This window comes from Winogradskyella sp., from assembly GCF_013213835.1.
GTDB lineage: Bacteria > Bacteroidota > Bacteroidia > Flavobacteriales > Flavobacteriaceae > Winogradskyella.
On record NZ_JABSSU010000005.1, the window covers coordinates 230,686 to 288,356 of the forward strand.

Below are 57,671 nucleotides of genomic sequence, written 5' to 3' on the forward strand. Positions count from 1 at the left end.
TGCTGACGCACTGAGACAAAACATTAATCAAAACCTAAAACAAGCTGGATTTAAAGATGATGTTTTAAGCATTATTAATGCGTTATTATTAGGACAAAGACAGTCTATTGATAAATCCATATATAACAATTATGTCAATTCAGGAACCATACATATACTTGCAGTATCTGGCCTTCATGTTGGTATAATATTATTGATTCTAAATTATCTTTTTTCGCCATTACTATACTTAAAACATGGACGCATACTAAGACCTTTAATTATTATCACTTTATTATGGGCTTTTGCTATTGTAGCAGGCTTATCACCTTCTGTAACTAGAGCAGTAACAATGTTTAGTATCATAAGCTTTGCCATGCATTTAAAACGACCAACAAATATTTACAATACACTTGCGATCTCAGCTTTCTTTATTCTATTGGGAAAACCAATGTTTCTATTCGAAGTTGGTTTTCAGCTAAGTTATTTGGCTGTTTTGGGTATTGTGAGTATACAACCTATACTTTACAGAATAGGGAATCCCAGGTTTTTATTGACAGATAAACTGTGGCAAATTTTCACTGTTACTGTTGCTGCCCAAATTGGGGTTTTACCAATTAGTTTATTTTACTTTCATCAATTTCCTGGATTATTTTTCGTGTCAAATTTGGTCATTATTCCTTTTCTAGGAATAATCTTAGGTTTAGGACTCTTAGTTATATGTCTTTCGCTTTTACATCTATTACCATCATGGTTAGTACATATCTATACTTTTATAATTGAAAGTTTAAATAATTTTATTGCTTGGATTGCACAGTTTGAAGACTTTCTGTTTAGAGATATTCCTTTTACGTTTCTTCAAGTTATTTGTAGCTATTGGTTTATTGTTTCGATAGTACAACTCAACAGGGGCAAAAATTACAAATGGATAATTGCGTGCCTCATTGCAATTATTGGCTTTCAGAGTACATTATTCATTAATAAGTACAATTCAAAACATGAAGCTTTTATTGTATTTAACAAAAGTCGTCATTCTATTATCGGGCAAAAACAAAGTAATCAACTTACAATACATCATAACCTCGATGCTTTAAAACTAAAAACTGAAAATACCGTTAAAAACTATAGCGTTGGTGAAATGATTGATACTATCTCTTTTGATGAATTAAAGTCCATTTATAAATTCAAAGACAAAACTATTTTAGTAATTGACAGCTTAGGTGTTTACAAGAACATTTCTTTTAATCCCGATTATATCTTACTAAGAGAATCACCTAAAATCAATCTCAATCGGTTAATTGACAAACAAGAACCAAAACTTATAATTGCAGATGCAAGCAATTACAAATCCTACGTAAAACGATGGAAACTGACTTGTGACAATAAAAAAATCCCTTTCCATTACACCAATGAAAAGGGAGCATTTATATTAGATTAAAACCTATTCCTTAAAAGTAGGCTCGAAATTTTGATAATACTCGTTAAATTTTTCCTGAGTTGTCATTTCTTTATACTTATCAGTTTTAAACAACTTTAAGTACAACTCTAAGCCTTGTGGCTTTTTATAACCAGTTATTGGTTGCGTTATTACTTTTCCATCCTCATCAAAAAACACTATTGAAGGATAAGCTCTAACACCTAAAGCTCTAGAAAACTCGTGCGGACTGTTTCTTCTATTTGCTTTAGCAGGATCGTAATTTGGATTCTTATACGTTTTATCTTTATAATTCACTGTTTCGTTTCCTTCAGCATTGAATTTTACAGCATAAAAGTGTTCGTTAACATACTCAACGACATCTGCATTTTGGAAGGTATTCTTGTCTAACATTTTACAAGGCCCACACCAAGTGGTATAGACATCCATAATAATTTTTTTAGGTTCCTTCTTTTGAAGCTCAATGGCTTCATCAATAGATACCCAATTAATTTTTTTATCTGCTGCTTCGTCTACATTATTAAAAGAGAATAAGGTTCCGAAAGCTATAAAGGCTAATAGTATTTTAAATTTTTTCATTTTAAGCTGAATTTGTTTCAGTAATAGATTTGTTGCAAATGTTATACCGAACTTACAAAAAATGCTCCTAAACAGGAGCATTTTCATCATTTTTTAACGGTTATCACTATTTAACACCATGCATTAATCGTTTTAACAATGGGTGTAATGCGAATGAAATTAACCCAAGGACTACCGGAACAATTGTAAAAATCAAAAAGAAATATGAAAGACCATCTTCTTTGGTAATCTTTTCTATATCACCACCAACATAATGAGCCATTTTATTACCTATGGCAATTGCCAAATAATAAACACCAAACATAAAAGCTACCATTCTGGCTGGAACTAGTTTACTTAAATAAGATAAGCCCATAGGCGATAAACACAACTCACCCAGCGTATGAAATAAATAAGCTAATACCAACCAAATCATACTTAATTTAGCCGTTTCAGCACCTAAAGGCACATTTCTAGTTGCAAAAGCCAACAACCCAAATCCAATAGCCATTATTATTAAACCCAAACCATATTTTACGGATGCTGGTGGATTATATTTACTATCCCACCATTTTGTAAATAAGGGCGCAAATACTATTATAAACAACGAATTAAGAATGGCAAACCAAGTAATTTCCACTTCTTTAGCTTCTACACTGAAATTTATATAAAGTTTGTAAATAACAAGAGCCCAAATAAGAACAAAACTTATTGCAAGAACAATGTTCGAGAATCCAATACGCTTGAACGTTTTTCCAAATAAACTAATCAACACATAAGTTATAATTCCAATAGGAACTATCGTTACAATCGCGTCAATTATTTTAAAAATAGATGCCGCATTACCTTCCAAAACTCTATCTGTAAAGTCCTTAGTGTAAATAGGTAAAGAACCTGCTGCTTGTTCAAATGCAGCCCAAAAGAAAATTGTGAATATGCAGAAGATAGTAAATGCAATCATCCTATCCCTTACAACTTTTTCATAACGAGGTATACGAACAATAAGTATAACGATAAAAACTAATGCTGCGAGTAAAGCAAAAAATAATGAGTCTGTCATACCAGCTACAGTAAAATTGAGAACATTTATATTACCAATTTTACTCAATGGGTCATTTATAATAAATATTAGTGCAGAGACTATAAAAACTGCTATCAATGCATAATCAACTGGCAAAAATTTATTTAATTTTTCAGAGATATTGTCTTTTGCATTACCCGCATTGTCAACAAGATTATCTATTAGATCAATTTTCTCATTCTTTGGTTTATCCCCAACGGTACCAAATAATGGCTGAGCATAGTAAAATTGGACCATTCCTAAAAACATAAAAATACCAGCTAAACCAAAGCCATAGCTCCAACCCACATTTTCTCCAAGCCAACCACAAAGCATAATACCTAGAAAAGCACCAGCATTCACTCCCATGTAAAAAATATTATATGCACCGTCTTTCTTATCATCATGACCTTCATACATTTTTGATATTATCGATGTCATGTTTGGCTTAAAAAAACCATTACCTAAGACTAATAGAAATATACCTATATAAAGAAATGTTGGAGTTTCAACTGCCATTGAAGCATGACCTAAAGTCATTAGTAATGCACCTATTACCACGGCCATCCTATAACCAATTTTATTGTCTGCCAACCAACCACCAACAATTGGTGTTAAATAAACAAACATAGCATATGTTCCTAAAAGAGATAAAGCAGCAGGTTTTTCCCATCCCCATCCAGGATTATCACCAGTTAAACCGCCTATTAGAAAAATAACAAGTATGGCACGCATTCCATAATATGAAAAACGCTCCCACATTTCTGTAAAGAATAAAACAAACAGACCGGCTGGATGCCCCATTACTTTTGTCTCGAAAAAGTTTTCGGTAGTATTACTCATAAAAAATTAATTTAGTTAGTAGTATAAAAAACCCTTACACATAAGGTTTGCATAAGGGTATATTTTTTAAATATTTATTAGCTATTGATGTCTGGATCTGCTAGCTCATACTTTTCTGACTCTAACATCTCATGCTCGTTATCTTCTGCACCATGAGTTAAAGCTTCGAGCTTCTTTCTAAAAATCATTACTAAGAAACCAAAGACAACACAGAACACAGCTATACCTGTGAAAATTGTAAATTCTCCTAGCTTTTCTGAAGCCTCACCAAGTAAACCAGCGAGCTTATTACCAAACCCAGTCATTGCAAAATAAACACCCATCATAAGAGACGCATACTTAAGTGGCGCCAATTTGGTAATGTAAGATAATGCAACCGGTGAAATACACAACTCACCAACTGTATGGAATAAATAAGCTAAAACTAACCAATACATTGCAGACGAACCCGCACTTTCAAACTGTGCTGCCGCAGCTGTCATGAAAAAGAATCCTGTACCCATTATAATTAAACCGACTATCATCTTAAAAAGACTAGTAGAAACTTTAGCCTTTAATTTTCTAGTTGCCCAATAACCTGCTACAGTTGTGCCTAAGAAAATAATGAACATTGCATTCAAAGACTGAAACCAAGATGCTGGCACTTCCCAACCCATTAACATACGATTGGTCTTCTCAGAAGCATAAATATTCATTAACCCACCGGCTTGTTCAAAAGCTCCCCAAAACACAATTACGAGTAAAAATGAAATAAGTAAAACTACAATTCTATCTTTCTCAATTTTAGTTAATGGTTTATCCATCGCTTCTTGCTCAAGTTTATTTTCTGAAGCACCCAAAAAGTTACCAACTTGTTTGAGATATTTTAGTCCTGCCAAATACTGAATTAAACCTGCTGCCATTCCAATACCTGCTAAACCAAAACCGTAATGCCAGCCATGAACTTCACCAACATACCCTACAATTAAACTAGACAGAAATGCACCGATATTAATTCCTATATAAAATATTGTAAAACCTTTGTCCCTTCTAATATCTCCTTGCTTATACAAACCTCCTACCATTGTAGATATGTTTGGTTTCAACATTCCAACACCAGCCACGATTAATCCTAAACCAGTGTAAAATGCCCATAATTGTTCTATTGCCAAAATACTGTGGCCTGCAACTAAGAGTATTCCACCATACAGCACAGATTTTTTTTGACCTAAAAATTTATCTGCAATCCAACCTCCTGGAATAGAAGCTACATATACTAACATCGTATACCATCCGTAAAGTGCTAAAGCCTCTCCATTCGTCCACCCTAATCCAGCATTATCTCCAGTTGTTTGCGCTACTAGATATAATACAAGTATGGCTCTCATTCCATAATAAGAAAAACGTTCCCACATTTCAGTGAAAAACAAAACATATAATCCTACTGGATGACCAAATAGCTCCTTTTGGTGTGGTTGTTTAGTTAGTGTTGACATAAAATCTATATTTTTTAGTTAGTTAGTTTATCCTCTAATCTTAGAAGTCTCTTTTTCTTCTTCTTTTTCAATCTTATCTCCTAATGTTCTGTTGATAAAATTGGTCATCTTTTTATATAAATGCAATCTTGTATTACCACCATAAATACCGTGATTTTTATCTGGATATATCATCCATTCAAACTGCTTGTCTGCTTGCACAAGGGCTTCTACCATACGCATGGTATTTTGCAGATGCACGTTATCATCACCTGAACCATGAATCAAGAGGAAATCACCTTTTAATTTATCTACATGATTTATTGGAGAATTATCATCATATCCACTTGGATTTTCTTGTGGAGTAGTCATGTATCGCTCTGTATAAATAGTATCATAAAATCTCCAACTTGTTACAGGTGCTACAGCAATTGCCATTTTAAATACATCATTTCCTTTAAACAAGGCATTACTACTCATAAAGCCACCATAACTCCAACCCCAAATACCCATGCGAGTTTCATCTATATATGGTAATTCACCTAGTTTTTGAGCAGCAGCAATTTGATCTTCAACCTCGTACTTACCGAGTTCGTTCTGAGTGACCTTCTTAAACTCAGCACCTTTAAAACCTGTTCCACGTCCATCAATACAAACCACGACATAACCTTGTTGTGCCAACATCTGATACCAATAATCGTTAATACCATTCCATCTGTTTGCTACAGATTGAGAACCTGGACCAGAATATTGGTACATAAATAATGGATACTGCTTATTTTCATCAAAATTAGCCGGTTTAATCATCCACATGTTAAGATCATTCCCATTGACATTTATAGTACTAAACTCTTTCTCTGAAGTTACATATTCACCAACTTTTTGAGCTAACTTATCATTATCCTTAATGCCTTTTACTAAATCACCCGTTTTAGCGCTATTTAAAGTATATTCTGGTGGTGAAGTGGCACTTGAGTGTGTATTAATAAAATAAGTGAAATCAGCACTAAAAGAGGCATTGTTAGTACCATCCGTTTTAGTCAATCGCTTTTTATTTTTACCGTTTAATTTGATAGAATATACATCTCTGTTGATTGAACCGTTTTCTACAGACTGGTAATAAATAGTATTATTATCTTCATTGAAACCATAATAATCGGTCACTTCCCAATTACCAGATGTCACTTGGTTAATCAGTTTGCCGTCCTTTGCGTAATGATAAATATGGTTATAACCATCTTTTTCGCTTGTCCAAATAAAACTATTATCCTTAAGAAATGTCAAATTGAAGGTGACGTCAATATAAGCCTCATCTTTTTCAGCAAGAACTATTTTTGAAGTCATCTTTTCAGTATCAATCATCCAAAGATCTAATTCATTTTGATGACGGTTCATAAATTGAGCACTTAAGACATTGCCTTCCTTTGTCCATTGAATTCTAGGAATGTAGAAATCATTGTAAGCCTTATCAACTTTAATTTCTGACAACTTATCAGAAGATAAATCATACAAATGCAAAGAAACCTTAGAGTTAGCTTCACCGGCTTTAGGGTATTTAAATACCTGTTGTGTTTGGTACAAGTCAGAACCAAAAACATCCATAGAGAATTCTGGCACCTCTGATTCATCAAAGCGAATAAATGCAATTTGATTGCTATCTGCATTCCAATCGAACGCTCTTACAAAACTAAATTCTTCCTCATAAACCCAATCTGTAATTCCGTTGATGATTTTATTCTTTTCACCATCAAAAGTAATTTGCTTTGTTTCACCAGAAACCAAATCTTTTACATAAAGGTTATTTTCAAATCCGAAAGCTATTTTAGTACCATCTGGTGACAACGTTGGTTCTTGCACCATCTCATCAGACACTTTAGTTACCTCTTTAGTATTGATATCATAAATATAATATTGCCCAAGTCTAGAACGTCTAAATACAGGAACCTCATTCGTCGTTAATACCAACTTTGATTCATCCAAACTAAAAGTATAATCAAAAAAACCTGGAATTTCTGAAATATCTGCTGAAGACACTAAAGTCTTCACCTTATCTAAGGTCTTGTAGTCATAGATATCTATGGTTGATGTTCTTGTATTTCTGTCAAAATTTAACACCGAATACTGCTTGCCGTTCTTCATTGAATGAAGCGCCTGCATCCCTTCAGTTCTAAAGGCTCCACGCCATATTTCTTCTAAAGTAAGTTGTTTATTTTGACTAAAAATTAATGAGGTGGTTAAAAAACCAATAATTGCAACGAAGTGTTTCAATTTCATATGTTCAGTTTTCTGTAAAGTGATGCCAAGTTTACTAAAAAATATGCAGAAATCCGCTTTTATTAACAGTAAATCAGCAATAATATCAGATAACTCACACATTTTATGCCAATCCTAAGTATCTTTGTTTTTATTAAAATTATCAACCTATGCCAAATGCTATTTCTGGCTTTTCTAAGCTTTCAAAATCTGAAAAGATTGAATGGCTTTTAGACAATTATTTTGAAGATAAAAAAAGTGCCCGATCGCTTGTTACACAATACTGGAATTCAGACGAAAAACTGCAAAGTCTTCATGACGAATTCATAGAAAACACCATCACTAATTATTATTTACCGCTAGGTATTGCACCTAACTTTTTAATAAACAACAAACTTTACACAGTACCAATGGCAATTGAAGAAAGTTCTGTGGTTGCCGCTGCGAGTAAGGCCGCTAAGTTTTGGCTAGAACGTGGAGGATTTAAAGCCGAAGTGATTTCTACTGAAAAAATAGGCCAAGTTCATTTTAATTACGATGGTGATTTTGAAGCTTTATACCAGTTTTTTGAAACTGTAAAAACAAAGCTTATTTCTGATTGCAAAGGCATCACCAAAAATATGGAGCGTCGTGGTGGTGGTATTATAAACATTGAATTAAAAGACAAGTCTACTGATTTAAAAGACTATTATCAGCTGCACGCCACTTTCGAAACTTTGGATGCAATGGGTGCAAACTTTATCAATTCTTGCCTAGAACAATTTGCCAAAACCTTTAAAGGTGAAGCTGAAACAAAACTTGAAGGAAACATAGACATCATCATGTGTATTCTTTCTAATTATGTCCCAAATTGCTTAGTAAAAGCTGAAGTATCTTGTCCTATTGCAGATTTAAAAAGTAAAGATATTTCAGATCCAAAACTGTTTGCTGAAAAGTTTAGTCAGGCTATTAATATTGCAAAGGTAGAACCATATAGAGCAGTTACTCATAATAAAGGCGCTATGAATGGTATTGATGCTGTTATTTTAGCGACAGGTAACGATTTTAGAGCTGTGGAAGCTGGTGTACATGCTTACGCTGCTAAAGACGGCAAATACTCTAGTCTTACGCATTGCTCTATTGAGAATGATAATTTTAAATTTTGGATTGAAATTCCGCTTGCTCTCGGAACTGTTGGTGGTTTAACTAGTTTACATCCTTTAGTGAAGTTCTGTATGGAACTGCTCGAAAAACCAACCTCACGTGATTTAATGCAAATTGTTGCAGTTGCTGGATTAGCTCAAAACTTTGGTGCTGTAAAATCTTTAACAACAACCGGTATTCAGCAAGGACATATGAAAATGCACTTAATGAATATTTTAAATCAAAACCAAGCAACTAAAGCTGAAAAGGCCACATTAGTAGAGCATTTTAAAACAAATGTTGTGACACATAGTGCTGTTGAAGAAGCTTTGAGAGATTTACGAATGACAATTGATAATTGACGATTGACGATTGACGATCCATAATAAAAACTAAAGATTTCTTACTCTAACAGATACAGAATTGCATAAGGCTACAACATATAGAAGTAACGGTAAATTACTATTGACTGCTGAATATGTCGTTTTAGATGGTGCCAAAGCTTTGGCATTACCAACTACATTTGGACAGAACTTAACTGTTAAGGAGACTACCAACAATACTATTTCATGGCAAAGCATCAATGAATTGGGTAATACATGGTTTGAAACTGTAATATCAGTAGAGGAGCTTACCAATACTTTAAATATCGATATTGAAAAGGACGTAAAACAAAGATTGATTCAAATTCTTAAATCTGCTAAAACTTTAAACCCAGAGTTCTTAAATTCATCTACAGGATACGCTATTGAAACACATGCAGATTTTAATACATCCTGGGGACTTGGAACGTCTTCTACATTAATTAATAATATTGCTGAATGGGCAGTTGTAAACCCTTACCAATTACTTAAGCTTACCTTTGGTGGTAGTGGTTATGATATTGCCTGTGCATCGGCAAAATCTGCGATAACTTATCAAATAGAAAGCAACAATCCAATTGCAAATGCCGTGGATTTTAATCCTTCGTTTAAAAATCAATTGTACTTTGTCTATCTAAATCAAAAACAAAACAGCAGAAAAGGAATTGCTCAGTATAAAGCTTACAAAGGAGATCTTTCTAAAACTATTGATAACGTTAATGGTATTACAGATGCTTTCATAACCTGTGAAACACTCGAAGAATTTCAATCACTTATGAGACAACATGAGCGACTGATTTCTAATATCATTAAGCTTGAACCTGTAAAATCTAAACTATTTAATGATTTTAATGGTGCTATTAAAAGTTTAGGTGCTTGGGGCGGTGATTTTGTTCTCGTTGCTAGCGATTCTGACCCAACAGCATATTTCAAATCAAAGGGTTATAACACTATTGTATCTTATGAATCAATGATTCTATAATTAGAACATTTAAATTGAATACATAAAAAAAGACTTTACCAATGGTAAAGTCTTTTCAGCTATTAATTAAAATACTAGAAAAAAATACTAGTAAACTGTTTTAGCTCTGTTATCTTCGATATCAGCAGCTTCCTCTAATGCTTTATATACCTTCGTTTGAACCGTATTTCTACGTGTAGAATTTAATCTATTCATTATAGGTGCATAGTTGTCAATTTCTGTAGCTTCAGTAACTTTAGTAACCTCAATAACATACACACCTTTTTCACCATCGATAGGATTAGATACTTTTCCTTGTTCTAATCCAAATGCAGTACCTATCACTTTAGGTTCAGCACCTGCGCCTGATAAAGTTGTATTTTTTAATGTTAATGATGTTGCAGTTCGTGGACTCTGACCTTGATTTTTTGCAATATCATCAATTGATGTTGCAGTGATCTTAGCACGAATCATTTCGGCCTTTTTCTCTTTTCTAATTTCTGATAATGCTGTTACAGATGCATCTTCAACACTCATTAATCCTTCATCATTCTTCTCAACTAATTTAGCTACAACAAAACCAAACCCAGAAACTGGGAAGTTCTTGTAATTACCAACTTCAGTATCTTCTTCAAAAGACCAACGTACAATTTGTCTCTGAGCACCTAAACCAGGTATGTTCTCATCAAGCTCTTTGAAAGTGATTGGCTTAACTGTAAATCCTTTTTCTTCAGCTAACTCATTAAAGTCTTTATCCTTTAATGCAATTTCAAACTTAGACATTCTATTAAAAACGTCTTGTAATGTTTGATCAGAAGGTTCAATTTTTCTAGAGATTGTTCCTAACTGAATTGCTTTATTAAAACTCTTTTGTTCTAATATTTCGATAATATGGTATCCAAAAGATGTACCTACAACTTCAATATCGCCAACTTTGTTGTTAAAAGAAAACTCTTTAAACTCTGGTGCCATTCCAGCATTGTATGCAAACTCAATTTCACCATCATCCTCGTTACTCACTTTATCAGAAGACAACTCTAATAAATCTAAGAATTTTGTCCCTGAATTAATTTGGGCTAAGACACTATCAGCTGTCTTTTTTGCCTCATCTGGTGTTGCAGTAACAGAAGCATCTGCTCTTTGACCACCTGCAAAAGGAATTAAGATATGTCTTACTTTAACTGTATCTGCAAGTTGCTTCACTGCTAAAAGCTTAGTTAACTTAAATAAATCACCATCTCTGTAAGGACCATAATACTCACCTACTTCAAGGTTTAATAAACTATCTTTAGCTACTGCAGGAATTTGAGCATCTCTTAAGAATGTAGCATCGTACTTTGTATCTGAATTAGAATTGATAAATTCTTCTACATCCGTTACAGAATCAAAACCAGGAATAGTGTCCGTATTCTTGCTGCTAGAGTTGTACTCCGCTCTATCACTTTTTAGCGCTAACAAGCTTGCTTTAATTGCATCTTCATCTTCTTTAGATGCCTCTTCTTTAAACTCAACGTAAACTACGTCTCGATTAGCATCTTCTTTGTAAGTCTCTTCATGATTATTCATGTAAGTCTTAACATCTGCATTTGTTATTGTAATTAAACTGTCTGCAATTGAAGTATATGGTATCTGTACAAAACGAATATCAACGTTTTTGTTATCACCAAAATAATCATCTTTAGCTTCTGCTATTGTAGTGCTAATTCCAGCTTTAATCATATTGTAGTACGACTGTTGGATTGAGTTAGCCGCTATGGTTTGCTCATTATTTGACCAACTTTCGTAATTCACCATGAAATTACCTAAAGGAGCAGCTTCGCCTTTTAAATCTTTAAGGTTTGCAATAAATGCATTTAAACGATTTACATCGAAAGTTCCATTTTCATCTTGAAACTCTGGATAAGACTGAAAACTATTTTTTAGTAAATCTCTCATCTCATCTTTTTCAACAGATAAACCTAGAGTCTCATACTCTTCATCCATGATAATTCTACGCAGCTCTTGATTGTATATTGTATTCATAGCTTGCGTCGATGTTACTCGACCACCTACTCTATCTTGGTAGTTTTTCACTTTTTGCTGAAAATCTACTCTATCGATATCTGTACCATTTACTGTAGCAATTACACCTTGGGTATTTGAGAATGCGTTTGGATTATCAATAACACCTTGAATTACAAAGGCGAATAATGCTAAAGCGATTACTAATATTAAGATTAGCGAGCGTTGTCTAATTTTATTTAAAATTGCCATGGTTTATATATTTCGTATAAATAAGTTCGCGAAAATAGTATTTTCTAGTAAATTATGAAAGGAGATAGCTAGTTTTTATAAGGCTCTAAAGCGATTAGTCCTCTTCTAGTATTTTAAGCAAGACAACATCAATTTTAGTTGAAGAAACTTCCGCTATTGTAAACTTAAAATGATCAATTAAAACATCTTCATTTTCTACGGGAATCTCTTCTGTTGCATTAACAATTAAACCACCGAGAGTCTCATAATTTTCACTTTCAGGAAGATTAAGCTTATAGGTTTCATTGATATAATCTACTTCTAATCTTGCAGAAAATTTAAATGTATTTTCACTCAATTGTTCCTCAGTTAAATCTACATTATCATGTTCATCTTCAATCTCACCAAATAATTCTTCAATAATATCTTCAACTGTCATAATACCAGACGTTCCACCATACTCATCAATCACTACAGACATGCTTTTTCGTTTTTTCGTCAAAATATTAAGTACATCTTTGATAAGTATTGTTTCAGGTACAAAACCAATCGGTATTAAAATTGACTTAATAGACTTAGGCTTCTTAAAAAGCTCAAAAGCATGCACATAACCTAAAATATCATCTATTGTATTTTTATAGACTATGATTTTTGTGCGTCCTGTCTCGATAAATAATTGTGTTAGATTTTCAATAGTTTCAGAGATATCGACCGCAGTTATCTCAGTTCTTGGCACCATGACTTCTCTTGCTTTAACTTCTGAAAATTCTAAAGCATTTTGAAAAATCTGAATTTCACTATCTACCTCATCGTGGTCTTCAACAGATTCCATCTGCTCACTAATGTAATTACCGAGTTCTACTTTAGTCATCACCAACTCAACATCTTCTCCATTAGCCTTAAATATATTTTTTAAAACAGCGTTAGAAATCCAAAGCACAAAATCTGAAATAAGTGAGAAAAAAATATAAAAAATGTAGGCAGGTAGAGCAAATATTTTCAATAGAGAATTCGCATAGATTTGAAAGAATACTTTTGGTAAAAACTCTGCTGTAAGTAAAATGATCAAGGTTGAAATTACGGTCTGTGTCAATAACTGTAAATCAACCAATAAATAAGTTAAAAAAGTACTATTTGAAGGTAACATCGACAAAAACCAATCCACTAAAAGGTCGCCCATTTTAAATCCGTAAATCACCAGCGCAATATTGTTGCCAATTAGCATCGTAGCAATAAACTTTGATGGTTTTGCGGTAAGCTTACTTAAGATTTTACCTAAAAAATCATCTTGCTTTTTCTCTAACTCAATATGAATTTTATTTGAAGAGACATAAGCAATCTCCATGCCTGAGAAAAATGCAGATAATAAAAGTGTAGAAACAATAATGACTATATCTAAAGCCATTTATTATTGGTTATTTCTATCCTGAAATTTCTTAGCGTATCGCTTTCTGAAGAAAAACATAAACACAGCTAATGCTGCAAAGAATAAGCTTAAGTATGGTCCTTTTTCTGTATTCCATTCAGAAATACCCTTGTATAAAAATAAAACGGCTATTGCTAAATAAGCATATTGAAATAATTGAAGAATTTTCATGATCTAATCGTTATAAGAAACAAAGGTAATTAATTATCAAATTCAAAATCGCCTCCCATTTCTAACATCTGAAAGTTTTTAAAATCTTTGTCAGCATCAAAACCAACACCATGCTTGGTACCTGCAGCATCTTTATATAACCAAGGCTTATTGGTAAAAACCCATTCTAATTTTTCGTTATAATATAATTGCTCTGTAAACAAGGAGTCTTTTTGGTGTGTTGCAATAACCACATTACCTCTTAAATCAATGATATTGGTATCATCATAGAAAATAGCATAATCTGAAGTTATTGTTGTCAACTTTCCTTCTCTATCGTATGTCTTAAGCATAATACCTTCTGGAAATTCAGAAAAAGAAAAATCTCTGTTAGAATAATCTAACATTTTTGGACTTAATAGGTTTGCCAATAAGTGAGTTACAGTATCATTCTCTTGGAGTTCGGTATACTTTAAATCAATATTTTCTGCCTCACCAACAGGCTGATTCTGCAATACACCAATTTTCTGTACATCACTAAAATTGTTCTCACAAGAAAAAAACAAAGTCACAGCGATTACTGTGACTAAGTTCTTTATAATATGTGTTTTATTTATAACCATTAAAGTTTCGGAACTGTTATAGTTCTTTGAATCCAACATCCAACCTCAACCTTTTTTCTATCAGGGTTATTGAATATATCTGATTTTGTAGGTGCACTAGCTCTATAACTTCTAGCAGACTTCGCAGCCGCCGACTTTAATCTACCATCTACTCTACCTGCCTTTTCAGCAGTATCAGCAGCTAACCAAAATACAGCTCTCTTACTAAAGTTATCAGTACCACAGTTATTTGCACTCTTAGCATACATTGTCGCTATTGCTAAGTATGGTGAACCATCTGATGGATTTAATTTTAAAGCTTCCATGTAGTACTGTCTAGCTCTACCAAAACTTCCTTTCTTTTTAAGATCTTGTGCTAACTTCTTATAAAGTTTCGCCTTTTTTAATGGGTCACTTTCTAAAACTAATGACTCATCTAAATATTTCTTGTCATCTGTTAATAGATATAAATAGTATGCCGTATCTGCTGTAGGCTCTAAGCTGTACTTTTGCTTAACTAATTTTAAGAATAACGGATCTTCTTTACATCCTTTAGCATACATTCTATTCATAGCTCTTTGTAACCAAACACCATCATTCTTCTTGTCTTCAAAACTCTTTTGGTATAACGGCACTAAAACCTCACAATTTGCCCTGTCACCAAGTTTTTTATCCATACTTGGAACGATCTTTTCTTCAAAATTTGAAATTTTCTTTTGATAACTAGCTCTTAACTTTCCTTCTCTTTTTGTTAATGTAGCACCAGACTCTTCCTTAGCAGCAAGTTTGTTTAATTTAAGGGTAAGACCCGCTATGATTGACTCAATTAATTCATTAACGTCATCATATTTATCAAACATATCTTGTGCTGGCATCTTGCCTTCGTCGTATAAGTCTACCGCTAAAGAAAAATATGTGTATAATGCTTTAGAATTTGTAAAGTTTGCTTTATCCTTTGTAAAAGCCGCATCAAACATATTATATAATTCTTGCTTAGATTTACCTAGTTCTTTTTTATACTTATATGCAAGATTTGCTTTATCCTCTAACACCTCACCTAACTCATATTTAGAAGCAAAATGCTCTCTACTTTGATCATGAAGCAGCATTAAATCATTGATAAAAGCTATTTGATCTGCACCAGTAGAATTCTTAATCTTATCCTTTAAAATTTTTTCTCCGTGTACATAAATGGCTCTGTTAAACTTTGGACATTTATTTCTTACAATCATCCAAGGCCCATAAGCATCATCGTACTTCTTACTTTTTACATAGCTATCAAAAAGTGATAAATTATTCATACACTCCTCATCTTGCTGAGCAAAACCAAAGTTAAAGCTCATAAAAAGTGTTAATAGCATTACTGTAATTCTCGTCTTCATTTTAATTATAATTGTTAGTTATACTTTATTTTATTTAACTAATCTAGGTTTCAAAATATTTTCATGTAGTCACCTACACAGATATCTTCAGATTATGTTACGGTTAATTATTCATGTTTTTGAATAACCACTATTGTGCAACCAAAAGATATGCCAAACTTTTAAAGATGTGTTTTTATTTATTGCTAGAATTAAATTCAAGAATAAAATTTAAACCCTCTAAAAGAAAATTTGCGTTGGCAAATATGCTATTTTTTAATTGGTTTCCCAAAAATTCAGTGTCACCTCCAGTTAAAATAATCTTTAAATCTGGGTATTTTAACAAATAATTATCTATTACGCCATCTAATTCTTTGGTTACTCCCATAACAACACCTGAGTGAATCGATGATTCCGTTGAATTACCTGTAATATTTTCTGGTATTGACTTTTCTAATAAAGGAAGATTTGCAGTGAAATCATTTAGTGATTTGTAACGTAATCGAATTCCAGGTGAAATTGCACCACCTAAATATTCATTTTTGTTGGTTATAAAATCATATGTTATACACGTCCCTGCGTCTATGATCAATACATCATGATTAGGAAATTGATTTACTGAAGCGCTAACCAAAGCTATTCTATCTACCCCAAGTGTTTTAGGTGTACTATAAGAGTTAATAAAAGGTAATTCTATTTGATGATTTAGTAATAAAACATCAATATCTTTTTGAAGTAATCTGAGATGATCATCAGGCAATTTACCTACAGAAGAAACGATTGCTGATTTTAATTTTGGAAATCTTTTTTTTAAGTGTTGGTATTGTTCTTTAAAGTGAGAAAGCTCAAAACTTTGTTTAAAATTCAATCTATTTTGACTAAAAACGGCAAATTTCACAAAAGTATTTCCAACATCAACTATAAGATTCATAAGGAATTAATGAATTGCAAATTTATAAAATCAAATTTTACAATTTTATTTTTGCGAATAATAAAAATGAATATATATTTGCATCCGCTTATTTAAGCAACTGGTGCCTTAGCTCAGTTGGTAGAGCAAAGGACTGAAAATCCTTGTGTCCCTGGTTCGATTCCTGGAGGCACCACCATAAAAAATCCGGTTCAATTGAATCGGATTTTTTGGTTTTAGACATTTATACTCCATATAAAGTTTTAGTCTATACAGAAAACACACTACCTTGGTCATCATGCAAAAAACCTCAACAGGACTAGGAAATTAACCTATGATAAATTCTAACTCGACAGCGACTAATTATCAATTTTTTTAACAATTTTTCGTAATTTTAGTTTTAAATAACTAAATCAATTAACTATGACGTTCTCTAGTAAAGAAGCTTTTAGCACTCGTGAATCAATGAATCAAGACGCAATGGATGACTTAAATTTTGGTGTTATTAGAATGGATCGTAACGCTAACATTAAAGCCTATAACAAATACGAATTAAATCTCTCGGGAAATCAGCGTGAGGAAGTTTTGGGAAAAGATTTTTTTAAACAGATTGCACCATGCACAAACAACTTTATGGTTGCAGAAAAATACCTGTTAGATGATATTATTGATGAAGAAATAGATTATATTTTCACCTATCGTATGGCACCAACCAAAGTGAAATTGCGATTGCTTTCTAACCCTAATGAGAACCATCAATATCTCCTCGTTCAAAAGTCTTGATTTGTAGCCCATGCGTAGTGAAGCAGAAAAAGAAATTCATTCTTTAATCGGGTTTTTAAACCAATGTCCATTTGCAATTATTAAAGCAGATAGTGATGGGCAAATTGTTATGCAAAACGCCGCCGCCAGTCAGATCCTTATACCGTTTTGTCTTAGTAAGGGTTGTTCAACCTCTGATATTTATGCTATTATAAACGAAATGCATCCAGATTGGTTAGACCGTATTAAATCTTTTGATGCAGATTTTGGGAATATCATCGAAAATGAAAGAGTAGGTATTGCTTTTTCTAATCGGGAGGCAGATTTACATCTCGCTTTTTCGGTAATTAAAATTGATGAAAATACGTTTCAATACGCATTCAACGACATAAGCGCACGAGTTAAAATTGAAGAAGAACTAAACGCTCTTGCAGAATCTAAAGCGCTTGAAGCAGGTAAGCTTGAGATGGCAACGGGTGTTTTACACGATATCGGAAACGCAGTAACATCTTTTGGAACAGATGTAGCGCGACTACAAAATAAAGTTGAAGGCAAAGAAAAAGACGAACTCAAAAAACTTGAAACGTTATTTAGCAAGCAAGAAGCTGCATTTGACAAGGCCTTAGGGACTGGCAAAGGTACTGCATTAAAAAAATTCATTAATGTACTTCAGCAGAGTCTTGCACATCGTGAGACTGATGTAGCAACAATAATAAAGAAACTATATCAAACAACTAGCCATATTCAAGACATCCTTAATATTCAACGCAACTACGTAAAGGGCAAAGTTAAAGGCGAAAGAGCAAAGTTTAAGCTAAGTTCTATTATTGATGACGCATTAGCCATACAGGAAAGAGGACTTCTAAAAAGAGATGTCTTAATAACAAAGGATATTCCTTTAAACAACCCATTAATTAGCGGTGATAAAACAAAGCTTATTCAAGTTCTTATCAATGCTTTTAAAAATAGTGCAGAAGCTTTTGATGAAGTTAAAGAAACAAGAGAGAAAACTTTACATATAGATTTAAGCATAGATAAAGCCTCTAATATGGTCATACTTAGTATTGAAGACAACGCTATAGGTTTTGAACCCAGCTTATCTGACAAATTATTAGAAAAAGGAAATACTTTTAAAAAGACTGGAACTGGATTTGGACTTTACAATTGCAAACAAATTATAGAAACCCATCAAGGTGAAATTAGTATTACTAGCAATGGCCCTAATCAAGGCGCAAAATTTACAATTAAAATACCTTACACAAACCAATGACAATGAAGATAAAAAGTAGATTATTAATAATTGACGACGAAGAAATTGTAAGAGATAGTATAAGAGAAATCTTAACCCCTGAAGAAGAAGACAATTTTTCCTTAGATCTTGGCGAAGCTTCAGCTGATCTTTTTGGCGACACACAAGAGGTTATCGAAAGAAATCCTAGAAGTTTACACCCACATTTTGACATTGTCGAAGCTAAAAATGGTGAGGAAGGTTTGCAACGCGTTAAAGAAAGTCTTGAGGCTAACGAACCGTTTAATGTTATTTTTATTGATATGCGAATGCCCGGCTGGGATGGCTTAACTACTTGTGTAGAAATACGTAAAATTGACCCGAAAGCACAAATTTCTTTTATCACTGCATTTACTGACCGTAGTATTGATGAAATCATAAAATTAGCTGGTGGAGATGTGGGTTACTTAAGCAAACCCTTTATTCCAGAAGAAATATTACAATTAGCAACAAAAAGTCTTTACGATTGGGCGAGATTAACCAATTTAGAAAAATTGCTAGAAATTATTGGTGAAATTGGTCTTGGTACAACACAACTAAAAACGCTTCTAACTAATATTTTACATCAAATTGCAGATTATATAGGTTCTGACTATGCTGTTTTAGGTAAATTAGAAGCAGATGGTTTCGAAGAGATTTCTGTTATGGGCATTGGCAAAGAACGTATTAAGATAGACGTTCTTTCAGAAAAAATAGATTTAAAGGCAATACACGATATTCAATATACTGAAGGTCTATTAGTTTGCCCTCTCGAGCAATACTATATTCTGGCCGTACCTTCTAAGCCCGAACTATTCAACCAAGAAAAAATCTATTTATTACGACTATTTGTTGAAAATGCAGTGAGAGCTATCCACAATTCTGAATTAAACGAAGAACTATTAAAACGAGAGAAGCTTTCTGCAGTTGGACAAGCGATAAGTATGGTAATGCATGATATTAGAAACCCCATAGCTCACCTCACTAACATAGGGCAGTTAATTCAAATGAACCCTGGCGATAGTAGTCAAAATGAGACAATGGCTCAATTGATCCTAAAATCTACCGACAATGCACTAAATATAATTACAGATGTCTTAGATTTTACTAAGAATGCATCAATCCATAAAAAGGAAATAACCCTTAAAAATTGGTTAGATGAAATTATAAGTCGTCTTAAAGGACGTGACGGTTTTGAAACTGTAGATATCAATATCACAGGCATGCAAGATGCTACAATAGAATTAGATCCTAAGAAAATGGATCGGGTTATTATTAACCTGGTTAATAATTCTGTTGAGGCATTAGTAGATAACAAAACAGAAGCGCCAAGAGTTGAGATAAATATTTCTGAAGATGATGCCAACCTTATTCTTAAAATCCGAGACAATGGCCCAGGTATTCCTGAAGAAATAAAAGCTAAATTATTTGAAGCATTCGTAACTAAAAACAAAGTTGATGGCACTGGCTTAGGCTTAGCTATTGTAAAACAGATCATAGACGCCCATAAAGGCTTTATTAAATTAAATGATCCTGAATTGGGAGCTGAGTTTGAAATTGGTTTACCAAAATAAATGAATGAAATTCTAGATTTAGAAAGATTAAAAGTACTCATTAACGAAATTTTCTGGGAAACCGTTCCAAGTTGCAGAAACATTCCTTTTGAAGGAGATTTAAGAAAGCACTTAAATATAGACTCTTTAGACGCTCTAGATTTAGCCTCAGAATTTCATTTTAGGTTCGATATGCTCTCTGAATCTAAAGAACAGTATTTACTACAGTATGATACTGCCGAAGATTGGTTAAATCAAATTTATATTTCTGCCAATAACCCCGAAAAAAGATTTGGTTTCTTTTCTTCCGGCTCAACAGGACAACCAACACAGGTTTGGCACGATAAGCAGCAACTCATTGAAGAGCGTGACTTTTGGCTTCAAATTACCAAAGCAAAAGGCGTTATCTGTTTAGTGCCTGTGAGACATATCTACGGTTTTATTTGGGGATTAATGTTAGGTACTAAATTAGAACGGTCCAAATTTTTAAATATGAAGGACTGGCACAAAACGTCTGAATACTCAAATGATGATGATCTTATTATTGGTCATCCTACCGCTTGGAAACATATCAATTTAACATTTTCACATAAATACGCGGTGAGCTCAACCGCACCAATTGGTAAATCATTAATTGAAGAACTCAAGCTCGACAATATTAAGGGTTTAAATATTTATGGTAGTACGGAAACTGGAGCTATCGGCTATCAATACTGGGATAATGATTATTTTAAATTATTACCATATTGGCAAACAGAAAGTGACAAACTAACTAGAGATAACTTTACCTTTGAAATTCCTGACCACATAGAATGGCTCAGCTCAAGTACATTCCAATTAAATGGAAGAAAAGACAAGCTTATTCAAATAGGAGGTGAAAATGTTTCTCTTATTGAAGTCGAAGCAAATCTCAAAAAAATCTCTGGAGTTAAAAATGTTTGGGTGAAACCGTATCATAGTCATTGGGGAATTAGATTATTTAGCTATTTTCAATTACAACCAGAACAAAAAATAAATACCTTTGAAGACAAGCTTATTGAACATTTAAAGAGCTTACCATCAAAACTTAAACCACGTAAATGGGAATTTAGCTACGACCCATTTGATAAATTGAATATATAATGTCACAAAAAGCATCTGACATTCCGTTTTCTAAATCTTGGTCTATCGAAAATTTTATTGCTATTGGTCGTAAGCAAATTATGCCTTCAATCTCAAACTCAGATTTTGAAAAGATTAACCAATCTCACCACACCTTAAAGAACCTCATAAAACAAGACAAATGGATTTATGGTGTAAGTAGCGGTTTTGGACCGTTAGCTTCAGAAGACGCTTCCAAGAACTCAGAAAGACAACAACGCTTAATTTATCATCTTGCAACTGGTGTAGGACCAAAACTAGATTTAGAAATTGTACGCATGATATTCGCCTTGCGCCTTAAACAACTTGCCCAAGGTTATTCGGGAATAAACCCTGAAAGTTTCAAAATTCTTTTTAATTCCTTTAATGCAGACTTATTACCTAAAATTCCTTCATTAGGTTCTGTTGGGGCAAGTGGTGATCTTACACCATTAGCACATTTAGCTTTAGGATTAGCAGGAGAAAGTGATTTCTACCTTAACGGTAAAAAACACTCAGCATCAGATTTTAAAAAAATAAACACTGTACAAAAAATTAAATGGTCAGATAAAGATGCTTTAGCCTTTGTAAACGGTACAGCCGCCATGACATCTATTGCGACCAAAAACTTTTACGAAACAGTCACTCTATTTCGATTAAGCACGCAACTTGCCTTTAGCTATGGTGAATGTCTAGGTGCTTACACTGAAGCTTGGCATCCAAAACTAGCAGAGTTACATCCACAAAAAGGGCATTTAGAACTTTCAGAATGGTTGTATAATAAAAGTGAAAAAGGTTGGTTTCAGAATAATCAATCTCTACAATCTGCATTCAAAACCAAATGGCCACAAGACCAATATTCTATCCGTTGTATTCCTCAACTTTTAGAAGCAGTTAGGGATCAATTAAAGCAGATTGAAGATTGCCTTACAATTGAAATTAATAGTATAAGCGACAATCCAAATTTCTATTCAGAAAATCAAGAAGTACTTCATGGTGGTAATTTTAACGGACAGCATTTATCATTTACTTCAGACCAATTAAATCTTCAAATCACCTATCTAGGCATTTATGCCGAAAAACGCATCAGCACCTTGTGCGATCCTAAATTAAATATAGGCTTACCACCATTTTTAAAATCTGGTACTACTGGTGAAAACAGTGGATTCATGGGCGCTCAAGTTACGGCTACAGCACTCTGCGCAGAATTAAAGAGTTTATATCGACCATTAAGCCTAGAGACACAGAGCACCAATGGACAAAACCAAGACATGGTGAGCATGGGAACTTCATCAACCAATAGAGGCCAAAAATTGCTCTCTATCCTTAAATCTTTAATCAGTATTGAATGCATGGTAAATATTGAAGCCTTAAGACTTCGTAAAGAGCAACTACAACGAAATGCTTCAAATCAAAATGAAGCCTGGCTAGAATATTTCAGCCCTTATTTTCCACAATTAACTGAAGATCGTCCACTAAGTAAAGAGATAGAATACCTTTCAAACAATATCATCACTATTTGCGAAACGTTCAAAGAATTGCCATTAAAGCAGAAAAGTCATTAAATCACATTTCTTTAACAAAGACCTTTCATTTAAAAGCTATATGACTGCAATTTTTCAATAAAAAAAATCTGCTTGAACATCATACAGAAAATAGTCTTAAGTATTGTTTTTTAGATATTTAAGTCAGATTTAAATTCAATGACTTTAAGCTGTAATCTACACAACAATTACCAATAGAAAACTAATCGTCTAACTTAGATTTTTAATCATTATCACATTTTTAAGAAAAAGATTGAATAGTTGACTAGAAAATAATGAAAAACCTAAATAAATATAGCAAAACTGTCACACAAGACCCAACACAACCTGCAGCACAAGCAATGCTTCACGGTATTGGATTAACACGTGAAGATTTTGAAAAACCCATTGTAGGAATCGCAAGTACCGGATACGAAGGGAACCCTTGTAACATGCACCTCAACGATTTAGCTAAACTTGTAAAAGACGGCACAAAAAATGAAGATGTAATAGGCTTAATTTTCAACACTATTGGTGTTAGTGACGGAATTTCAATGGGAACACCTGGAATGCGGTACTCACTACCATCTAGAGATGTTATTGCCGACTCAATGGAAACTGTTGTGCAAGCTATGAGTTATGATGGTCTAGTTACTGTTGTAGGTTGCGACAAAAATATGCCTGGTGCCTTAATGGCTATGATTCGTTTGAATCGTCCATCCATTTTAGTATACGGCGGCACAATAGATTCTGGTTGCCATAATGGTAAAAAACTAGATGTTGTTTCTGCTTTTGAAGCTTGGGGAAGCAAAGTTGCCGGAACCATGGAACAAGAAGAGTTTGAATGCATCGTTAAAAAAGCAATTCCTGGTGCAGGCGCTTGTGGTGGTATGTACACTGCAAACACTATGGCATCATCAATAGAAGCTTTAGGTATGGCACTACCTTTTAACTCATCAAATCCTGCGATGAGTCAAGCAAAGCAAGACGAAGCTGTAAAAGCGGGTGAAGCCATGCGTGTTTTGCTAGAAAAAGACATTAAACCTTCAGATATCATAACAAGGAAGTCTTTAGAAAACGCCATACGTCTAATTACAATTTTAGGTGGCTCAACCAATGCTGTTCTTCACTTTTTAGCTATTGCGAGAGCAGCAAATATCGATTTCACTTTAGAAGATTTTCAAAAAGTAAGTGATGACACACCATTTTTAGCAGACTTAAAACCTAGCGGTAAGTATCTAATGGAAGACGTACACAAAGTTGGTGGAATTCCGGCGGTGCTTAAATACCTTTTAAACAAAGGACTATTGTATGGTGATTGTTTAACCGTAACTGGTAAAACACTTGCAGAAAACCTTGCTGATGTAAAAGACCTAACTGAAGGGCAAGACGTTATTAAACCACTAGAACAACCTATAAAAACCACAGGACACCTTAGAATGCTTTACGGCAACCTTGCTACTGAAGGTAGTGTAGCAAAAATTACTGGTAAAGAAGGGTTAAAGTTTACAGGAAAAGCAAAAGTATTTGAAGGCGAATACGATGCTAATGACGGCATTAGAGAAGGTAAAGTAAAGAAAGGTGACGTTGTAGTTATTAGATACGAAGGCCCAAAAGGTGGCCCAGGAATGCCAGAAATGTTAAAACCAACAGCTGCAATAATGGGTGCTGGCTTAGGAAAAGATGTAGCGCTAATTACAGATGGACGTTTCTCTGGCGGAACACACGGTTTTGTTGTAGGACACATTACACCAGAAGCACAAGAAGGCGGAACAATAGCATTAGTTAAAGATGGCGATACAATCACTATTGATGCTGAAACCAACACAATTTCTCTAGAAGTGTCTGATGAAGAACTAAAAGAAAGAAAAGCAGAATGGCAAGCGCCAGATTTAAAAGTAAAACGTGGTGTACTTTACAAATACGCAAGATCTGTATCATCAGCATCTAAAGGCTGTGTAACGGACGAATTCTAAAGATGTCACTCTGAGCGCAGTCGAAGAGTCTTTAAAAGATAAAATATGAAAGAAACTCAAACTATAGAATCTACAAATAAGGTGACAAAAACTACAGAACGCATTACTGGTAGCCAAGCCATTGTAAGATGCCTCATTGAAGAAGGCGTAAAAGTACTTTACGGTTATCCTGGTGGTGCAATTATGCCAGTATATGATGAGCTATATAAATATCAAGATAAAATTCATCATGTCTTAACACGTCACGAGCAAGGTGCAACGCATGCTGCTCAAGGCTATGCAAGAATCTCAAACGGAGTTGGTGTTGCTATGGCGACTTCTGGTCCAGGCGCAACAAACCTCATTACAGGTATTGCAGACGCACAGATAGATTCTACACCAATGGTTTGTATTACAGGTCAAGTACCTTCTCAACTTCTGGGAAGCGATGCGTTTCAAGAAACAGATATCGTTGGTATTTCTACGCCAATCACTAAATGGAATCATCAAATTACAAAAGCTTCTGAAATCCCAGAAGTCATTGCTAAAGCATTTTATATTGCTAAAAGTGGTCGTCCAGGTCCAGTTTTGGTAGATATCACTAAAGATGCTCAATTTGAAGAATTCGATTTTTCCTATAAAAAATGTAAAGGTGTTCGCAGTTACAAAGCGGTTCCAAAAACAGACGCTTCTAAAATTGAAGAAGCTGCAAAACTAATTAATGCTGCTAAAAAACCATTAGTTGTTTGGGGACAAGGTGTGATTCTTGGTGAAGCTGAAGAAGAATTTAAAGCTGTAATTGAGAAAGCTGGTTTACCGGCTGCATGGACAATTCTTGGTGCTTCAGCAATACCTACTTCTCACCCATTAAACGTTGGTATGGTAGGTATGCACGGTAATTACGCACCAAATGTTTTAACCAACGAATGCGACGTATTAATAGCTATCGGAATGCGTTTTGATGACCGAGTAACTGGTAGTCTAAACACTTACGCCAAGCAAGCCAAAGTGATTCATTTTGAAATAGACCCAGCTGAAGTTGATAAAAATGTAAAGACTGATGTTGCGGTTTTAGGTGATGCCAAAGAAAGTCTATCACAATTATTGCCATTATTAAATGAAAACACACATGAAGATTGGCATCAAAAATTTAAAGATTTATATAAAATTGAATACGATAAAGTCATAAAAGATGACCTTCACCCAACAAAAGACGGTTTAACTATGGGTGAAGTTTTAAAAGAAATAAATACTTACACAAAAGGTGAAGCTGCAATTGTTACAGACGTTGGTCAACATCAAATGATTGCTTGTCGCTATGCGGAATTCAATACTTCTAAGAGCAATATTACTTCTGGTGGATTAGGAACTATGGGCTTTGGCTTACCAGCCGCAATTGGCGCAAAAATGGCTGCACCAGAACGCGAAGTGGTTTCAATTAGTGGTGATGGCGGCTATCAAATGACCATTCAAGAATTAGGCACTATTTTTCAACAAAGAGTTGCTGTAAAAGTCGTGGTACTTAACAATGATTTTCTTGGCATGGTAAGACAATGGCAACAACTATTTTTTGATAAGCGTTACGCTTCAACTGAAATGACTAATCCAGATTTTGTAACTATTGCCAAAGGGTATTACATCAATGCAAAACGGGTTACAAAACGCGAAGAATTAGCCGATGCAGTTAAGAAAATGATAGAAAGTAAAGAACCTTACTTCTTAGAAGTTTGTGTAGAAAAAGAAGATAATGTATTCCCGATGGTACCTTCTGGTGCTTCGGTATCAGACATAAGACTAGAATAAGTCCATAATGGACATTAAAAATATCGCATTGAGATGTCAAGCTAAGCAAGCCTGTGCTGAGCGTAGTCGAAGCATCGAAGCTTAATCAAAATGTAAAAGCATATTTAATATCAAAATGAGCGAAGAAATAAAACAATTTACAGTATCCGTTTATACTGAAAACAATATTGGTTTACTCAATAGAATATCAGCGATATTCCAAAGAAGACACATCAATATTGAAAGTATAAATTCTTCTGTTTCTGAGATTGAAGGTGTTTCAAGATTTACAATTGTTGTAAATATTACCGAATCTCAAATGAAAAAATTCATAGGTCAGATAGAGAAGCAAATCGAAGTGATTAAGGCATTCTATCACACCGAAGAAGAAACGATTTATCAAGAATCTTGCATGTTCAAAATAAAGTCAGATTTATTATTTGAAGAACGTCAAATTCAAAATATCATCAAAGAAAGTGGTGCAAGAATCGTTACCGTAAACAGAGAGTTTTTTGTTTTGGAAAAATCAGGACGAAAAGAAGAAATAGAATTATTACATAGAGAATTAAGCGCCTTTGGCATCATGCAATTTACGCGTTCAGGAAGAATTGCGGTGACTAAAGACGAAATGAAAATATCATCAATGCTAGAAGCATTTCAACACTAAAAAAGAAAGAAGAAAATGTCAAATTATTTTAACACATTATCATTAAGAGAACAATTAGGACAGTTAGGAAAGTGTCGTTTTATGGATGCTTCAGAATTTGAAGATGGCGTTGATTCGCTTTTAGGCAAAAAGATTGTCATTGTAGGTTGTGGTGCTCAAGGGCTTAACCAAGGTTTAAACATGAGAGATTCTGGTTTAGATATTTCCTACGCATTAAGACAAGCTGCCATTGACGAACAACGTGCTTCATATAAAAATGCAACATCAAACGATTTTAATATTGGTACTTATGAAGAATTAATTCCAACAGCTGATTTGGTATTGAATCTTACACCAGACAAGCAACACACTAACGTTGTAGCTTCTGTTATGCCATTAATGAAACAAGGCGCTACATTAAGTTATTCTCATGGTTTTAATATTGTAGAAGAAGGCACAAAAATTCGTGAAGACATTACAGTAATTATGGTGGCACCAAAATGTCCTGGAACTGAAGTTAGAGAGGAATACAAACGTGGATTTGGTGTACCAACTTTAATTGCTGTACATCCAGAAAACGACCCAGAAAACAAAGGTTGGGCACAAGCAAAAGCTTATGCCGTTGCCACTGGTGGACATAGAGCGGGCGTACTAGAATCATCTTTTATTGCTGAAGTAAAAAGTGATTTAATGGGTGAACAAACTATTCTTTGTGGTTTGCTTCAAACTGGTGCGATTCTATCGTTTGACAAAATGGTAGCCGAAGGTATTGAAGCTGGTTATGCTGCAAAATTAATTCAGTTTGGTTGGGAAACGATTACTGAAGCTTTAAAACATGGTGGTATCACTAATATGATGGATAGATTATCTAATCCTGCAAAAATTAAAGCGTTTGAATTGTCTGAAGAATTAAAGGGTATTATGCGTCCATTATTCCAAAAACATATGGACGATATCATCTCTGGTTATTTCTCAAAAACTATGATGGAAGATTGGGCAAATGACGATGTTAATCTTTTAAAATGGCGTGCTGCTACAGGAGAAACAGCTTTTGAAAAAACAGCCTTAACAACAGACCATATTACAGAACAAGAATATTTTGACCACGGTGTATTGTTAGTAGCATTTGTAAAATCTGGTGTTGAGTTAGCTTTCGAAACTATGGTAAGCGCAGGTATTATTGAAGATTCTGCTTATTATGAGTCATTGCACGAATTACCATTGATTGCAAACACTATTGCAAGAAAAAAATTATTTGAAATGAACCGAGTTATTTCTGACACTGCGGAATATGGTTGTTACTTATTTGACCATGCATGTAAGCCATTATTAGAAGACTTTATGAAAACTGTAGATACATCAATTATTGGCAAGCCTTTTGCTTCGATACATGGTGTTGATAATATTGAATTGATAGCCGTAAATGATGCGATTAGAAATCATCCTATTGAAGCAGTTGGTAAACGCCTAAGAGCTGCCATGACTGCGATGAAAACTATAAAATCTGAAGAAGTTAAAGAAACAGCTTTAGCTTAATAGAAGGATTGTGATTCCTGCGAAAGCAGGCATCTCTTTTATTAAAATTTGAATAATTTAATAAATTCCCGCTTTTGCGGGAATTCATTATGAAAGAAACAACAACCACATACAAACCAACATTAAAAGCAGTAGAAGCTGCTGCCGAAAAACTAAAAGGTATTGCCTCGGTAACACCTTTAATGAAGAATGCTCAGTATTCTAAAAAGTTTGATGCTAATATATTTTTTAAAAGAGAAGACTTACAAGAAGTACGTTCCTATAAAATAAGAGGTGCATATAATAAAATCTCTTCTTTAAGTGCTACTCAAATTGAAAACGAAATTGTATGTGCAAGTGCAGGAAATCATGCGCAAGGCGTAGCAATTTCTTGCAAACTATTAAAGATAAAAGGCACTATTTTTATGCCTTCACCAACACCAAAACAAAAGATTGAACAGGTAAAAATGTTTGGTGAAGATTTTATTAATGTCGTTTTAGTGGGCGATACTTTTGATGACGCCTATCACGCCGCAATGGAAGAATGTGAGCGACTTAACAAAACCTTTATTCATCCGTTTAATGACGAAAAAGTAATTGAAGGACAAGCCACTGTTGGTTTAGAAATTATAGACCAAACCATAGCACATCCAATACATTATGTTTTTGTACCTGTTGGTGGTGGCGGATTATCTGCTGGTTTATCTAGTGTGTTTAAATTACTTTCACCGCAAACAAAAATCATTGGTGTAGAACCAAAAGGCGCACCTTCCATGGCTACTTCTATCAGAAATGACAGAGTTACCATGCTAAATTCTATTGAAAACTTTGTAGATGGCGCAGCAGTAAAACGCGTTGGTGATTTAAACTTTGCTATTTGTAAAGATACATTATCCTATATTGTGACTGTTGATGAAGGTAAAGTTTGTCAAACCATATTAGACCTTTACAACAAAGACGCCATCGTGGTTGAACCTGCCGGTGCATTAAGCTTATCTGCTTTAGACCAATACAAAGAAGAGATTAAAGGTAAAAATGTGGTTTGCGTTATTAGCGGTAGCAATAACGATATTACTAGGACTGCCGAAATCAAAGAACGTGCTTTACTTTATGCTAACTTAAAGCATTACTTCATTATTAAGTTTCCTCAGCGCGCTGGTGCATTAAGAGAGTTTGTAACGACTATTCTAGGCCCAGAAGATGATATCACACACTTTGAATACACTAAAAAAGTAAACCGAGAAAAAGATGTTGCTGTTGTTGGACTTCAACTCAAATCACCTGAAGACTTAGAACCTTTAATTACTAAAATGAAGCTTCATAAATTCTTTGGTGATTACTTGAATGATAAGCCAGATTTGTTTCAGTTTTTGGTGTAAGTTAACATTTGGTTAACCAACTGCAAATCAACAATATCTTAACTTCGTGGGTTTCAAAATGAATTGTTATGACATCAACTTTCAACGAAATCCCAAAAGCCTATATAATTGATAAGTTAACACATCAAAAGACTTATCTTTTAAACGGCGAACTTATAGAATGGACAGGAAATACATCTGACATCTATTCTACAATTTCATCAACAGAAGAGTACAAACCAACACTTTTAGGAAGTATCCCTGTATTAACAGAAAAAGAGGCGCTTTTAGCTTTAGACGCAGCTTCTGATGCTTTTGGTAAAGGGAAAGGACTTTGGCCTACTATGAAGGTTGCTGACAGAATATCGTGCATGGAAAAGTTTGTGACTCAGATGAAAACCAAACGTGATGAAGTAGTCAAACTATTGATGTGGGAAATTGGAAAAAATCTTTCTGATTCTGAAAAAGAATTTGATCGAACTGTAGAATACATCTATGATACCATCGAAGATTATAAAGAAATGGATCGTAATAGTGCTAAATTTGAAAAGCATAGTGGAGTTCGTGCCCATATAAGACGTGGACCTTTAGGTGTTGTACTTTGCCTAGGACCATACAATTATCCACTCAATGAAACCTTTGCACTCTTAATTCCTGCATTAATCATGGGGAATACCGCTATTTTTAAACCTGCTAAATATGGTGTACTCTTACTATCACCTCTTATTGAAGCATTTCAGAATAGTTTCCCAAAAGGCGTAGTAAATATACTTTTTGGTAGAGGTCGCACTGTAGCTACACCAATTATGAAAGACGGTCGTGTAGATGTACTTGCATTAATTGGACATAGCAATTCTGCAAATGCCCTGCAAGATATACATCCAAAAAGCAATAGATTAAGAATGGTTTTAGGATTGGAAGCTAACAATCCAGCAATTGTATTACCAGATGCCGATTTAGAACTTACAATTAAAGAATGTGTGAACGGAACGACCTCTTTTAATGGACAGAGATGTACCGCATTAAAAGTATTATATGTTCATGAAAACATTATTGAAGATTTTAATAAGCGATTCTGTGAAGCTATTGACGCACTTAAATTTGGGAATCCATGGGATAATGGCGTACAACTTACACCACTTCCTGAACCTGACAAACCAAATTACATTCAAGAATTAATTGACGACTCCATTGCTCAAGGGGCTAAAATAATAAACAAGAAAGGTGGCCTTAGAACAGAAAACTATATTTTCCCAGCCGTAATGTATCCTGCCAAAAATGAGATGCGCGTTTGCGAGGAAGAACAATTTGGACCTATAATACCAATAATACCCTTTAAAAATATCGAGGAACCTCTTGATGATATGGCATCATCAAATTACGGACAACAAGTAAGCCTATTCGGTAAAGATATTAATACGCTTGCCCCTTTAATTGACACTTTAGTGAACTTAGTTTGTAGAGTGAACCTAAATAGTTCTTGCCAGCGAGGTCCTGATGTATATCCTTTTACAGGACGTAAAGATTCTGCTGTGGCAACCTTGAGTGTCCATGATGCGTTAAGATCATTCTCAATTAGAACCTTTGTAGCTTCAAAAGATAATGAGTATAACAATAACATACTTAAAGAACTTCTAGATTCTCGAGCTTCAAATTTTGTTAGTACTGATTACCTATTATAAAAATCAAAAAGCATCCGGTAATTCGGATGCTTTTCTTCATAAACTAATAACACTAATAGCACAAAAGTCACATTAGCTTCTTAAATATTTTAAATTCGTGGTAAATCACTGTCATCTTTAAGAGGTAAATTAGATTCACCCATTAAATAGGCATCAACATGATGCGCTGCTTGTCTACCTTCTGAAATTGCCCAAACAATTAAGGATTGTCCTCTACGCATATCGCCTGCGGCAAAAATGCCATTGACGTTAGTTGCATAGTCTGAAGTAGATGCTTTTATGTTAGTTCTAAAGTCCATTTCTAAACCAAACTGTTCTGCTAATGTATTTTCAGAACCTGTAAAACCAAGAGCTAACAATACTAAATCACATTCCCATTCTTTTTCAGTATTTGGTAATTCTTTTAATTGTGGCCTTTCGCCTGGTTTAAAAATCCACTCAACCTCAACGGTTTTTAAACCCTTTAAATTTCCATCTTTATCACCCAAAAACTCTTTTGTCGACACACTAAAGAAACGCTCAACACCTTCTTGATGTGACGAGGTTGTCTTTAGCTTCATTGGCCAATATGGCCATGGTTGATGCGCTGGTCTTCCTTCTGAAGGTTTGCTCAAAATTTCAAAGTTAGTAACCGATTTTGCACCATGACGATTAGAAGTTCCTATACAATCCGAACCTGTGTCACCACCACCAATTACAATAACATTCTTGTTTTTCGCTGAGATTAATTCTTCAAACTCTTTTAAACCATCAACATATTCATTATTCGCTTTTAAGAAATCCATAGCCTGATGCACACCTTTTAAATCTGCACCAGGAATCGGAATCTTTCGTCTTACCGTTGCACCACCACAAAGTAATACTGCATCATAATCTTCTTGTAATTGTTTTGTTTGAATATCGATACCAACATAAGTATTAGTCTTAAAAGAAATGCCTTCTTCTTCTAAAACAGCAACACGTCTATCGATAACATGTTTTTCCATTTTAAAATCAGGAATACCATAACGTAATAAACCTCCAACTTTAGCATCACGCTCAAAAACAGTTACCCTATGTCCTGCTCTATTTAATTGCTGAGCTGCAGCTAAACCTGCTGGCCCAGAACCAATAATTGCCACTGTTTTATCTGTTCTTATTTTTGGCGGATTGGCTTTAATCCATCCTTCTTTAAATGCAGTTTCAACAATATTCTTTTCAATATTCTCAATAGTTACTGGGTCTTCATTGATACCAAGCACACAAGCCTCTTCGCATGGTGCAGGACATAATCTACCTGTAAACTCAGGGAAATTATTGGTCTTATGTAGAATTTCTGCCGCTTCTTTCCATTTGCCATTATAAACATTATCATTAAAATCTGGTATTAAATTACCAAGCGGACAACCACTATGACAAAACGGAATACCACAATCCATACATCTTGCCCCTTGCTCTTTTAGCTTCGGTTCATCTAAAGCAATGGTAAATTCTTTATAATTCTTTATTCGGCTTTTTGGTGTTATATAACCTTCAACCTCTCTTTTATATTCTAAAAATCCTGTTGTCTTTCCCATGCTTCCTACGCTATTTGTAATTTTTCCTTTTCTAATCTTATCAATGCCTGTCTGTATTCTTCAGGTAACACCTTTTTGAATTTCGGTAAATATGCATCCCAATTATTCAAAATACGTTCTGCTAATGGACTTGAAGTTGCTTCAAAATGATTTTGAATTAATCCTTTCAATTCAAGATTGTCTTCACTATTCAGAATGATATAATCGACATTTAAATCTTCACCATTACAATTCTGCTTGAAGGTGTTATTTTCATCTAAAACATACGCAACTCCACCACTCATTCCGGCACCAAAGTTTCTTCCAACTTCACCAAGAATCACAGCTACTCCACCAGTCATATACTCGCAACCATGGTCGCCAATACCTTCAACTACGGCTTTGGCACCTGAGTTTCTTACACAGAAACGCTCACCAGCTTTTCCATTGATATAAACCTCGCCAGAAGTCGCACCATAAAGTGTTACGTTACCAGTGATGATATTCTCTTCTGGAACGATTGTACTTTCTTCAGGCACTTTAATAATAAGTTTTCCGCCAGATAAACCTTTACCTAAATAATCATTAGTGTTTCCATGAACCGTGAAACACAATCCTTTTGTTGCAAATGCCCCAAAACTCTGACCTGCAGAACCATAAAAATCAATATTAATGGTATCTTCTGGCAAACCATCTGCACTATAAATCTTAGAAATTTCATTACTCACAATGGCACCAACAGCTCGGTCAATGTTAGTAATTGGCAGTTCTAAATGCGTTTCTTGCCTTCTAAACAAAGCTTGATGCGCTTGCTTAATAATTTTGAAATCTAAATGTGTTTCTAATCCATGGTCTTGCTGCTCTGTATTATAGAACTTTGTCCCTTCTGGAACATCAACACTATGCAATATTGGCGTTAAGTCTATACCTGAAGCCTTATAATGTTCAATGGCTTTTCTACGGTTCAGTTTATGTACCTGACCAACCATTTCATTAACCGTTCTGAAGCCAAGTTTCGCCATGATTTCTCTTAACTCTTGCGCCACAAAATACATATAATTCACCACATGCTCTGGCTTACCTTTGAACTTCTTACGTAATTCTGGGTTTTGAGTAGCGATACCAACCGGACACGTATTCAGATGACAAATACGCATCATAATACAACCCGAAGCTACCAATGGCGCTGTTGCAAAACCAAACTCTTCTGCACCGAGCAAACAAGCAATAGCCACATCTCTACCTGTTTTTAGTTGACCATCGCACTCTAAAACAATGCGGTTTCTAAGGTCGTTCATTACCAAAGTCTGTTGTGCTTCAGCAATCCCTAGTTCCCATGGTAATCCTGCATGTTTTAAAGATGTTAAAGGTGATGCACCTGTTCCTCCATCAAAACCAGACACTAAAATCACATCTGCTTTTGCCTTAGCAACACCAGCCGCAACCGTACCAACACCAACTTCGGAAACCAATTTTACATTAATTCTGGCTTCTCTATTCGCTGATTTCACATCATAAATTAATTGTGATAAATCTTCAATTGAATAAATATCGTGATGTGGTGGTGGCGAAATTAAACCTACATATGGCGTTGAATTTCTAGTCTTGGCAATTTCAGGATTTACCTTTGCACCTGGCAATTGTCCACCTTCACCAGGTTTTGCACCTTGTGCTATCTTAATTTGAATTTCACTTGCATTGGTTAAATAATTCGATGTCACTCCAAATCGACCTGAAGCGACTTGCTTTATCGCAGAGTTTTTCCAATCACCTTGAGAACTCTTATAAAAACGCTCTTGGTCTTCTCCACCTTCACCAGAATTGGATTTTCCACCAATTCTATTCATTGCGACAGCTAAATTCTCATGCGCTTCTTTACTAATAGAACCGTAAGACATTGCACCTGTTTTAAAACGCTTTACAATTTCTGTCCAAGGCTCTACTTCTTCAAGTGGAATTGGGTCGTATTGGTCAAACTCAAACAAACCTCTAATCGTCATTAAACTTTTAGATTGGTCGTTAACCAACTTAGAATATTCCTTATATGTAGACGCTTTATTAGTTCTAACAGATTCTTGAAGTTTTGCAATGGTCAACGGATTAAACAAGTGCTTTTCTTGCCCTCTTCTCCACCTATAATCACCACCAATTTCGATATCTGCTGTGATTTCATTCTTTTGAAACGCCTTCTTATGACGTTTTACAATTTCTTGTTCTATTTCTCTAAGTCCAATACCTTCAATACGTGTTGGTGTGTTAGGGAAATACTTTTCAACAGTCTTTGCATTGATTCCGATACACTCAAACAATTGTGAACCACGATACGAATTCAACGTTGAAATTCCGATTTTATTCATCACCTTCAGAATACCTTTTCCAATGGCTTTGTTATAATTTTTAATCGCCGCTAAGTAATCTAAATCAGTAATATCGTTTGCTTTAACTTGGTCGTAAACAATTTCGTTAACGATATAAGGATTAACTGCACTTGCCCCGAAACCAAATAATAATGCAAAGTGATGCACTTCTCTTGGTTCAGCCGATTCAATAATGATACTAACCTGAGAACGTTTCTTTAATTTATGTAAGGCATGATTCACATAAGAACATGCTAACAGTGCAGGAATTGGCGCGTGATTTTCATCTACATATCTATCTGAAAGAATGATAATATTTGCACCATTATCTATTGCTTTAGACGCTTTTGACATAAGATTATCTAACGCAACTTCTAGCTCGTTTAAACCTCTATTTACTTCATAAAGCATTGATATAGATTCCACTTTAAAATTAGGATTGTTATCATAATTTCTAATCTTATCTAAATCGTGTTTTGAAATTACAGGATTCTGAATCTTTAACTTTTTACAATGCTCTGCATTGATGTCAAACAGATTCACATCTCTACCAAGGGTTAAACTGATGTCTGTAATCAATTCTTCCCGAATACCATCTAATGGTGGATTTGTTACCTGAGCAAACAACTGTTTGAAGTAGTTATACACCAATTGCGGTCTTTCTGACAATACCGCAATTGGGGTATCGCTTCCCATTGAGCCAATTGGTTCTTTTCCAATTTGAGCCATAGGTTTTATAATAGTATTTAAGTCTTCTTCAGTATAACCAAAAACTACTTTACGTTTTTTAAGTGCAATCTCATCGTAATTAATTGGACCTTTTTTTGCGGAAATGGATTTAAGATGTACTAAGTTTTCATCTAACCATTTTCTATATGGATGCTTAGACGCTATCTTTTCTTTAATTTCTTCATCGTTAACAATACGACCTTCATTCATGTTAACTAAGAACATTTTCCCTGGTTCTAAACGCCCATGATAGCTCACATTTTCTGGCTTAATATCTACAACACCAGTTTCTGAAGACATAATTACATTACCACTTTTAGTAACTGTATATCGCGATGGACGCAACCCATTTCTATCCAATACTGCTCCAATATAATCTCCATCTGTAAAAGGAATAGATGCTGGTCCATCCCAAGGTTCCATTAAGCAAGAATTATACTCGTAAAATGCTTTTTTAGCATCAGACATATTTGAGTTTTTCTCCCATGCTTCTGGCACTAACATCATCATGGCTTCTGGTAGTGAACGACCAGTCATCAATAATAATTCTACAACCATGTCTAATGTTGCAGAATCAGATTTTCCTCTTAAAACCGTTGGCAAAATCTTTTTGATATCATCACCAAACAAAGGACTACTCATAATTTCTTCGCGCGAAAACATACGAGACACATTACCTCTTAAAGTATTGATTTCACCATTATGACAAATGTATCTAAATGGTTGTGCCAAGTCCCAAGTTGGGAAAGTATTGGTAGAAAAACGCTGATGTACTAAAGCTAAACGCGTATCTAAATCTGAATTGTATAAATCTAGATAATACTCATTAATATGTTCTGGTTTTAATAACCCCTTGAAAATTATAATTTTTGTTGAAAGGCTTGGGATGTAAAAAAACTGAGATTCTGATAGTTTTGAATCGTATATAATATGCTCTGCAATTTTACGAGCAGCAAATAATTTTAGCTTAAAGTCGAAATCGGTTTGCTTTGCATCAGATTTACCTATAAAAATCTGCTTTACGAATGGCTCTGTTGTTTTTGCAATTTCACCAAGCACATCGCTATTAACTGGCACATCTCTCCAACCTAAAAGTTTTAATCCTTGATTTTTGATTTCTTGCTCTAAAACTTGAACACAAAAGGCACGTTGATTTTCTTTTTTTGGAAGAAACACATTACTCACCGCATAATCACCAAGTTTTGGCAATTTAAAATCACAGAATTTTTCAAAAAACTTATGTGGAATATCAATTAATATTCCAGCTCCATCACCTGTAACTCCATCTGCACTTACAGCACCACGATGCTCTAATTTCACTAGAATTTCTAGCGCCTTGTGAATAATATCATTTGAGCGTTTTCCTGTTAGACTACAAATAAATCCTGCACCACAATTATCATGTTCAAATTCGGGCAAATAAAGTCCTTGTTTCTTCAGCATAATTCAAAAATTTTCGAGGGTTTTTATACCTGATTATTTATTCAATATATATGGTATAATTTGATTTAAAAAAAAGTGAAAACACTTTTCTCAAATTGATAATTTCAAGGATTTTTTATGAAAAAAAGGCAATTATTTGCATTTAAAATGCAAAAATCTCAACGAATTATTATTCAATAAAAATTATCAAAAATTACGAAAACGTTTGCGATAAACACCTTAAACTGACAATTATATATTATTTATTATAAAATTCTATCAATTTCGCATTTTTAGGATTATGATTTATTAAATATTTCCTCAAAAAAAATTTTGACCCTTAATTTTTTAGGGATAAAAATATCATATTCATAAAAATACATCTAATAACCCTATTTTTTTAGGGGTTTATTTCAATTTTAAATAGTTTAGCTGCCGAACTAACTATAATTTAAAATTTAGAACTCATGAAGAAAATTTTTACTTTATTATTTGTAATGGTAGCTTTTAGTGTTTTTGCTCAAGAAGAAAGCACAGATGACAAATTAAGTGTTGGATTAAGCCTTAATAGTGATATGTTTTTTGGTCTTAATCCAATGATGACTTTCAGTTATGACGTTAGTGACACTGGATCTCTTACGGCTTATGGTATTCAATGGGGTGCTGGTACAGGAAGTGCTTGGGGACAATGGACAGAATTTGGTTTAGGATACAATTTCTCTGCTGGTGATTTTGACATTAACCCACAATTAGGATTTACCTTTGGTAGTTTATTATCTAGTGGTACTGCACAAGAAGGCATCATTGGTGATGGTATTGTACCTAACTTAACTGTTAACTATGACACAGACCAGTTTGAAGGGCAACTTTACTTTGGTTATTATGCTGCCTTAAGTGACAATACTGAGGCTGAACAGTTTACAACAAACTACCTGCACTATTGGCTTAATTTTGGTTATAAGGCAACATCTTACTTCTCATTTGGCGGTCACGTAGAAACACTAAGTTTTGCTGGCGGAAGTGTAAATGGAGGTGGCGATCTTGACGGTAATGATGTTTACACAGGGGTTGGACCTTATGTACAATTCACAAAAGGTAATGCTGGTATGCGTCTTTCTTTCGGAGCAAACATAGCTGATGAAGATGATGGTGCTATTACAGATGATTTCTACAAGCTATCTTTCTTTGTTAACTTATAAACATTTATTGTTTAATTAATCCTAGATTCTTAGTTTGTTAAGATAATCCAAAGTAAGAATCTTAGGATTTTTAATATTCATTAAACAATACCCATTATTATGAAAAAAATCGAAGCAATAATTAGAAAGTCTAAGTTTTCTGATGTAAAAAAATCATTACACGACGTAGGGGTAAACTTCTTCTCTTATTGGGACGTTACAGGTTTAGGAAACGAAAAAGAAGGTCATGTCTACAGAGGTGTTTCTTATAGCACCAGCGATATACAAAGGCGTTACCTCTCAATAGTTGTTAACGATGATTTTGAAGACATCACGGTTAACACGATTATAAAAGCAGGAGCGACTGGAGATGTTGGTGATGGAAAAATATTTGTTTCTAAAATTGAAGAAGTTTACAGGATTAGAACAGGAGAAAAAGGAGGACAAACTTTAAAATAAAAATCACAAAGAAATTATGGAAGTTACTATTAACAATGTATGGATGATGATCTGTACAGCTTTAGTATTCTTTATGCACCTTGGTTTTGCCTTCTTAGAAATTGGGCTAACAAGACAAAAGAACACCTTGAATATATTATTCAAAAATATATTCATTATTACAGTTGGACTATTACTTTATTGCTTAGTTGGATTTAATTTAATGTATCCTGGTGAATTTAACGGTTTCTTAGGTTTTGCCGGATTTGGTTTAGAAGCTCCATTAAACGACGCTGGAACACTAGATTTAGGTTACAATGCAGGATATACTTATTGGACAGATTTCTTATTCCAAGGTATGTTCGCAGCTACAGCAGCGACTATTGTATCCGGAGCAGTTGCGGAACGCATGAAACTTGGTCCTTTTATGATCTTTACACTATTATATGTAGGATTGGTTTACCCGATAGCAGGTTCTTGGAAATGGGGAGGCGGATTTTTACAAACTCTAGAAACACCTTTTTATGATTTTGCAGGATCCACTTTAGTACATTCTGTTGGAGGTTGGGCAGCAATAGTTGCTGTTTTCTTATTAGGATCTCGAATTGGAAAATTTAAAGATGGAAAGCCTCAAGCTATTCCTGGACACAATATTCCATTAGCTACTGCAGGCGTGTTAATCCTATGGTTAGGATGGTTTGGTTTTAATGGTGGATCTGTTTTATCTGCAGACCCAGAATTAACTTCATTAACTTTAGTCACCACATGTTTAGCGGCCGCCGCTGGTGGTGTAGTTTCTGCTTTAGTTTCTACACTAATGTACAAGAATTTCGATCTAACAATGTTCTTAAATGGAATATTAGGTGGACTTGTAGGTATCACAGCTGGTGCTGATCAAATGAGCCCTATGGATGCTATTATCATTGGTGCAGTTGCAGGAGCCTTAATTGTTTTTGCAGTAAGCTTTATTGATAAGTTGAAACTAGATGATCCTGTAGGTGCCATCGCTGTTCACCTTATTTGTGGAATCTGGGGAACATTAGCTGTAGGTATTTTTGGAAATCTTGCAGGTTTTGACCAGTTCTTAAGTCAATTAATCGGCATTGGTTCTTATGCTGTGATTTGTCTTATCTCTTCATTCTTAATTATTTTCACACTGAAGAAAACTATGGGAATTAGAGTTTCAGAACGCGAAGAATTAGAAGGTTTAGATGCACACGAACATGGTATGGATGCTTATCCTGATTTTAGATTAAACGAGCATTAAGATTATATATTAAATTGTTATGATGTGTAAAGCCTTTCTTTGATATTCTTAGAAGGCTTTATCTTTTTAAACATCTCAAGATTAAAACATAAATCTCACAAAGAACTATAAGTTTTAAAATTGATCATACAAGACTGTAGCTCTTTAAAAAAACCCTCCACATCGGAGGGTTTTTAATTCAAACTATTTAATAAACAAAAGGCTAGATAGAAATACATCCTACCTAGCCTTTTCACTTAAACATAAAACTATATTTTAAGCAGAGTTACGACTTGCATTAATATTTCCAAAAAGTGATCTCGTAACCATCTTTTCAAAAATCTTAATCTTATCGAGATCTTTTACCTCAGCTTTTTCTAACTCTTGTATTTTCTTCAGTGCATACTGCTGAATCGTTAATAACGGCAATACGATAGACTCTCTTACGGCAATAGATGCTTTTGCTACTGGCTCATCTTCCATCAATTCCTTAAAACCAGAAAGCTTTAAGATTAGTCGCTTTGTCGTTTCGTATTCAGCATATATCGTTTTCCAAAACTCACCATATTCAGAATCTTCAGACATGTATCTAGTAAGATTGAAGAATGATTTAGAAAGCGACATCATACTATTAGCAATCAAAGCCCTAAAGAAGCGCGAAGTTTGATACAAATGTTGCACTTTCTCAAACTCACCTTTATCTTCATAGTGCTTTAACGCTGTACCTACACCATAAAATCCAGGGACATTTTGCTTTAATTGACTCCAAGAACCAACAAATGGTATAGCTCTTAAATCTGAAAAAACTAAACCTTCTGACTTTCCACGTTTTGATGGCCTACTTCCAATATTGGTTTTAGCATAATACTTTAAGGTACTCATATGCTCTAAGTAAGATAAGAACTTAGGATGCTTTTTAAAATCTACATAAGCTTGATAACTAATATTTGCTAAGCTATCCATCACTTCTTTATCCGCGGGTTCCATTTCAAGATTCTTATCATTAAGTCGATTAGAAATCCCTGAACTTATAAGCTGCTCCATATTGTATCTCGAAGATTCAATGGTGCCAAAATTAGAACTAATCGTTTGTCCTTGTATTGTTAATTGAATTTCCTTGTCCTCTACTGTTGGCCCTAAAGAGGCATAAAATTGATGTGTTTTTCCACCACCACGTGCTGGCGGTCCACCTCTACCATCAAAAAATATCACATCAATTCCATATTTTCGAGATAATTCTGTAAGTGCTTCTTTAGCTCTAAAGATTCCCCAATTGGCCATAAGATAACCGCCATCTTTAGTACCATCACTAAACCCAAGCATAATAGTTTGCTTATTTCCTCTTTCGTCTAGATGTTTGCGGTAATTAGGATTTGTATATAAATCCTCCATCACTTTTGGTGAGGCTTCCAGATCAGTTACAGTCTCAAATAATGGTACAACATCTGCTGTTAAACTATCACCAAACGCTACAATCTTTAACATCGCAAACAATTGCAGTACATTTAAGGTTGTTTGATTATTACTAATGATATACCTGTTACAAGCTATTTCTCCATTTTTATCTTGAATGGTTTTCATGGCTTTAATTGTTTCCACAACATTAACTGCCATCTCGTTCTTAAACTCAATATCATTCGGAATTAAACCTTTGACCTCAGACAAATGATTTAATTGAGTTTCTAATGGTAAATCAAAGAAATCCTTTGGGAACAAATCACTCCCATTTTCAATAAGCTCAGCAACTAATGCTCTAAACATAGCATCGTGTACTCGGCTATCTTGCCTAATATCTAGACTAGCAAAATGATAACCAAAAAGTGTTGTCCTATTTATTAAGGTTGTTACCTTATCAACAAATAATGACTGATGCTCTCTTATTAAAATTTCTCTAATTGAAAATAACTCTTCCTTGAATTCAGTTAGAGTTATTCTTAACGATTCCTCTTTATGTAATAATGTATTATGTAATCTATGGTTAACGTCAATAATACGCTCTCTAATTCCTCTAAATGTTAGTCTACGCCTTAAATATTTTACATCTTTAATGTAACTTTTTATAACTGACTCCTTAAGCTTCCTAGCAACATCTAATGTAATTTGAGGTGTTACAAACGGATTACCATCTCTATCACCACCAGGCCAAAACCCAATATTTACTATTGGATTCTCAATTTCTTTACTATCAAAAATATTTTCTTGAACATAATCATAGATGCCACCAAAAGAATGGTAGAATACATTTTTAAGGTACCAAACTAAATTAACCGCTTCATCATATGGCGTAGGTTTCTTATCCTTAAAGAAAGGTGTTTTTCCTAATTGACCTAATAACGATTTAATCTCTGTTAGATTATCATTTTTAATAGCTTCTGCTAAATCTGTAATGATTCCTAAAACAGCTCCTGGGTAAAATTGAGTAGGATGTGCAGTTAACACGATTCGCACCTTGAACGCCTCTAAACACTCTCTCAACAACTCAAGTTTATTGTCTACCCTCGCATTACCTTTTAAACTGCGTAAAGTCCCAACACCTTCCATATTGTTGACAACCGGAAAAGCAGCATCTTCAACCGCATCAAATAACACAACTTGTCGCTCTATATACTGTATAAAACGAAACAATAAATTGATCTGACTCTCTTCTGAACGTCTGCCTTGGTATTTCTTAAAAAACGTATCTATGATTGTTGTGGGATCTTCATGCCTATCAAAACCTTTTTTACAAGTCTCATAAAACAACGGCAGCAAAACCACGGTTTTGGACAAGGTTTCAAATGGCAGTGTCATGAATACACTATTGTAGATCTGATATTTTGACAAAACGTTTTGATTAAAACGCTTCAGTTTTGGCTCTACTGACATAGACTAAATTATTGTAGATTGACCTAAATGAATATTTGTAAAGTTTAAGTTACTATCATTAGGATTATTTATAAAATCTTCAACAAACTCACCAACCTTACTCGTTGTGATATTATCGTGATTAGTATTAACGTCTGGCGTTGAAATGTCTAGTTTTAAAGATTTTTCTACTGCGTTATTTATCAACTCCGCTTCTGCATATAATCCAAAATGCTCTAATAACATTGCTGCAGATAAAATTGAAGCGATAGGATTTGCAATTCCTTTTCCTGTTGCTTGCGGAAAAGACCCATGAATAGGCTCAAACATTGCATGCTTTTCACCAACTGACGCTGATGCTAAAAGTCCTATTGAACCACCGATCACACTTGCCTCATCACTTATAATATCGCCAAACATATTTTCGGTTAAGATAACATCAAACTGTTTTGGATTTAATATCATTTGCATTGCAGCATTATCAACAAATAGGAAATCTAACTCAACATCATCATATTCTTTAGCAACGTCCGTCACCACTTTTCTCCATAATCTTGAACTTTCAAGAACGTTAGCCTTATCTACTAAAGTTACTTTATTTTTTCTTGATTGTGCGGCTTTAAATGCTAAATGTGTAATACGCTCAATTTCTTCGCGAGTATATAAACACAAATCTGAAGCCGTATCTCCATCCTCACTCAAATATTTCTCACCAAAATAAATACCACCAGTCAATTCTCTAAAAATTGATATATCTGTACCTTGAATGATATTTCTTTTTAAAGGTGATTTTTCAAGCAACGTCTCATAAGCTTTTACTGGTCTAATATTAGCAAATAAACCAAGTTCCTTTCTCAACTTTAAAAGTCCTTGCTCTGGTCTTACTTTTGCACTTGGATCGTTATCATACTTTGGATGACCAATTGACCCAAATAAGATTGCATCTGTAGATTTACATAAATCTAATGTTGCATCTGGTAATGGATTACCATGATTATCTATGGCAATTGCACCAACATCTGCATAAGTAAATTTAAAATTATGATTAAATTCTGAAGCAATAGCTTTTAACGCCTTTACTGCTTGACTTGTTACTTCTGGACCAATACCATCACCAGAAAGAACTGCTATATTTAAATTCATTATATCTTAATTAATATATTTTTTGAGCTTCAAAAGCTTCAATTAAATTCTTATTATTTACCAGGTAATCAATATCATCATACCCATTTATCATACAGGTTTTTTTGTAGGCATCAATTTCAAAATTTTCTGAAGCGTCAGAGCCTACAATTGATATGGTTTGATTTTCGAGATTCACTTCAATCTCTATCTGTGGATTGGACTCAATTTTCGCCATTAAGTCACTTAAAAATTCTTCCGAAACCTGGACAGGCAGCAATCCGTTATTAAGTGCGTTTCCTTTAAAGATATCTGCAAAGAAACTAGAAACCACGACTTTAAATCCGTAACCAACAATCGCCCAAGCTGCATGTTCCCTACTAGAACCGCAACCAAAGTTATCACCAGCCACCAATATGCTTCCAGAGTATTTTGGATCATTCAATACGAAACCATCATTAACAGAACCGTCTTTGTTAAATCTCCAATCTCTAAACACATTATCACCAAATCCTTGTTTGTTTGTAGCCTTTAAAAAACGTGCTGGTATAATTTGATCTGTATCAACATTCTCTATATTTAAAGGAATGGCATTAGATCTTAATGTTGTAAACTTTTCCATTTAGTTTAAGTGCTTTGTAATGTCAACTATCTTTCCTTCTACCGCAGTTGCAGCAGCCACTAATGGACTTGCTAATATGGTTCTTGAACCTTGACCTTGTCGTCCTTCAAAATTTCTATTTGAAGTTGACACACAATATTCACCTTGAGGTATTTTATCGTCATTCATAGCCAAGCATGCCGAACAACCTGGTTGACGCAATTCGAAACCAGCTTCCGTAAAGACATCTTTTAAACCTTCTTCTACTATCTGAGCTTCCACCTGTTTGCTACCTGGAACCAACCAAGCTGTAACATTATCTGCTTTTTTCTTTCCTTTAATAAATTCTGCAGCTACTCTAAAATCTTCGATTCTTGAATTGGTACAACTTCCAATAAACACAAAGTTAATTGGCTTATCAATCAAACTCTCACCAGCTTCAAAATTCATATACTTTAATGACTTCTCAAACGAAGGGTTATCTTCTACCGGAATGTTTTCAGAAATCTTAATTCCCATTCCTGGATTAGTACCATAGGTCACCATTGGCTCTATATCTTCAGCATCAAAATGATATTCCTTATCAAAACTAGCACCTTCATCGGACGGTAAAGTTTTCCAGTATGCTACTTTCTTATCATACTCATCACCTTTAGGTGCAAATTCTCTTCCTTTTATATATTCGAAAGTAGTTTCATCTGGTGCAATCATTCCACCACGCGCACCCATTTCAATACTCATGTTACAAACTGTCATTCTGCCTTCCATACTCATTTCTTCAAACACATTTCCTGCATATTCACAGAAATATCCTGTACCAGAATTAGTTCCTAACTTTGAAATGATATAAAGAATGACATCTTTAGGTAGTACTCCTTTTTTAAGTTTTCCATTAACATTAACACGCAAGCTTTTTGGCTTTGTTAGCAACAGACTTTGACTGGCAAATACCTGTGCTACTTGGCTTGTACCAATTCCAAAAGCAATGGCTCCAAATGCTCCATGAGTTGATGTGTGACTATCGCCACATACCATAGTAATCCCTGGTTGTGTAATACCTAATTCTGGAGCCATTACATGCACAATACCATTATATTTATGTCCTAACTCATATAATGTAATGTTATTCTTTTTACAGTTTTTAGACAATTGCTCTAACTGTTGCCTAGATAAAGCATCTTTAACTGGTTGATCTTGATTTAATGTTGGCGTATTATGATCCGCAGTAGCGACAATCTGATCTGGTCTAAAAATAGGAATGCCGCGCTCTTCTAATTCATTAAAAGCTTGCGGACTAGTTACCTCGTGTATTAAGTGTTTATCTATGTATAAAATTTGTGGACCATTCTCAATGCTACTGACGACATGAGAATCCCACACTTTATCAAATAATGTCTTCTTGTTCATTTATGCTATAATTTCGTCATAGACTTTACATGTTTCTACAATTTGATGAATATCCTCATCATTTATCTCTTTTTTCTTATCAGCAAAACTTAAAAAGTTAGCATATACTTCATCTAATTGAAGTTTAGTTAACTCATAACCCACTTTTTTCGCTCTGTAGGCTAAAGCAGCTCTTCCACTTCTTGCTGTCAACACAATAGCAGATTCAGTAACACCAACATCCTTTGGATCTATAATTTCATAAGTCTCTCTATTCTTAATCACACCATCTTGATGTATACCAGAGCTATGTGCAAATGCATTAGCTCCAACAATTGCCTTATTTGGTTGCGTGTAAATACCCATGCTATCACTCACCAATTGGCTCATACCATACAGCATGGTTGTATCGATATTGGTATCTAAATTTAAATACGGATGCTGCTTTAACACCATCACCACTTCTTCTAAAGCAGTATTACCTGCACGCTCACCAATACCATTAATAGTACATTCAATTTGTCTAGCACCATTAATAACACCTTCAATAGAATTTGCTGTTGCTAAACCTAAATCGTTATGACAATGGCAAGAGAGAATGGCTTTCTCAATGCCTTTTACATTTTCCATAAGGTACTTCATTTTAGCACCATATTCACTTGGTAAACAATAACCTGTTGTATCTGGAATATTCAATACAGTAGCACCTGCTTTTATAGCCATTTCGCAAACTCTTGCTAAATACTCGTTATCTGTTCTACCTGCATCTTCAGCATAGAATTCCACATCTTCTACAAAAGATTTTGCATAAGCTACCGCTTTGTATGTACGCTCTAAAATATCTTCTCTTGTAGATTTAAACTTGTGAACAATATGAGAATCGGACGTTCCAATTCCTGTATGAATTCGTGGCTTCTTCGCGTATTTTAAAGCCTCAGCAGCTACTTTGATATCATTTTCAACTGATCGGGTCAATCCACAAACTGTGGCATTCTTTACTATTTTAGAAATAGCCTCAACCGACTTAAAATCTCCAGGACTAGATACCGGAAAACCAGCCTCAATAACGTCCACACCTAGCTTATCTAATTGCTCTGCAATAACAACCTTTTGCTCCGTATTCAATTTACAACCTGGCACTTGTTCTCCATCACGAAGCGTTGTATCAAAGATTTGAATATTACTGTTTGACATAAATCAAATTAAATTTTAGTATTGTCTATTGTCTAACGAATTTATACCTTGTAATTATCAATATATTATGCATAGCTTTGTTTTTACGATGCCCAAACCAAAAAACACATGTTATATATTTGATTATCAATTTTTTAAATAATTTTTTCATTGATAACTAAAGACCAAAAAGACAACCTATTTTCTTTGGTAAAATCTTTAACCAAGTCAGAGAAACGCCAGTTTAAACTATATGTGGGTAGATTAGGTGTAAATTCTGACTCTAAGTTTTTGAATTTATTCAACCTTTTAGACAAAGCAAAAACCTATGATGAGGCTTCAATTATAAAAAGTGGTATCGTAAAAAAGCAGCAATTAGCAAACGTAAAAGCGCATTTATATAAGCAAATTTTAATCAGCTTAAAACTTAATCCTTCGCATCAAAACGTGCGTTCACAAATACGAGAACAACTAGACTTTGCTTCAATTTTATACCATAAAGGCCTTTACAAGCAAAGCCTAAAAATTCTTGATAAAGCCAAAGAACTTGCCATTACTAATGAAGAAAAAAATATGGCTTTCGAGATTGTTGAACTCGAAAAAATTATTGAAGCTCAATATATTACTAGAAGTATCAGTAATCGTGCAGATGAGCTTGTAGTGCAAGCCAAAGAATTCAGTTCTCAAAATGTTACGGCATCAAAACTATCTAACTTATCACTTCAGTTGTATAGCATAATGCTAAAAACGGGTTATGTCAAAAATGAAGCAGAAAGTGAGGAAGTGACGCAATACTTTAACGACCGTTTAAAAAAGATCACTGTTAAAAATCTTGGTTTTAGAGAAAAACTGTGGCTTTACAAAGCACATCTTTGGTACAATTTCTTGATGCAAGATTTCTTAAACTGTTACAAGTATTCATCAAAATTGGTTGACCTTTTTCAGGAAAATCCTAAGATGATAAATCTTAATCCTGTTTTTTATCTAAAGGGAAATAATTATCTTCTAGAGTCTATCTTTTTTCTGAGAAATAAACCAAAATTCACAGAAAAACTCAACAAACTAAAGGAAATAGTTGAAAATCCTGAATTTATTAAAGATACCAACATTTCTACTTTAGCTTTTCTATACACGAATTTTCACAGTATCAATCAGCATTTTATTGATGGTAGTTTTGAAGACGGACTTCATCTTATCCCAAAGATTGAAGAAGAGCTAGAATTATACAAAGATCGTATTGATCCGCACCATAAAATGATTTTTTATTACAAATTCGCGAGTCTCGAGTTTGGTGCTGGTAACAATAAAAATTGTATTAAATATTTAGACAAAATCATTTCTAACAAATCATTATCTATGCGTGAAGACTTACTGTGTTTTTCAAGGGTTTTAAACCTAGTAGCACATTATGAAGCGAGCTTAGATTATCATTTAGAATCCTTATTACGTAGTACATACAAGTTCTTAATTAAGATGAACGACTTGCATGAAGTACAAAAAGAAATGATAAAATTTATTAGAGGTTTACAAGACATCTATCCGCACGACTTAAAAAATGCTTTTAAGGATTTAGTAGAACGTCTCAAAGTCTATGAAGACCATCCATATGAAAGAAGGTCGTTCCTTTATTTAGATATCATTTCGTGGTTAGAAAGCAAGGTTTATAACAAAACAGTAGGTGAAATTATTAAGGCTAAATATTTATCTAACTATGCTTAATTACGTTTAGAATTTCACAAAAAAACTATAAAATCTGAAAAAAAATTTGGATTTTAATTTTTTGTATCGCAATATTTGTGCTCACAAAGTTCAAAAACTTACTGAAATGTTATCAAGAAAGGTGGAGGGAATAGACCCGCTGAAGCCTTAGCAACCCTTAGACTTACTAAGAAGGTGCTAAATTCTACTTGAAGATGTGAATCATTTCTCGCAAATTCTAGATAGATAACTCAAGACTAATTACCCATCTGTAATTAGCATTTTCTTTATAACATTTTTCTTTTAAGTACGCTTCAACGAAGCCTATTTGACTTTTGGTTTAATTTATTTTAACTCAAAAAATTAGAAAAATGAGCACACAAAAATTCGCAACAAAAGCGCTGCATGCAGGACACGACGTAACACAAAACGCAGGAACAAGAGCTGTACCAATTTACCAATCTACAGCTTATGTATTTAACAATGCAGACCATGCTGCAGGATTGTTTAATCTTTCTGAAGCCGGAAACATTTACACCAGAATCAACAACCCTACAAACGATATTTTAGAACAGCGTTTAGCCGCTTTAGAAGGTGGAATTGCCGCTGTAGTTACCGCTTCTGGTACTTCTGCAATTGCGACTTCTCTTTTAACGTTATTAAGAGCTGGAGACCACATTGTCGCATCAAATAGTTTGTATGGTGGAACGTACAATTTATTGAGTGTAACATTACCAAGACATGGCATTACAACAACCTTTGTTGACCCATCAGACCCAGAAAACTTTAATAAAGCTGCACAAGAAAATACAAGAGCTTTCTTTATTGAATCTTTAGGAAACCCGAAACTAGATGTCTTAGATATAGAAGCGATTTCAAAAGAAGCAAAGGCATTTAAAGTCCCATTAATTGTAGATAATACTGTTGCTACACCTTATTTACTAAATCCAATTGAGTATGGTGCAAATATTGTTATTCACTCGCTAACAAAATACATTAACGGTAACGGAACTGCTTTAGGTGGAGTGATTATAGACGCAGGGACTTTTGATTGGACTAATGGTAAATTCCCAGAATTTACAGAACCATCTGCTGGATATCACGGTTTAGTTTATAGTGAAGCACTAGAAGCTGCCGCATTTATTGCTAAGGTTAGAATTGAAGGTTTAAGAGATTACGGTGGTGCATTAAGTCCTTTTAATGCGTTTCAAATTATTCAAGGATTAGAAACTTTAGAATTACGTATTCAAAAGCATAGTGAAAATGCATTAGAATTGGCTCAATGGCTGCAAGAACAACCAGAAGTTAATTGGGTAAATTATCCTGGCTTGGAGTCAAGCAAGTATAAAACTCTCGCTGAAAAATACCTTCCTAATGGACAAAGTGGTATTGTAACTTTTGGTGTTGATGGTGGTTATGAAGCTGCAAAAACTATTGCGGACACTACAAAACTGTTCTCATTACTTGCAAATATTGGTGATACTAAATCACTAATTATTCATCCAGCGAGTACTACGCATCAACAATTAAGCGATGAAGCTCAAGAAAGTACTGGAGTAACTAAAGACCTTATTCGTCTTTCTGTCGGAATAGAAAATATTGAAGACTTAAAAGCTGATTTGAAGGAAGCTTTTGCGGTTGTGAAACAACAAAAAGCACTTCAAAATTAAACATTAATTAGTGTTGTTTTAGTTTGAATGCAGATGTCTTTTCTACAAGATATCTGCTTCTACTAATCAATTAAAAAAACAGAAAGAAAAATGAGTAATCTAACATTTAGTGTTACAGGTGAGAGCTCATCTGCAACCAAATTTATAGGACATACAAGACAATTTAAAGTCATCATTGACGAACCTGAAACCTTAGGAGGAACTGACGATTTCCCGAATCCAGTTGAATATATTCTTGCTGGATTTGCGGGCTGCATTAATGTGGTTGGTCATGTTGTAGCCAAAGAATTAGGTTTTGTAATAAACAGTCTAAAAATTGAAGTTCATGGAGAATTAAATCCAGAACGTTTTCTCGGACATTCTTATAAAGAACGTGCCGGTTTTAAAAGCATAAAGTTGCATTTAATCCCAGATACTGAAGCTAGCATAGAAACCTTGACCAAGTGGTTACAAATTGTTGAAGAACGTTGCCCAGTAAAGGATAATCTTCAAAACAATACACCAATTTCAATAGCAGTTGAAAAGGAGTACCATGTATCTAAAAATTGAGAAAATGAGTCATCTAAAATATATCATTATTCCAAATTACAAGACACAAAACGGTAAGACAATAGATATTTCATTGTCTTACCAAGTCTTTGGTGTTGCACTTGGTGAAGCACCTATTATACTTGTTAATCATGCACTTACTGGTAATTCTAACGTAACTGGTGAAAACGGATGGTGGAATGATTTAATTGGTGATAAAAAATGTATTGACACAAACGATTACACCATATTGGCATTTAATATTCCTGGAAATGGCTATGATAATGTAAGCCAAAACTTAATTGAAAATTATAAGGATTTTACAGCAAGAGATATCGCCAATATTTTTGCCCAAGGTCTTAAGCTAATACATATAGATAAGCTATTTGCGGTAATTGGAGGATCAGTTGGTGGTGGCATTGCATGGGAACTCGCGGCATTACAACCAAACTTAATTGAGCATTTGATCCCTATTGCTACAGATTGGAAATCTACTGATTGGTTGATTGCAAATTGCCACATTCAAGATGCCATTTTAAATAACTCTAGTAGACCATTAGCAGATGCAAGAATGCACGCCATGACGTTGTACAGAACACCAGAATCTCTAAGCGATAAATTTGGTAGAACTAAAAGAAATGCTGAGTTATTCAATATAGAATCATGGCTGAACCATCATGGTAAAACACTTAATAATAGATTTAGTGTTTCAGCTTATAAAACGATGAATCAGATATTAAGAACTATTGATATTACAGAAAATAGAGGCGATTTTTTAGAAGTAGCCTCAAAAATTTCAAGCTCAATTCATATCATAACCATAAACTCGGATTTATTCTTTAAACCCGAAGAAAACTGGAATACTTATGTTGAACTAAAAGGTGCTAAAGACAATGTTAGCATTCATGAAATTAAATCTATTCATGGTCATGATGCTTTTTTAATTGAATATGACCAATTATCAAGGTTTTTAAAACCAATCTTTAAAACTCAGGTCAGCGCGATACATAATTTTTCTAAACACGTTGCCTAATTTCTAACTAACTCTAGATGAAAACCCGATTTAAATAAATCGGGTTTTTTTAGCACTATTATTCAAATAAAATTAATTTCAACTTTTCTGTAATCTTTAAGAATGAGCTTCGACAAAAAGTGGTATATTCAGTTTTTATATCTAACAACAACTACTAAATGTCTAAAACATATTACGACCCAGCAGATTTAAGAAAATTCGGAAAAATCACAGAATGGGATGAAGAACTTGGCAACAAGTTTTTTGATTATTACGGTAAAGTATTTGAAGAAGGCGCGCTAACAGCTCGCGAAAAATCGCTCATTGCTTTAGCAGTAGCACATACAGAACAATGTCCGTATTGTATAGATGCCTATACAAAAGATTCCTTACAACGAGGCGTTACCAAAGAAGAAATGATGGAAGCCATACATGTAGGTGCAGCCATAAAAGGTGGTGCAACCTTAGTACATGGTGTGCAAATGATGAATAAAGTCAACAAACTCGACGGATAATCTAGCCTCAAATGACAAAATTAAAAACACAATCGCTTAAGAAACGTGCAAGCGAATTAGCAAACACCAATAGGCAATTAGAAATTTTATCTAATGGCATTTTTAAAAATGGTGAACTACCAACATTTAAAGATAAGATTGCTGAAACCAATCAGTTTCCTCTTAGAGCAAAAAAGTTAGAAATTCTTCAAATCAATGTCGGCTACATGTGTAACCAAGTATGTGAACATTGCCATGTGGATGCTGGTCCAGACCGACAAGAAATAATGACTAAGGAAACTATGCAACAATGTTTAGACGTTATTAAAAAAACAGGAGCACATACTTTAGATTTAACCGGTGGTGCACCAGAAATGAATCCAAATTTTAGATGGTTTGTTGAAGAAGCTTCTAAAGCTGGCATTAAAGATTTTATTGTTCGTTCTAACTTAACCATTATCAGAGCGAATAGAAAATATTACGATTTGCCTGAGTTTTTCAAAAAACACAATGTACATGTCGTAAGTTCTATGCCGCATTGGACACGTGGAAAAACAGACAAACAACGAGGTGATAGTGTATTTGATAAATCTATAAAAGCCTTGCAAGAACTCAATGTGGTTGGTTATGGCATGCCTGATAGCAGTTTAAGACTAGATTTAGTTTACAATCCTTCAGGTGCATTTTTACCTAGTGATCAATCTTCAATGGAAAAGGATTTTAAAAAGGCATTGATGGAAGATTTTGGTATTCAATTTCATAATTTATTTGCTATCACAAACCTTCCTATTTCTCGCTTCTTGGATTATTTAATTGCCTCTGAAAACTACGAAGACTACATGTATCAATTGGTTGAAGCGTACAATCCCACAGCAGTTGCCAATGTAATGTGCACCAATACACTTTCGGTAAGTTGGGATGGCTATTTATACGATTGCGATTTTAATCAAATGCTGGCATTACCAGTAAATAGTAAGGTAAAGCATATTTCGGAATATAATGAAGAATTGTTAGAAGGCAGAAATATTGTAATTTCTCAACATTGTTATGGCTGTACAGCTGGCGCAGGTAGCAGTTGCCAAGGCACAGTAGCTTAAACAGATCTCAGTCTCAGTATGCAGTATACAGTTAACAATTTTGAATTATCAATTAGGATGACACTAAAAAATCTTATGGTGCTTTTCTGTCTTTGTCTTTCCTTAATTTTAAATGCTCAAGAATCACTTTCAGAAGTATTAGATGAATACAACAACGGCAGTATTCCATATATTACGGTTGATGAATTAGCAACATCTAAAACTGAAACCGTTCTTCTAGATGCAAGAGAAATTAAGGAATACCGAACAAGCCATCTTGAAAACGCGATCAATGTCGGCTACGATGAATTTAATATTCAAACCGTTTTAAAAAACATTAAAGATAAAACTACAAGGGTTGTTGTCTATTGTTCTATTGGTGTGCGTTCAGAAGATATTGCAGAAAAACTAAAAGAAGAAGGCTACACAAATGTCTACAATTTATATGGCGGTATATTCGAATGGAAAAACAATGATTATATAGTCTATGACCATGATAATGAACCAACTGAAAACGTCCATACGTATTCAAAAAAATGGAGCAAATGGCTCTTAAAAGGCAATAAAATATATGACTGATACACTCGTAATTGTATTTGTAAAAAATATAAAACTCGGCACTGTAAAAACGAGGCTCGCGAAAACCATTGGCGATTATGGTGCTTTTGAAGTTTATACCGAATTAGTAAAAATCACCCAAAAGGCTACTGCGAAACTAAATACAGACAAACGCATTTATTTTTCTAATGCTATTGTTGATGACCAATGGAATAACGAATTTAAAGCTATACAACAAGGCGCAGATTTAGGTGAACGTATGCTCAATGCTTTTAAAGATGGTTTTAGCGCTGGCTACAAAAAGATAGTTTTAATAGGTTCTGATTTACCAGATATTAATGAAGAAGATATATTAAAAGGGTTCAATGCTTTAGATGAGAATCAAGTGGTTTTTGGACCTGCTGAAGATGGCGGCTATTATTTGGTTGGTATGTCAAAATTAGAACCAACAGTATTTACCAACAAACCTTGGAGTCAACCAGAACTACTTAAAGTAACGTTACAAGAGTTACATAACCTTAATATAAAAGTAGGTACTTTAGATGTCTTAAATGATATTGACACTTATGAAGATTTAATAGCTTCAAACTTTTATAAAAACAACATTAAATTACAAGAAAAAATACAACAACTGAATGATTAAACAAATCGTAGAAAGTACTGAATATTTACAAAGCAAAGGATTTGATAATCCAGAAATTGGCATCATACTAGGAACAGGATTAGGACAACTTATCAATGAAATAGAAATTATTGCAGAGGCAAGTTATAATCACATCCCAAACTTTCCGACAGCGACTGTTGAATTTCATAAGGGAAAACTAATTTATGGCATACTTAGTGGTAAAAAAGTTGTCGTAATGCAGGGACGATTTCATGTATATGAAGGATACACACTTCAAGACGTTACATTCCCTGTGCGTATTATGGAAAAACTTGGCATAAAAACCTTATTGGTTTCAAATGCTGCTGGAGCCATTAATTTGGACTTTAAAAAAGGTGAATTAATGCTTATTGAAGACCATATTAATTTGCAAGGAAGCTCGCCTTTAGCGTTCAAAGGTGTAGAACATTTAGGTGAACGTTTTGTAGACATGAGTGAGCCATATAGCGCAGAAATAAATACTCAATTTGAAACCATTGCGAAAGCAAACAACATAAAATTACATAAAGGTGTTTACGCAAGTGTTGTCGGACCTCAACTTGAAACTAAAGCAGAATACCGCATGCTAAAAATCTTAGGTTCTGATGCTGTAGGTATGAGCACAGTGCCAGAAATTATTGTAGCCAATCATTTAGGTTTAAAAGTGGCTGCTGTGTCAGTTTTAACAGATGAATGCGACCCAGATAATCTAGCAACTGTAGACATTGCAGAAATTATTGCGATGGCTGCCAAAGCAGAACCAAATATGATTAACCTATTTAAAGAATTGATTAATAGTTTAGATTAACAAGTTTTCGGCAAACAGTTACAGCTCACAGTTTTTAAGGAACTGAACTAACACTGAATACTGAATACTGAATACTGATAACTAAAAAATATGAGTTACCTAGAAACCACAAAAGACGTATATAAAGAAGCAGCCTTAACACCAGATGTTGGGCTATGTTGTACTACTAATCCAATTTGGGAATTACCAGGATTAAAAATCCCAAGAATTATGCAAGAGATGAATTACGGATGCGGTAGTACAGTACATGCCAGAGATCTAACCAATAATCCAAAAATGCTCTATGTTGGTGTTGGTGGCGGCATGGAACTGCTGCAATTTTCGTATTTCAACCGTCAAAAAGGTGGCGTTATTGGCGTTGATGTGGTAGATGAAATGTTAGAAGCTTCACGCAAGAATTTTACAGAAGCCGAAGCACAAAACGACTGGTTTAAAAGTGAATTTGTTGACCTTAGAAAAGGGGACGCTTTAAACCTTCCTGTTGAAGATAATAGTATCGATGTAGCAGCTCAAAATTGCTTGTTCAACATTTTTAAAGAAGAAGATTTAAAAAAGGCAATTACCGAAATGTATCGCGTTCTTAAACCTCATGGTCGTTTGGTAATGAGCGACCCAACATGCGAGCAAGACATGAACGATAATTTAAGAAATGATGAACGACTCAGAGCATTATGTCTTAGTGGAAGTTTACCAATAAAAGATTACGTAAAAATGCTGACCGACGCAGGGTTCGGCACTATAGAAATTAGAGCACGTAAACCATATCGAATTCTAGATCCTAAAAACTATGACACGGATGAATTAATTTATATAGAATCTATTGAAGTAGCCGCAATAAAAGACCCAATGCCTGCAGATGGCCCATGTATATTTACTGGTAAAGCTGCCATTTATTTTGGTGATGAAGATTACTTTGATGATAAAGCCGGACATGTTTTATTAAAAAACCAACCTTTAGCGATTTGTGATAAAACTGCAGGTGCATTAGCAAGTTTGGGTAGAGAAGATATATATATTAGCGAATCTACATTTCATTATGATGGTGGTGGATGCTGTTAATCCCTAAAAATAATTATGCTTAAAGGTCTACTCAAAACAATAATTCTAAAATTACCTTTTGGAAGACCTATTGCAGATGCTATTAAAAGGCAATTGCCGAGTTATAAGACATCTATTCCATATTGGATTAAAAAGTACATCCACAATGCTGAAGTTAATGTGGTTCAGATTGGGGCATTTGATGGTGCTACTGAAGACCATTTATTTGACCTAATTCGGAGAAA

The 57,671-nt window shown here is 34.3% G+C and carries 45 protein-coding genes, 1 tRNA gene and 1 riboswitch (2 of these 47 only partly in view); of the genes, 29 read left to right on the top strand and 17 right to left on the bottom strand.

What is annotated here, in order from left to right:
* A protein-coding gene (locus HRU50_RS09520; RefSeq protein WP_296350588.1) for a ComEC/Rec2 family competence protein crosses the window boundary here: on the top strand, nucleotides 1–1,417 show its 3' portion. The gene continues 614 nt to the left of window position 1, outside the view; only the last 1,417 of its 2,031 coding nucleotides appear in the window; its start codon lies beyond the left edge, outside the window; its stop codon occupies nucleotides 1,415–1,417.
* Between the two features lie 3 nt (nucleotides 1,418–1,420).
* Here HRU50_RS09520 and HRU50_RS09525 read toward each other — a convergent pair whose 3' ends face one another.
* The 4 genes from HRU50_RS09525 to HRU50_RS09540 all read right to left on the bottom strand — a co-directional run bounded on the left by HRU50_RS09525 (nucleotide 1,421) and on the right by HRU50_RS09540 (nucleotide 7,603).
* Nucleotides 1,421–1,993, bottom strand: coding sequence for a thioredoxin fold domain-containing protein (locus HRU50_RS09525; RefSeq protein ID WP_296350590.1), 573 nt, complete (start codon nucleotides 1,991–1,993; stop codon nucleotides 1,421–1,423).
* 106 nt (nucleotides 1,994–2,099) lie between these two features.
* Entirely contained in the window at nucleotides 2,100–3,875 is a 1,776-nt protein-coding gene (locus HRU50_RS09530; RefSeq protein WP_296350592.1) for a peptide MFS transporter, read from the bottom strand.
* Nucleotides 3,876–3,952: 77 nt separating this feature from the next.
* The gene (locus tag HRU50_RS09535) at nucleotides 3,953–5,350 is read right to left on the bottom strand and encodes a peptide MFS transporter (protein ID WP_296350595.1); all 1,398 of its coding nucleotides are present in this window, start codon (nucleotides 5,348–5,350) and stop codon (nucleotides 3,953–3,955) included.
* Between the two features lie 27 nt (nucleotides 5,351–5,377).
* The gene (locus tag HRU50_RS09540; RefSeq protein ID WP_296350597.1) at nucleotides 5,378–7,603 is read right to left on the bottom strand and encodes a S9 family peptidase; all 2,226 of its coding nucleotides are present in this window, start codon (nucleotides 7,601–7,603) and stop codon (nucleotides 5,378–5,380) included.
* Nucleotides 7,604–7,752: 149 nt separating this feature from the next.
* Between HRU50_RS09540 and HRU50_RS09545 the strand changes: the two genes are divergently transcribed.
* Nucleotides 7,753–9,066: a hydroxymethylglutaryl-CoA reductase, degradative gene (locus HRU50_RS09545; protein WP_296350599.1), complete on the top strand. Its 1,314-nt coding sequence runs from the start codon at nucleotides 7,753–7,755 to the stop codon at nucleotides 9,064–9,066.
* 61 nt (nucleotides 9,067–9,127) lie between these two features.
* Nucleotides 9,128–10,048: a GYDIA family GHMP kinase gene (locus HRU50_RS09550; protein ID WP_296350601.1), complete on the top strand. Its 921-nt coding sequence runs from the start codon at nucleotides 9,128–9,130 to the stop codon at nucleotides 10,046–10,048.
* Nucleotides 10,049–10,135: 87 nt separating this feature from the next.
* Here HRU50_RS09550 and HRU50_RS09555 read toward each other — a convergent pair whose 3' ends face one another.
* The 6 genes from HRU50_RS09555 to HRU50_RS09580 form a co-directional block, all read right to left on the bottom strand.
* Nucleotides 10,136–12,280, bottom strand: a complete 2,145-nt coding sequence (locus HRU50_RS09555; RefSeq protein WP_296350603.1) for a SurA N-terminal domain-containing protein — start codon at nucleotides 12,278–12,280, stop codon at nucleotides 10,136–10,138.
* 94 nt (nucleotides 12,281–12,374) lie between these two features.
* Complete coding sequence (locus tag HRU50_RS09560; protein WP_296350605.1) at nucleotides 12,375–13,664, bottom strand: hemolysin family protein; 1,290 nt, start codon at nucleotides 13,662–13,664, stop codon at nucleotides 12,375–12,377.
* A gap of 3 nt (nucleotides 13,665–13,667) precedes the next feature.
* Nucleotides 13,668–13,856, bottom strand: a complete 189-nt coding sequence (locus HRU50_RS09565; RefSeq protein ID WP_296350609.1) for a hypothetical protein — start codon at nucleotides 13,854–13,856, stop codon at nucleotides 13,668–13,670.
* A gap of 29 nt (nucleotides 13,857–13,885) precedes the next feature.
* A complete protein-coding gene (lptC, locus tag HRU50_RS09570; protein WP_296350611.1) occupies nucleotides 13,886–14,458 on the bottom strand; it encodes an LPS export ABC transporter periplasmic protein LptC in 573 nt (190 codons plus the stop codon).
* Nucleotides 14,458–15,819, bottom strand: a complete 1,362-nt coding sequence (locus HRU50_RS09575) for a hypothetical protein (protein ID WP_296350612.1) — start codon at nucleotides 15,817–15,819, stop codon at nucleotides 14,458–14,460. Before HRU50_RS09575 ends, lptC begins: the two co-directional genes overlap by 1 nt.
* 175 nt (nucleotides 15,820–15,994) lie before the next feature.
* Complete coding sequence (locus HRU50_RS09580) at nucleotides 15,995–16,729, bottom strand: type III pantothenate kinase (RefSeq protein WP_296350613.1); 735 nt, start codon at nucleotides 16,727–16,729, stop codon at nucleotides 15,995–15,997.
* A 102-nt stretch (nucleotides 16,730–16,831) separates the two neighbouring features.
* Here HRU50_RS09580 and HRU50_RS09585 point away from each other — a divergent pair.
* The 12 genes from HRU50_RS09585 to HRU50_RS09640 all read left to right on the top strand — a co-directional run bounded on the left by HRU50_RS09585 (nucleotide 16,832) and on the right by HRU50_RS09640 (nucleotide 31,870).
* Nucleotides 16,832–16,907, top strand: a tRNA-Phe gene (locus HRU50_RS09585).
* A 224-nt stretch (nucleotides 16,908–17,131) separates the two neighbouring features.
* Nucleotides 17,132–17,491, top strand: a complete 360-nt coding sequence (locus HRU50_RS09590; protein ID WP_296350614.1) for a hypothetical protein — start codon at nucleotides 17,132–17,134, stop codon at nucleotides 17,489–17,491.
* 10 nt (nucleotides 17,492–17,501) lie between these two features.
* Nucleotides 17,502–18,740: a HAMP domain-containing sensor histidine kinase gene (locus HRU50_RS09595; RefSeq protein WP_296350616.1), complete on the top strand. Its 1,239-nt coding sequence runs from the start codon at nucleotides 17,502–17,504 to the stop codon at nucleotides 18,738–18,740.
* A gap of 2 nt (nucleotides 18,741–18,742) precedes the next feature.
* Nucleotides 18,743–20,311 (top strand): hybrid sensor histidine kinase/response regulator, encoded by a 1,569-nt coding sequence (locus HRU50_RS09600; RefSeq protein ID WP_296350618.1) that lies wholly within the window; start codon nucleotides 18,743–18,745, stop codon nucleotides 20,309–20,311.
* Complete coding sequence (locus HRU50_RS09605; RefSeq protein WP_296350620.1) at nucleotides 20,312–21,412, top strand: AMP-binding protein; 1,101 nt, start codon at nucleotides 20,312–20,314, stop codon at nucleotides 21,410–21,412.
* Nucleotides 21,412–22,974 (top strand): histidine ammonia-lyase, encoded by a 1,563-nt coding sequence (locus tag HRU50_RS09610; protein WP_296350622.1) that lies wholly within the window; start codon nucleotides 21,412–21,414, stop codon nucleotides 22,972–22,974. The genes HRU50_RS09605 and HRU50_RS09610 overlap by 1 nt, the downstream gene beginning before the upstream one ends.
* A 254-nt stretch (nucleotides 22,975–23,228) precedes the next feature.
* Entirely contained in the window at nucleotides 23,229–24,908 is a 1,680-nt protein-coding gene (gene ilvD / locus HRU50_RS09615) for a dihydroxy-acid dehydratase (protein ID WP_296350625.1), read from the top strand.
* A 45-nt stretch (nucleotides 24,909–24,953) separates the two neighbouring features.
* Complete coding sequence (gene ilvB, locus HRU50_RS09620; protein ID WP_296350627.1) at nucleotides 24,954–26,690, top strand: biosynthetic-type acetolactate synthase large subunit; 1,737 nt, start codon at nucleotides 24,954–24,956, stop codon at nucleotides 26,688–26,690.
* Nucleotides 26,691–26,805: 115 nt separating this feature from the next.
* A complete protein-coding gene (ilvN, locus tag HRU50_RS09625; RefSeq protein ID WP_296350629.1) occupies nucleotides 26,806–27,336 on the top strand; it encodes an acetolactate synthase small subunit in 531 nt (176 codons plus the stop codon).
* A gap of 15 nt (nucleotides 27,337–27,351) precedes the next feature.
* Nucleotides 27,352–28,851, top strand: coding sequence for a ketol-acid reductoisomerase (gene ilvC / locus HRU50_RS09630; RefSeq protein WP_296350631.1), 1,500 nt, complete (start codon nucleotides 27,352–27,354; stop codon nucleotides 28,849–28,851).
* Nucleotides 28,852–28,940: 89 nt separating this feature from the next.
* Nucleotides 28,941–30,209 carry a threonine ammonia-lyase gene (gene ilvA, locus HRU50_RS09635; RefSeq protein ID WP_296350633.1) on the top strand — a complete coding sequence of 423 codons (1,269 nt, stop codon included), beginning with the start codon at nucleotides 28,941–28,943 and terminating at the stop codon, nucleotides 30,207–30,209.
* Between the two features lie 68 nt (nucleotides 30,210–30,277).
* On the top strand, nucleotides 30,278–31,870 hold the full coding sequence (locus HRU50_RS09640; RefSeq protein WP_296350635.1) for an NADP-dependent glyceraldehyde-3-phosphate dehydrogenase: 1,593 nt from the start codon (nucleotides 30,278–30,280) through the stop codon (nucleotides 31,868–31,870).
* A gap of 89 nt (nucleotides 31,871–31,959) precedes the next feature.
* On the opposite strand, the gene HRU50_RS09645 is transcribed toward HRU50_RS09640, so the two are convergent.
* Both HRU50_RS09645 and gltB read right to left on the bottom strand, forming a co-directional pair.
* A complete protein-coding gene (locus tag HRU50_RS09645) occupies nucleotides 31,960–33,426 on the bottom strand; it encodes a glutamate synthase subunit beta (RefSeq protein ID WP_296350637.1) in 1,467 nt (488 codons plus the stop codon).
* A gap of 5 nt (nucleotides 33,427–33,431) precedes the next feature.
* A complete protein-coding gene (gene gltB, locus HRU50_RS09650) occupies nucleotides 33,432–37,934 on the bottom strand; it encodes a glutamate synthase large subunit (protein WP_296350639.1) in 4,503 nt (1,500 codons plus the stop codon).
* A gap of 446 nt (nucleotides 37,935–38,380) precedes the next feature.
* Here gltB and HRU50_RS09655 point away from each other — a divergent pair, with 446 nt between their 5' ends.
* From HRU50_RS09655 to amt, 3 genes are all read left to right on the top strand, one after another.
* Nucleotides 38,381–39,112: a DUF6733 family protein gene (locus HRU50_RS09655; protein WP_296350641.1), complete on the top strand. Its 732-nt coding sequence runs from the start codon at nucleotides 38,381–38,383 to the stop codon at nucleotides 39,110–39,112.
* Between the two features lie 99 nt (nucleotides 39,113–39,211).
* Complete coding sequence (locus tag HRU50_RS09660) at nucleotides 39,212–39,550, top strand: P-II family nitrogen regulator (RefSeq protein WP_296350643.1); 339 nt, start codon at nucleotides 39,212–39,214, stop codon at nucleotides 39,548–39,550.
* Nucleotides 39,551–39,566: 16 nt separating this feature from the next.
* Nucleotides 39,567–40,796 carry an ammonium transporter gene (gene amt, locus HRU50_RS09665; RefSeq protein WP_296350645.1) on the top strand — a complete coding sequence of 410 codons (1,230 nt, stop codon included), beginning with the start codon at nucleotides 39,567–39,569 and terminating at the stop codon, nucleotides 40,794–40,796.
* Nucleotides 40,797–41,051: 255 nt separating this feature from the next.
* Here the strand turns inward: amt and HRU50_RS09670 are convergent, their stop codons facing one another.
* The 5 genes from HRU50_RS09670 to HRU50_RS09690 are packed head-to-tail and all read right to left on the bottom strand — an operon-like array spanning nucleotide 41,052 to nucleotide 47,922.
* Nucleotides 41,052–43,640 (bottom strand): phosphoenolpyruvate carboxylase, encoded by a 2,589-nt coding sequence (locus HRU50_RS09670; protein ID WP_296350647.1) that lies wholly within the window; start codon nucleotides 43,638–43,640, stop codon nucleotides 41,052–41,054.
* Nucleotides 43,641–43,643: 3 nt separating this feature from the next.
* The gene (leuB, locus tag HRU50_RS09675; RefSeq protein ID WP_296350649.1) at nucleotides 43,644–44,762 is read right to left on the bottom strand and encodes a 3-isopropylmalate dehydrogenase; all 1,119 of its coding nucleotides are present in this window, start codon (nucleotides 44,760–44,762) and stop codon (nucleotides 43,644–43,646) included.
* Nucleotides 44,763–44,772: 10 nt separating this feature from the next.
* Nucleotides 44,773–45,363: a 3-isopropylmalate dehydratase small subunit gene (gene leuD, locus HRU50_RS09680; RefSeq protein ID WP_296350651.1), complete on the bottom strand. Its 591-nt coding sequence runs from the start codon at nucleotides 45,361–45,363 to the stop codon at nucleotides 44,773–44,775.
* Entirely contained in the window at nucleotides 45,364–46,749 is a 1,386-nt protein-coding gene (gene leuC, locus HRU50_RS09685; protein ID WP_296350652.1) for a 3-isopropylmalate dehydratase large subunit, read from the bottom strand.
* On the bottom strand, nucleotides 46,750–47,922 hold the full coding sequence (locus tag HRU50_RS09690; protein ID WP_296350654.1) for a 2-isopropylmalate synthase: 1,173 nt from the start codon (nucleotides 47,920–47,922) through the stop codon (nucleotides 46,750–46,752).
* A 153-nt stretch (nucleotides 47,923–48,075) separates the two neighbouring features.
* Between HRU50_RS09690 and HRU50_RS09695 the strand changes: the two genes are divergently transcribed.
* From HRU50_RS09695 to HRU50_RS09745, 11 genes are all read left to right on the top strand, one after another.
* Nucleotides 48,076–49,620 (top strand): hypothetical protein, encoded by a 1,545-nt coding sequence (locus HRU50_RS09695; protein WP_296350891.1) that lies wholly within the window; start codon nucleotides 48,076–48,078, stop codon nucleotides 49,618–49,620.
* 106 nt (nucleotides 49,621–49,726) lie between these two features.
* Nucleotides 49,727–49,852, top strand: a riboswitch (SAM riboswitch).
* Between the two features lie 118 nt (nucleotides 49,853–49,970).
* Nucleotides 49,971–51,269: an O-acetylhomoserine aminocarboxypropyltransferase/cysteine synthase family protein gene (locus tag HRU50_RS09700; protein ID WP_296350656.1), complete on the top strand. Its 1,299-nt coding sequence runs from the start codon at nucleotides 49,971–49,973 to the stop codon at nucleotides 51,267–51,269.
* Between the two features lie 90 nt (nucleotides 51,270–51,359).
* Nucleotides 51,360–51,818 (top strand): OsmC family protein, encoded by a 459-nt coding sequence (locus tag HRU50_RS09705; protein ID WP_296350657.1) that lies wholly within the window; start codon nucleotides 51,360–51,362, stop codon nucleotides 51,816–51,818.
* A 4-nt stretch (nucleotides 51,819–51,822) separates the two neighbouring features.
* Nucleotides 51,823–52,830: an alpha/beta fold hydrolase gene (locus HRU50_RS09710; RefSeq protein WP_296350661.1), complete on the top strand. Its 1,008-nt coding sequence runs from the start codon at nucleotides 51,823–51,825 to the stop codon at nucleotides 52,828–52,830.
* Between the two features lie 158 nt (nucleotides 52,831–52,988).
* Nucleotides 52,989–53,324, top strand: a complete 336-nt coding sequence (locus HRU50_RS09715) for an arsenosugar biosynthesis-associated peroxidase-like protein (protein ID WP_296350663.1) — start codon at nucleotides 52,989–52,991, stop codon at nucleotides 53,322–53,324.
* Nucleotides 53,325–53,335: 11 nt separating this feature from the next.
* A complete protein-coding gene (gene arsS, locus HRU50_RS09720; RefSeq protein WP_296350666.1) occupies nucleotides 53,336–54,400 on the top strand; it encodes an arsenosugar biosynthesis radical SAM (seleno)protein ArsS in 1,065 nt (354 codons plus the stop codon).
* An 18-nt stretch (nucleotides 54,401–54,418) separates the two neighbouring features.
* Nucleotides 54,419–54,958: a rhodanese-like domain-containing protein gene (locus HRU50_RS09725; RefSeq protein ID WP_296350668.1), complete on the top strand. Its 540-nt coding sequence runs from the start codon at nucleotides 54,419–54,421 to the stop codon at nucleotides 54,956–54,958.
* Nucleotides 54,951–55,580: a TIGR04282 family arsenosugar biosynthesis glycosyltransferase gene (locus tag HRU50_RS09730; protein ID WP_296350670.1), complete on the top strand. Its 630-nt coding sequence runs from the start codon at nucleotides 54,951–54,953 to the stop codon at nucleotides 55,578–55,580. Before HRU50_RS09725 ends, HRU50_RS09730 begins: the two co-directional genes overlap by 8 nt.
* Nucleotides 55,573–56,388 carry a purine-nucleoside phosphorylase gene (locus HRU50_RS09735; RefSeq protein WP_296350672.1) on the top strand — a complete coding sequence of 272 codons (816 nt, stop codon included), beginning with the start codon at nucleotides 55,573–55,575 and terminating at the stop codon, nucleotides 56,386–56,388. The genes HRU50_RS09730 and HRU50_RS09735 overlap by 8 nt, the downstream gene beginning before the upstream one ends.
* A gap of 90 nt (nucleotides 56,389–56,478) precedes the next feature.
* Complete coding sequence (gene arsM / locus HRU50_RS09740) at nucleotides 56,479–57,447, top strand: arsenosugar biosynthesis arsenite methyltransferase ArsM (protein WP_296350674.1); 969 nt, start codon at nucleotides 56,479–56,481, stop codon at nucleotides 57,445–57,447.
* A 15-nt stretch (nucleotides 57,448–57,462) separates the two neighbouring features.
* Nucleotides 57,463–57,671, top strand: partial view of an FkbM family methyltransferase gene (locus tag HRU50_RS09745; protein WP_296350676.1) — the 5' end (the start) only. It continues 592 nt past the right edge of the window; the window shows 209 of its 801 coding nt (coding positions 1–209); it begins with the start codon at nucleotides 57,463–57,465; the stop codon falls past the right edge of the window.

Coding starts and splice junctions, on each gene's coding strand:
- HRU50_RS09655 (WP_296350641.1), top strand. CDS start 38,381: ATGAAGAAAATTTTTACTTTATTATTTGTAATGGTAGCTTTTAGTGTT.
- HRU50_RS09735 (WP_296350672.1), top strand. CDS start 55,573: ATGATTAAACAAATCGTAGAAAGTACTGAATATTTACAAAGCAAAGGA.
- HRU50_RS09640 (WP_296350635.1), top strand. CDS start 30,278: ATGACATCAACTTTCAACGAAATCCCAAAAGCCTATATAATTGATAAG.
- HRU50_RS09710 (WP_296350661.1), top strand. CDS start 51,823: ATGAGTCATCTAAAATATATCATTATTCCAAATTACAAGACACAAAAC.
- HRU50_RS09555 (WP_296350603.1), bottom strand. CDS start 12,280: ATGGCAATTTTAAATAAAATTAGACAACGCTCGCTAATCTTAATATTA.
- HRU50_RS09535 (WP_296350595.1), bottom strand. CDS start 5,350: ATGTCAACACTAACTAAACAACCACACCAAAAGGAGCTATTTGGTCAT.
- HRU50_RS09715 (WP_296350663.1), top strand. CDS start 52,989: ATGTCTAAAACATATTACGACCCAGCAGATTTAAGAAAATTCGGAAAA.
- HRU50_RS09545 (WP_296350599.1), top strand. CDS start 7,753: ATGCCAAATGCTATTTCTGGCTTTTCTAAGCTTTCAAAATCTGAAAAG.
- HRU50_RS09600 (WP_296350618.1), top strand. CDS start 18,743: ATGAAGATAAAAAGTAGATTATTAATAATTGACGACGAAGAAATTGTA.
- HRU50_RS09525 (WP_296350590.1), bottom strand. CDS start 1,993: ATGAAAAAATTTAAAATACTATTAGCCTTTATAGCTTTCGGAACCTTA.
- lptC (WP_296350611.1), bottom strand. CDS start 14,458: ATGGTTATAAATAAAACACATATTATAAAGAACTTAGTCACAGTAATC.
- HRU50_RS09610 (WP_296350622.1), top strand. CDS start 21,412: ATGTCACAAAAAGCATCTGACATTCCGTTTTCTAAATCTTGGTCTATC.
- HRU50_RS09560 (WP_296350605.1), bottom strand. CDS start 13,664: ATGGCTTTAGATATAGTCATTATTGTTTCTACACTTTTATTATCTGCA.
- HRU50_RS09580 (WP_296350613.1), bottom strand. CDS start 16,729: ATGAATCTTATAGTTGATGTTGGAAATACTTTTGTGAAATTTGCCGTT.
- leuD (WP_296350651.1), bottom strand. CDS start 45,363: ATGGAAAAGTTTACAACATTAAGATCTAATGCCATTCCTTTAAATATA.
- gltB (WP_296350639.1), bottom strand. CDS start 37,934: ATGCTGAAGAAACAAGGACTTTATTTGCCCGAATTTGAACATGATAAT.
- HRU50_RS09530 (WP_296350592.1), bottom strand. CDS start 3,875: ATGAGTAATACTACCGAAAACTTTTTCGAGACAAAAGTAATGGGGCAT.
- HRU50_RS09540 (WP_296350597.1), bottom strand. CDS start 7,603: ATGAAATTGAAACACTTCGTTGCAATTATTGGTTTTTTAACCACCTCA.
- arsS (WP_296350666.1), top strand. CDS start 53,336: ATGACAAAATTAAAAACACAATCGCTTAAGAAACGTGCAAGCGAATTA.
- leuC (WP_296350652.1), bottom strand. CDS start 46,749: ATGAACAAGAAGACATTATTTGATAAAGTGTGGGATTCTCATGTCGTC.
- amt (WP_296350645.1), top strand. CDS start 39,567: ATGGAAGTTACTATTAACAATGTATGGATGATGATCTGTACAGCTTTA.
- HRU50_RS09725 (WP_296350668.1), top strand. CDS start 54,419: ATGCAGTATACAGTTAACAATTTTGAATTATCAATTAGGATGACACTA.
- ilvN (WP_296350629.1), top strand. CDS start 26,806: ATGAGCGAAGAAATAAAACAATTTACAGTATCCGTTTATACTGAAAAC.
- HRU50_RS09595 (WP_296350616.1), top strand. CDS start 17,502: ATGCGTAGTGAAGCAGAAAAAGAAATTCATTCTTTAATCGGGTTTTTA.
- HRU50_RS09565 (WP_296350609.1), bottom strand. CDS start 13,856: ATGAAAATTCTTCAATTATTTCAATATGCTTATTTAGCAATAGCCGTT.
- HRU50_RS09690 (WP_296350654.1), bottom strand. CDS start 47,922: ATGTCAAACAGTAATATTCAAATCTTTGATACAACGCTTCGTGATGGA.
- leuB (WP_296350649.1), bottom strand. CDS start 44,762: ATGAATTTAAATATAGCAGTTCTTTCTGGTGATGGTATTGGTCCAGAA.
- HRU50_RS09660 (WP_296350643.1), top strand. CDS start 39,212: ATGAAAAAAATCGAAGCAATAATTAGAAAGTCTAAGTTTTCTGATGTA.
- HRU50_RS09730 (WP_296350670.1), top strand. CDS start 54,951: ATGACTGATACACTCGTAATTGTATTTGTAAAAAATATAAAACTCGGC.
- arsM (WP_296350674.1), top strand. CDS start 56,479: ATGAGTTACCTAGAAACCACAAAAGACGTATATAAAGAAGCAGCCTTA.
- HRU50_RS09575 (WP_296350612.1), bottom strand. CDS start 15,819: ATGAAGACGAGAATTACAGTAATGCTATTAACACTTTTTATGAGCTTT.
- HRU50_RS09605 (WP_296350620.1), top strand. CDS start 20,312: ATGAATGAAATTCTAGATTTAGAAAGATTAAAAGTACTCATTAACGAA.
- HRU50_RS09700 (WP_296350656.1), top strand. CDS start 49,971: ATGAGCACACAAAAATTCGCAACAAAAGCGCTGCATGCAGGACACGAC.
- HRU50_RS09705 (WP_296350657.1), top strand. CDS start 51,360: ATGAGTAATCTAACATTTAGTGTTACAGGTGAGAGCTCATCTGCAACC.
- ilvA (WP_296350633.1), top strand. CDS start 28,941: ATGAAAGAAACAACAACCACATACAAACCAACATTAAAAGCAGTAGAA.
- ilvB (WP_296350627.1), top strand. CDS start 24,954: ATGAAAGAAACTCAAACTATAGAATCTACAAATAAGGTGACAAAAACT.
- ilvD (WP_296350625.1), top strand. CDS start 23,229: ATGAAAAACCTAAATAAATATAGCAAAACTGTCACACAAGACCCAACA.
- HRU50_RS09645 (WP_296350637.1), bottom strand. CDS start 33,426: ATGGGAAAGACAACAGGATTTTTAGAATATAAAAGAGAGGTTGAAGGT.
- HRU50_RS09590 (WP_296350614.1), top strand. CDS start 17,132: ATGACGTTCTCTAGTAAAGAAGCTTTTAGCACTCGTGAATCAATGAAT.
- ilvC (WP_296350631.1), top strand. CDS start 27,352: ATGTCAAATTATTTTAACACATTATCATTAAGAGAACAATTAGGACAG.
- HRU50_RS09670 (WP_296350647.1), bottom strand. CDS start 43,640: ATGTCAGTAGAGCCAAAACTGAAGCGTTTTAATCAAAACGTTTTGTCA.